Raw genomic sequence first — 55,601 nt, 5'->3', positions numbered from 1 at the left:
CCGGTGGCCAGGTCCTGGAGGTACTCCGGCGCGCCGGGATACACCTTGACCTCGGCACCTTCGATGCCGCGGGCCAGGTCGGCATAGTTGCTGCCCTGCCCCACGCCGATGCGCTTGCCCTTCAGGTCGGCCGGCGTGGCCATGGGGCGCGTCTCGTTGTTGCGCACGATCAGCTGCGCCGCCGAGGTGACGTAGGGGCCGCTGAAGTCGAAGGTCTGGCGCCGCGCATCGGTGGCCGCCACCTGGTTGACGATGACGTCGTACTTGCCGGCCTGCAGCCCGGCCAGGATGCCGCTCCACTCCGTGGTGGTGAAGGCGGGCTTGACGCCCAGCTTCGCCGCGATGGCAGTGGCGATCTCCACGTCGAAGCCGGTGAGCTGCCCCTGCGCGTCACGGAAGTTGAAGGGCGGGTAGGTGCCCTCGACCGCGATGCGCAAGGTGCCGCGCTGCTTCACCTCGTCCAGCAGGTCGGCGGCCTGCGCCGTGCCCGCCCACAGGGCCAGGCCGGCGGCCAGGGTTGCAAGCAGATGTGTGCGACGTTGGATCATGATTGTTTTCGCTCAGGGGTACGACAAGGCGGCGTATGTTGCCACCGCTGCGCAGGCAAGCCCCCACAGGCTATCGCTCCCATCCATAGGGCCAATGGCGCGCCTGCACGCCAGCCCGTAACCTGCGCAGCGTCGATCACAGCCGTACGCAAGGAGATGTAGCAATGAGCGCTGAGACTGAAATGAAGTGCCCGGTGGCGCACGGACAAACCGGCGGCGGCAAGCCGCGCCAGACGCGCACCAATGCCCATTGGTGGCCCGACCAGCTGAACCTGGGCGTGCTGCACCAGCATGCCAAGCTGGGCGACCCGATGCTGGAAGACTTCGACTACCGCAAGGAATTCCAGACGCTGGACCTGCAGGCCGTGATCGCCGACCTGCATGCCCTGATGACCGATTCGCAGGACTGGTGGCCGGCCGACTACGGCCACTACGGCCCCTTCTTCATCCGCATGGCCTGGCACTCGGCCGGCACCTACCGCATCTTCGATGGCCGCGGCGGCGCCCGCTCCGGCGAGCAGCGCTTCGCGCCGCTGAACAGCTGGCCCGACAACGGCAACCTGGACAAGGCCCGCCGGCTGCTGTGGCCCATCAAGCAGAAGTACGGCCGCAAGCTCTCCTGGGCCGACCTGATGATCCTGGCCGGCAACGTGGCCCTGGAGTCCATGGGCTTCAAGACCTTCGGCTTCGGCGGCGGCCGCGAGGACATCTGGGAGCCCCTGCCCATCGACTGGGGCCCGGAATCCACCTGGCTGGGCGACGAGCGCTACAGCGGCGAGCGCGAGCTGGCCAAGCCGCTGGCCGCGGTGCAGATGGGCCTGATCTACGTGAACCCCGAAGGCCCCAACGGCAAGCCCGACCCGGTGGGCTCGGCCCGCGACATCCGCGACACCTTCGCCCGCATGGCGATGGACGACTACGAGACCGTGGCCCTGGTGGCCGGCGGCCACACCTTCGGCAAGTGCCACGGCGCCGGCCCGGCCCACCATGTGGGCGCGGAGCCCGAAGGCGCCAACATCGAGGAGCTGGGCCTGGGCTGGAAGAGCGCCTACGAGTCCGGCATCGGCGCCCATGCCATCACCAGCGGCCTGGAAGGCGCCTGGACCGCCACGCCCACGAAGTGGGACATGAGCTACCTGGAAACGCTGTTCGGCTTCGACTGGGAGCTGACCACCAGCCCGGCCGGCGCCCACCAGTGGAAGCCGGTGGGCGACGCCGGCCGCAACGTGCCCGATGCCCACATCCCCGGCAAGCTGCACCAGCCGATGATGACCACCGCCGACCTGGCGCTGCGCTTCGACCCGGCCTACGAGAAGATCGCGCGCCACTTCCTGGCCAACCCGGCCGAGTTTGCCGACGCCTTCGCCCGCGCCTGGTTCAAGCTCACCCACCGCGACATGGGCCCGAAGGTGCGCTACCTGGGCCCGCTGGTGCCGCAGGAAGACCTGCTGTGGCAGGACCCGCTGCCGGCCAACACCGGCCCGGTGATCGACGCCGCCGACGTGGCCAAGCTGGAGCGCCAGATCCTCGACAGCGGCCTGACCACGGCGCAGCTGGTGAAGGCGGCATGGGCCTCGGCCAGCACCTTCCGCGGCAGCGACCTGCGCGGCGGCGCCAACGGCGCGCGCCTCCGCCTGGCGCCGCAGAAGGACTGGGAAGCCAACGACCCCACCGAGCTGGCGCAGGTGCTGTCGGTGCTGGAAGGCATCCAGGCCACCTTCAATGCGCAGGCCAGCGGTGGCAAGCGGGTGTCGATGGCCGACCTGATCGTGCTGGGCGGCAGCGCCGCCATCGAGCGTGCGGCCCGTGCCGCCGGCCACCAGGTCCAGGTGCGCTTCACCCCTGGCCGCACCGATGCCACGCTGGAGCAGACCGACGTCAACTCCTTCGAGGTGCTGGAGCCGGCGATCGACGGCTTCCGCAACTACATCAAGGCGGGCGGCCCGGCCAACGTGGCCAACGGCATCATCGACAAGGCCAACCTGCTGATGCTGACCCCGCCCGAGATGACGGCCCTGGTGGGCGGCCTGCGCTCGCTGGGCGCGACCAGCGGCAACGTGAGCCACGGCGTGCTGACCGACCGCCCCGGCACCCTGAGCGCGGACTTCTTCCGGAACCTGCTGGACATGCGCACCGCCTGGAAGCCGGTGGAAGGCCAGAAGCACCTGTTCGAAGGCACCGACCGCAAGAGCGGCGAACGCCGCTGGACGGCCACGCTGGCCGACCTGATCTTCGGCAGCAATGCGCAGCTGCGCGCGCTGTCGGAGGTGTATGCCGCGGCCGACGGCGAAGCCCACTTCGTGCAGGACTTCGTCGAGGCCTGGGTCAAGGTGATGGAGCTGGACCGCTTCGACGTGCGCGGCCGCAGCGCCGCGTGAGCGGCCCCCAGGCCGGCGCCGTGACCGACGCAGCCATCGAGGACACCGTCTTCGGGCTGCTGTCGGCCCGCCGGCCGGGCGCCACCATCTGCCCTTCGGAGGTGGCGCGTGCCCTGGCGGCCGACGAGGCGGCCTGGCGCGCACTGATGCCCCGGGTGCGCCAGGTGGCGCAGGCGCTGGCCGAGGCCGGACGCCTGCACATCACCCGCGGCGGGCAGCCGGTGGATGCGCTGGAGGCCGGCGGGCCGGTGCGGCTCGGGCGTCCCGACTGACGCGCGCGACCTGCGCCGCCCTCAGAACCTGTGAATGAAGCGCAGCCATGGCTCGGGCTATGGCGAACCTTTGCAGCGACGAGCCGGGTCGTCAGGGCGCGTCGCGCGGGCGTGAGTGGTGCCTTCACAGGTTCTCAGCCCTGCGGCACCACGAAGGCCTGCAGCTCGGCCAGCCGGCCATCACGCAGGCGCCAGACATCGCAATACGCATGCACGCTGGCCGTGCCGGCCTCGTCATGCAGGGTGATCTCGCCGATGGCGGCCAGCGTGTCGCCCTCGGCCACCATGCGGTCGACCTTGAATTCGGGCGGCCGCTGGTAGCTTTCCTTCATCCAGCGGCGCACGGCTTCCTTGCCTTGCAGCGTGCGGTCGCCGACGAACACCCAGCGGGTGTCTTCGGTGCACAGCGCGAGAAAACCTTCATGGTCGCCGCGGGAGATGGCGGCATTGGCCTGTTCCAGGACCTGCTTGTGGGGATGGCTCATGCCCGGCTTTTTAGGCGCAAGCCAAAGCCTGCGCCGCCGGTGCGGTCACGCGGGGTCCAGCCGCTGCAGCAGCTCGGCGGGGATGCGCAGCGAAGCCGCCGCCAGGTTCTGCCGCAGATGGGCCACCGACGAGGTGCCCGGGATCAGCAGCAGGTTGGGCGAGCGCTGCAGCAGCCAGGCCAGGGCCACCTGCATCGGCGTGGCACCCAGCTCCGCGGCCACGGACGACAGCGCCTGCGACTGCAGCGGGCTGAAGCCGCCCAGCGGGAAGAACGGCACATAGGCCACGCCCTGCGCGGCCAGCACATCGACCAGCGCGTCGTCCTGGCGATGCGCCAGGTTGTACATGTTCTGCACGCAGACGATCTCGCAGAAGCCGCGCGCCTCCTCCACCTGCGTTGCGGTGACGTTGCTCAGCCCGATGTGGCGCACGAGGCCCTGCTGCTGCAGCTGCGCCAGTACCGCCAGCTGGGGCGCCAGCGAGCCTTCGGCCGGGCCGTGCACGTCCAGCATGCTGCGCAGGTTCACCACGTCCAGCACGTCCAGGCCCAGGTGGCGCAGGTTGTCGTGCACCTGCTGCACCAGCTCGGCCGGTGATTGCGCAGGCAGCCAGGAGGCATCGTCGCCGCGGCGCGCGCCCACCTTGGTGACGATGGTCAGCCCGTCCCGGTAGGGATGCAGCGCCTGCCGGATCAGCTGGTTGGTGACGTGCGGTCCGTAGAAGTCGCTGGTGTCGATGTGGTCCACGCCCAGCGCCACCGCTTCGCGCAGCACCGCGATGGCGGCTTCCGGCGAAGCCGGCGGGCCGAACACGCCGGGGCCCGCCAGCTGCATGGCGCCATAGCCGATGCGGGCGACGCGGCGGCTGCCCAGCGGAAAGCGGCCGGCCTGCTGCGCGGGAAGCGGGGCGACGTCGGCGGCGCTGGAAGTATTCATGGTGTTCATTGCGGAGTGCGGCCTGGGTGGATGAGCCGGCCGAAGCGCCGGTGTGAAACCACTGTAGGCAGCACCCGGGCGTGCGATAAGGTGGCCAGCGTCGCACGCCTCGTGCGAAAAACCGGACACACCGCAGCCCGTTGGAGCAGTACCCCATGGCGCCCCTTCCCGATCCCACCCCGCCTGCGCTGGAAGCCAGCGGCATCACCGAGCTGGGCGACCTGGCCACCTTCCTGAAGGTGGCGCGCGCCGGCGGCTTCCGCGAGGCGGCGCGCCAGGCCGGGCTCAGCGCCTCCGGCATGAGCGAGGCGGTGCGGCGGCTGGAAGCACGGCTGGGCGTGCGGCTGCTCCACCGCAGCACCCGCAGCGTGGCGCCCACCGGGGCCGGTGCCCGGCTGATGGAGCGCCTGGGCCCGGCGCTGGAGGAGGTGAATGCGGCGCTGGACGTGGTCAACGGCTTCCGCGACCGGCCGGCCGGCACGCTGCGGCTGAACGTGCCGATGAGCGCCGCCCGGCTGGTGCTGCCGGCCATCGTGCCGCCCTTCCTGCAGGCCTATCCCGACATCCGCCTGGAGGTGACGGTGGACGAGAGTTTCGTCGACGTGCTGGCCGCCGGCTGCGATGCCGGCATCCGCTACGAGGAGCGACTGGAGCAGGACATGATCGCCCTGCCCATCGGCCCGCGCCGCCAGCGCATCGCCACCGCCGCCTCGCCGGCCTACCTGGCCGAGCATGGCATGCCGCAGCATCCGCGCGAGCTGCTGCAGCATGCCTGCCTCCTGGGCCGCTTTCCCAGCGGCGCGGTGCCGCCCTGGACATTCGAGCGCGAGGGCGACACCGTGGTGGTGACGCCCGCCGGCCGGCTGGTGGTGCGCCTGGGCGGCGGGGTGGACCTGGCCATCGAGACGGCCGTGGCGGGCTGCGGCGTCATCCACATCTTCGAGGACTGGCTGCGCCCGCAGCTGGACAGCGGCGCGCTGGTGCCGGTGCTGCCCGACTGGTGGGTGAGCTTCGCCGGGCCCTTCCTGTACTACCCCGGCCGCCGGCACCTGCCCGCGCCGCTGCGGGCCTTCGTGGACTTCGTCAAGTCCCACCCGCCTGCCGCGCCAGCGCCCGCAGCTCGGCGGTCGGCAGGGTGAATGCCGTGCTGTCCTTCAGCCGCTGCACCGCGAAGTCGATGAACCTGCGCACCCGGCCGGGCAGGTTCCTTCGCTGGCCGTAGTAGATGTAGAAGCCCATGCGCTCGCTGACATGCGCCGTCAGCAGCGGCACCAGCGCACCGGCACGCAGCGGCGCGGCGGCATTGATGCTGTCCACCTGGCCGATGCCCAGCCCTGCGGCCACCGCCAGCATCTCGGCATCGGGGTCGCTGCAGCACAGCACCGGATGCATCGGCTGGAAGACGATCTCGCCCTTCACGTCGAACTCCCACGGCACCGCGCGGCCGGTGCCCGGCTGCCGGTAGCCGGTGCAGCGGTGCTTGAGCAGCTGCGGCAGCCGCCTTGGCGTGCCGTGCTGCGCCAGGTAGGCCGGCGCGGCGCACACGATCTGCTGGATGGAGAACAGCCGCCGCGCGATCACCTGCGCGCTGGGCGGATTGCCGGCGCGGAAGCCCACGTCGATGCGCTCGGCGATGCTGTCGGTCGCGCGGTCTTCCAGCAGCAGGTCGATCTCGATGCCGGGATGCTGCTGCGCGAAGTCCACCACCAGCGGCAGCAGCACCTTGCGCCCGGCCGAGCCGCCGGCGCTGATGCGGATCAGGCCCTCGTCGTCGCGCACCGCGCTGCGGGCCCGGCTCACCGCGGCGGCCACGCCTTCCAGGCTGCTGCGCACGTCGGTGAACAGGCGCTCGCCTTCCTGGGTGAGCGAGATCTTGCGCGTGGTGCGGTGGAACAGCCGCACGCCCAGGTGCTGCTCCAGCGCCCGGATGCCCTTGCTCACCGCCTGCGGCGTGCTGCCCTGGGCCAGGGCCGCGCGGTTAAAGCTGCCCGCTTCGGCGGCACGGACGAAGGTGGTGATGGCCCTGAGCTGGTCCAACAGGCGTCTCCCGAGGTGTTGCGCATCGTAGCAAGGCGGCCCGGATTGACAACCGATGGTTGCCGGTGTTGTTGCCGATGCCGGCCTACCGGGGCCGGGGTGCGCTGCCTAGAGTGACCCCTGTCGATTCCCCGACTGCACCACCTGAAAGGAAAACCGCATGTCCTCCCTCACCCAAGACCTGGCAGGCCGCACGGCCGTCATCACCGGTGCTTCCAGCGGCATGGGCCGCGCCAGTGCCCTGCTGCTGGCCGCACGCGGCGCCCGCGTGGCGCTGCTGGCCCGCCGGCAGGCCGCGCTGGACGAGGTGGCCGCGCAGATCGGCCGCGATGGCGGCCAGGCGCTGGCCATCGCCACCGACGTCACCGATGCCGCCTCGGTGCAGGCCGCCGCCGAGCGGGTGGCCGCCGAGTTCGGCGGTGCCGACCTGGTGTTCAACAACGCGGGCGTGATGCTGCCCGGGGCCATCGAGTCGCAGCCCTTCGCGCAATGGCAGCAGCAGATCGACCTCAACATCACCGCGGTGATGCGCGTGATCCATGCCTTCCTGCCGCAGCTGCAGCAGGCGGCCGCGCAGGGCCGGGTGGCCGACCTCATCAACACCTCCTCCATTGCCGGCCAGTACGTCTACAGCTACTTCGCGGTGTACTCGGCCACCAAGGCCTATGTGAGCCACCTCACCCGCCAGCTGCGCACGGAGCTGGGGCCGAAGGACATCCGCGTGTCCATGCTGGAGCCCGGCATCACCGACACCGAGCTGCAGGGCCACTTCACCTTCCAGGGCGCCACCGACTGGATCGCCCAGGCGCGCCAGAACATGGAGTTCCTGAAGGCGGAGGACGTGGCGCGGGTGGTGGCCTTCCTGGCCGCGCAGCCGCGGCATGTGAACCTGCAGCAGGTGGTGCTGATGCCCACCCGCGAAGGCCTGTGAATCGCACCGGTGGCTAGTTCGCTGCCTGCGGTCGGCCGGGCCGCTGGCGGGCCGCCACGCCGGCGACGAAGTGGCCGAAGGCCTCCAGCAGCGGCGTGGCCTCGAAGCCCCGGCCTTCCAGCATCGCCAGGGCCTGCACCGTCGCTTCCAGCGTCGAGACCTGGTCGGGTCGCCGCGCGGCGCGGATGGCACGGTAGCGGGTGGGCGCCGGTGCCTGCAGCGCCAGCCGTGGCAGCGCGGCAAGCGCGGGATGGTCCAGCAGCAGCCGCAGGCTCTTGCGCCAGGTGGCGTCGATCACCACCAGCCGCAGCGGCCGCCCGGGGCCTGCCTCGGCGCCAGCACGAAGGGCCGGCAGCGCCGGCGCCAGCGGCACGTCGGGATAGAGCAGCAGCGTCTGCTGCCCGGGGCGATGCAGCAGGGCCTGCAGCGTGGCCGGCGAGAAGCATTCGCCGACCACCACCTCGCAGCGCGCCAGCGACAGGCGCAGCAGCGCCACGCTGTTCTTGGCCTGCCGCAGCTCCTGCGGATGCTGCAGCACCAGGACGTCGGTGCGGTGCGCCGTGGGCCGCGCCAGCGCGCACAGGCAGGTGGCCTGCGGGCGCAGGCAGCGCCGGCAGGCAGCACGGCAACGGGGCAGAGGGGCATCGTTCACCCGCGCATGCTCGCATGCGCACGGGGCGGGGGATGGTCGCGCCACCCACCACGCTTGTCTAGGCAAGCGGCCCGCATCGCGCGTCGGCACGGAGGCCGCGGCATCGCGGTAAACCACAGTGCCCGCTGGTGCGCGAATTGCTTACCCTGGACGCTCATCGCCACGGACGGAAGTTCTCATGCCCATGCGCTCACAGCGACCCGCCTTCACCCTGGCGGCCGCCGCCACCTTGTCCGCCCTCCTGGCCTGGGGCGCGCCCGCCCTGGCGCGCGACCTGGTGGTGGCCCTGAAGACGGAGCCCACCTCGATGGACCCGCAGTACCACGCGCTCACGCCCAACATCCAGCTGTCCCAGACCCTGCTCGATCCGCTGGTGTGCCCCGACGCCGAGCTGGCGCCCAAGCCCTGCCTGGCGGAATCCTGGAGCGCGGAGGGCAGCACCTGGACATTCAAGCTGCGGCCCAACGTCAAGTTCTCCGACGGCACGCCCTTCACCTCGGCCGACGTGGTGTTCAGCTTCGAGCGCGTGCCCAAGGTGCCCAACAGCCCGTCGTCGTTCAACATCTACCTGCAGCAGGTCAGCAAGGTCGAGGCCGTGGACCCGCTGACCGTGCGCATCACCACGGTCAAGCCCTATCCGCTGGTGCCCATCAACCTGACCGGCCTGCCCATCCTGTCGGCCAAGGCCGCGAGCGGCGCCGCACCGGAAGGCAAGACCACCACCGAGATGAACGCCGGCACTGGCCTGGTGGGCGCCGGCCCGTACCGCTTCGTGTCCTGGAAGCGTGGCAGCGAGATCGTCTTCGAGCGCAACCCGCACTATTGGGGTCCCAAGCCCGCCTGGGACCGCGTGGTGTACCGGCCGATCACCAATCCCGCGGCGCGCGTGGCGGCGCTGCTGGCCGGCGACGTGGACCTGGTGGAAGACCCGCCTACCGACGACCTGGCGCGGCTGCAGAAGGACCCCAAGCTCAATGTCGTCACCAAGCCGTCGAACCGCGTGATCTACGTGGCGCTGGACCAGCACGGGGACCAGACGCCCGGCATCACCGGCGCGGACGGCAAGCCGCTGGCGCGCAATCCGCTGCGTGACAAGCGGGTGCGTGAAGCGCTGTCGCTGGCCATCGACCGCAAGGCCCTGGTGGACCGCATCATGGGCGGCGTGGCCACGCCGGCCGCGCAGCTGCTGCCCTACCCGATGCTGGGCGCCAGCCCCAACCTGACGCAGGCACCGAAGGCGGACGTCGAGAAGGCCAAGGCGCTGCTGAAGGAGGCGGGCCACCCCGACGGCTTCAACCTGGTGCTCGGCGCACCCAATGGCCGCTACATCAACGACAGCAAGGTGGCACAGACGCTGGCCGCGATGTGGACACGCATCGGCGTGAAGACCACGATCGACAGCAACGCGCCGCCGGTGTTCTTCAAGAACCGCGACAGCCATGCCTACAGCGCCTACCTGGCGGGCTGGGGCACGGCCACCGGCGAGATGTCCAACACGCTGAACTCGCTGCTGGTCACGCCCAACAAGGAAAAGGGCGTGGGCACCACCAACCGCAGCCGCTATTCCAACCTGGAGATGGACCGCCTGGTGGAGGCCTCGGCCGCGGTGATGGACAGCAGCAAGCGCGGTGCGCTGCTGGCCAAGGCCAGCGAGCTGGCGATGGCCGATTTCGCGATGCTGCCGGTGCACTTCGAGCATTCGGTGTGGGCCATGAAGAAGGGCCTTGCCTTCACCGGCCGCGCCGACCAGATGACCATGGTGCAGTACGTGACGCCGGCCAAGTAAGCCGCCGCACGCAGTCGCAGTTTCCATGCTGGCGTACATCATCCGCCGCCTGATGCAGGCGGTGCTGGTCATGGCCGTGATGTCGGGCCTGGTCTTCGTCGGCCTCTACGTGGTGGGCGATCCGGTCTCGATGATGGCCAGCCCCGAGGCCACCGAGCTCGACCGCGAGGCCATCCGGCAATCCTTCGGCCTGGACAAGCCGCTGTGGCAGCAGTACGCGATCCTCATGTCGCATGCGGTGCGGCTGGACTTCGGCAAGAGCTTCCTCACCGGCCAGCCGGCGATGGGGCTGATCCTGGAGCGCATGCCGGCCACGCTGGAGCTGGCCATCGTCTCGATGCTGCTGGCGGTGGCGGTGGGCGTGCCGCTGGGCATCTGGGCCGGCCTCAAGCCGCGGGCAGTGAGCAGCCGCGCCATCATGACCGGCTCCGTGCTGGGCTTCTCGCTGCCCGGCTTCTGGGTGGGGCTGATGCTCATCATGGTGTTCGCGGTCACGCTGGGCTGGCTGCCGGCCAGCGGCCGCGGCCGCACGGTGATGGTGGGCCCGCTGGACCTGAGCGTGCTCACGCTGGACGGTTGGCAGCGGCTGGTGCTGCCGGCGCTCACCATCGCCTTCACCAAGGCCGCGCTCATCATCCGCGTGACCCGCGCCGCCACCCGCGAGGCGCTGCCGATGGACTACATCAAGTTCGCGCGGGCCAAGGGCCTGGCCTGGGGCCGCATCCTGAAGGTGCACCTGCTGAAGAACATCATGATCCCCATCGTCACCGTGGGCGGGCTGGAGTTCGGGCAGGTGGTGGCCTTCGCGGTGGTCACCGAGACCATCTTCGCCTGGCCCGGCATGGGCAAGCTGCTGCTCGATTCCATCATCACGCTGGACCGCCCGGTGGTGGTGGCCTACCTCATCCTGATCGTCTTCTTCCTGGTGATGCTGAACCTGATCGTGGACATCCTCTATTCGGTGCTGGACCCGCGGGTTCGGCTGCAGGCGGCCAAGGCATGACGCACGCCGTCATCACCGACACGCCGGCCGCGCTGCCGCCGCCGGAAACGCCGTGGCAGCGCCTGCGCCGTGAGTTCATGGCCAGCAAGCTGGCGATGTTCGGCCTGCTGCTGCTGTTGCTGGCGGTGGGCGCCGCGGTGCTGGCGCCGTGGATCTCGCCGCAGAACCCCTACGACATCGGCAAGCTCGACATCTTCGATTCCAAGCTGCCGCCCGGCAGCGCGGCGGCCGATGGCAGCATCACCTACTGGCTGGGCACCGACGGCCAGGCGCGCGACCTGCTCTCGGCCATCTTCTACGGCCTGCGCACCAGCCTGCTGGTCAGCGGCGTGTCGGTGGCCGCGGCGCTGGCCATCGGCAGCGTGGCGGGGCTGGCGGCGGCCTACTTCGGCGGCTGGATCGATGCACTGGTGATGCGCATCGTCGACATCCAGCTCTCGTTCCCCGCCATCCTGGTGGCGCTGATCCTGCTGGCGGTGCTGGGCAAGGGCGTGGACAAGGTCATCATCGCCCTCATCGTGGTGCAGTGGGCCTACTTCGCCCGCGCGGCCCGCGGCGCGGCACTGGTGGAGCGCGGCAAGGAATACGTGGAGGCTGCGCAGTGCATGTCGCTGGGCTGGCGCCGCGTGCTGCTGCGCCACATGCTGCCCAACTGCATGCCGCCGCTGATCGTCATCGCAACCATCGACCTGGCACATGCCATCGCGCTGGAATCCACGCTGTCCTTCCTGGGCGTGGGCGTGCCGGTGACCGAGCCCTCGCTCGGCATGCTGATCGCCAACGGCTTCGAGTTCCTGCTGTCGGGCCACTACTGGATCTCGTTCTTCCCCGGCATTGCGCTGGCGCTCAGCATCGTCGGCATCAACCTGGTGGGCGACCACCTGCGGGACGTGCTCAACCCGCACAACGCGCATTGAACGCCGTGGCCAGCCATTCCCTCGACAACCCGGTGCTGCGCATCGAAGGCCTGAAGACCCACTTCTTCACCCACGGCGGCGTGGTGAAGGCGGTGGACGGCGTGGACCTGGCGGTGAACGCCGGCGAGATCCTCGGCCTGGTCGGCGAATCCGGCTCGGGCAAGACGATCACCGGCTTTTCCATCATCGGCCTGATCGACCCGCCGGGCCGCATCGTCGAGGGCCGCATCGCCTACCTGGGCGAGGACCTGGCGCAGGCCGGCGAGCAGCGGCTGCAGCAGGTGCGCGGCAAGGAGATCGCAATGATCTTCCAGGACCCGATGATGACGCTCAACCCGGTGCTGCGGGTGGACACGCAGATGGTGGAAGCCATCCACGCGCACGAGAAGGTGAGCCCCGCCGCGGCCCGCGCCCGGGCCCGCGATGCGCTGGCGATGGTGGGCATCGCCGCACCGGAGGAACGCCTGCTGGCCTATCCGCACCAGCTCTCGGGCGGCATGCGCCAGCGGGTGGCCATCGCCATCGCGCTGCTCAACCACCCGCGGCTCATCATCGCCGACGAGCCCACCACCGCGCTGGACGTCACCATCCAGGCGCAGATCCTGTTCGAGGTGCAGAAGCTGTGCCGCGAGACCGGCACCGCACTGGTGTGGATCACCCACGACCTGGCCGTCATCAGCAGCCTGGCCGACCGCATCGCGGTGATGTACGCCGGCCGCATCGTGGAGGCCGGCACGGCGCAGCAGGTGATCGGCAGCCCGACGCATCCGTACACGCAGGGCCTGATCGATTCCATTCCCACGCGCCAGACCCACGGCACGCTGCTGCGGCAGATACCGGGCATGACGCCCTCATTGCTGCACCTGCCCACCGGCTGCGCCTTCCGGCCGCGCTGCGGGCGGGCCGACGCGGCCTGCACCCAGGTGCCGGCCATCGTGCCGCAGCCCTCGGGCGCGCACACCCGCTGCTGGCATCCGCTGGAGGCCGCACATGTCTAGGCAAGTCGAGGCCGGCGAGGCCGCGCCACTGATCAGCCTGCGCGGCATCGACAAGCGCTTCACCCGGCCGGTGGACCTGGCCGGGCGCATCGCCAACCTGCTGGGCGCCCGCCACACGCCCGCGGTGGTGCATGCGGTCAGCGGCGTCGACCTGGACGTGCAGGCCGGCGAGGTGATCGGCATCGTCGGCGAATCGGGCTGCGGCAAGTCCACGCTGGGCCGCATCGTGGCCGGCATCAACCCGCCCAGCGCCGGCACCGTGCGCTACCAGGGCCAGCCGGTGGAAACCCTGCCGCGCGCCGAGCGCCGCGCCTACGAGCTGGGCGTGCAGATGATCTTCCAGAACCCGATGGCCTCGTTGAATCCGCGCATGCGGGTGCTGGACATCATCGGCGAGGCGCCGGTGGTGCACAGCATCGTGCGCCCGTCGGAGAAGGCGGCCTACGTCGGCAGCCTGATGCGCCAGGTGGGCCTGGACCCCGACTATGCGCAGCGCTATCCGCACCAGTTCTCGGGCGGCCAGCGGCAGCGCATCGGCATTGCCCGCGCGCTGGCGCTCAAGCCGCGGGCCATCGTGTGCGACGAGGCGGTGGCCGCGCTGGACGTGTCCATCCAGGCGCAGGTGCTGAACCTGTTCACCGAGCTGCGGCGCGAGTTCGACCTGACCTACCTGTTCATCAGCCACAACCTGGGCGTGGTGGGCCACATCGCCGACCGCGTGGTGATCATGTACCTGGGCCGCATCGTGGAAGTGGCGCCCACCGACACGGTGTTCAACCGGCCCAACCATCCTTATACCCAGGCGCTGCTGTCGGAGCTGCCCACGCTGGACACCACCCGCCGGGTGTACAAGCCCATCCAGGGCGAGCTGCCCTCGCCGCTGGCACCGCCCTCGGGCTGTGCCTTCCATCCGCGCTGCCCGCATGCGATGCCCCGCTGCAGCACCGAGCGCCCGGCGCTCAAGACCCTCTCGGCCGGCCACACCAGCGCCTGCCACCTGAACGACCTCACGCAACCCATCACCGTGCACACCCAAGCCGTTCCTGCATGACCTCACGCGCAGTTCCCCACGCCGCCACGCCCTTCGATCCCTTCGTGCTGCAGCGGCCCACCGCCGAGCCGCTGCCGCTGATCGCCGATTCGCCGCACAGCGGCCTGAAGTACCCGGCCGACTTCGGCTACGCCCTGCCCTTCGACGAACTGCGCGCGGGCGAGGACACCGACGTCGACGTGCTGTGGCAGGCCTTGCCCGCGGTGGGCGGCACGCTGCTGGCGGCCGAGTTCCCGCGCAGCTACATCGACCCCAACCGCGACGCCGCCGACCTGGACGCCGCGCTGCTCGACGGCCCCTGGCCCGGCGAGCTGAAGCCCAGCGAGAAGACGCGGCTGGGCATCGGCCTCGTCTGGCGCGATGCCGGCCACGACGGCCGCCAGCCGATCTACAGCCGCAAGCTCAGCGTGGCCGAGGTGCAGGCCCGCATCGCCACCTACCACGCGCCCTACCAGCGCACGCTGCTCGAAGAGATCGAGCAGGCCTTCCAGCGGCATGGCGCGGTGTGGCACCTGAACCTGCATTCGATGCCGGCCAATTCGTACGAAGGCCTGCAGATCCAGACCGACAAGCCGCTGGCCGACGTGGTGCTGGGCAACCACGACGGCCGTACCTGCAGCGAGGAGTTCACGCAGCTGGTGGCCGAGGCGATGCGCCGGCGCGGCCTGGGCGTGGCCTTCAACGACCCGTTCAAGGGCGTGGCCCTGATCGCCCGCATCGGCCGGCCGGCCGAGCGCCGCCACAGCCTGCAGATCGAGCTGCACCGCGGCCTGTACATGAACGAAGCCACCCGCGAGCGCAGTGCCGGTTTTCCGGCGCTGCAGCAAGCCCTGGGCGGCGTGGCGGCCGAACTGGCCGACTACGTGCGCCAGCAGACCAGAGGATGAACACGATGAGCGAGACCCTGACCGAAGACACCGGCGTGATCGACGCCATCCGCAGCGAAGTGCCGGCGATGACGGCGCTGCGCCGCGATATCCATGCCCACCCGGAGCTGGCCTTCCAGGAGACGCGCACCGCCGACCTGGTGGCCGCCAAGCTGGCCTCCTGGGGCATCGAGGTGCACCGCGGCCTGGGCAAGACCGGCGTGGTGGGCGTGCTGCACGGCAGCCTTGGCCCGGGCGGCCGTGCCATCGGCGTGCGCGCCGACATGGACGCGCTGCCGATGCCCGAGCAAAACCGCTTCGCGCATGCCTCGCTCAACCCGGGGCGCATGCATGGCTGCGGCCACGATGGCCACACCGCGATGCTGCTGGGCGCGGCGCAGTACCTGGCGACGCACCGGGATTTCGAGGGCACGGTGAACTTCATTTTCCAGCCGGCGGAAGAAGGTGGCAACGCCGGCGCCAAGGCGATGATGGCCGACGGCCTGTTCGAGCGCTTCCCCTGCGACGAGGTCTACGGCGTGCACAACATGCCGGGCGCGCCGGTGGGCACCTTCTCGTTCCGCAAGGGCGCGATGATGGCCTCGAGCAACCGCTTCGACATCGTCGTGCGCGGCACCGGCGGCCATGCGGCCATGCCGCAGAAGGGGGTCGACCCGATCGTCATCGCGGCCGAGATGGTGGGCGTGCTGCAGACGGTGATCTCGCGCACCAAGTCGCCGATCGACACCGCGGTGCTCAGCGTCACCCAGATGCATGCGGGCGATGCCTACAACGTGATCCCGGACGAGGCGGTGCTGCGCGGCACGGTGCGCACCTTCAGCATCGAGGTACTGGACCTGATCGAGGACCAGATGCGCCGCATCGCCGAGACGCTGCCGCAGGTGTACGGCGCCACCGGCGAGCTGAAGTTCGTGCGGGCCTACCCGCCGCTGGTCAACTGGCCGGCGCCCACCGACTTCGCGGCCGACGTGGCCACCGAGGTGTTCGGTGCCGCCAAGGTGCTGCGCGAGGCGCCGCCGGTGGCGGGAGCCGAAGACTTCTCCTTCTTCCTGGAGCAGGTGCCGGGCAGCTACTGCTTCATCGGCAACGGCAACGGCGAGCACCGCGAGGCCACCTACCACGGCATGGGGCCGTGCGAGCTGCACAACCCCAGCTACGACTTCAACGACGCGCTGCTGCCCATCGGCTCCACCTACTGGGTGAAGCTGGTGCAGGCCTTCTTCCGGCGCGGCTGACCGGGCGGCCCGCAGCCGCCTCAGGGCACCAGCACCAGCGCACCCTGCTTGCTGCGGTCGCGCAGCGCCTCGTGCGCCGCGGCCGCCTGGCGCAGCGGCCAGCGGGTGTACGGCACCTCGCCCAGCACGCCCGAGCGCCAGGCCTGGAACACCGCGGCCGTGGCCTCGGGCAGGCGGCCGGCCAGGTGAGGCGCCATCGGCCCGCCCACCAGGCGCACGCCGCGCCGGCTCATCGCATCCGCATCCACCACCGGCGCACCGGAAGCCGCGCCGATGGACACGATGGTGCCGCCGTCCTTCACCGCGGCCATCGTGGCCCCGAAGGTGGCGCGGCCCACCAGCTCGTACACCACGTCCACGCCGTCGGGCACCAGGGCCCGCACCTGGGCGCCCAGGTCCGGCGCATCGGAGGCCAGCACATGGTCGATGGCGCCCTCCAGCGCCTGCCGCTTGGCCATGCTGCCGGCGGTGCCGATGACCCGGGCGCCCAGGGCCTTGGCCCAGCGTGCCAGCAGGCCACCCACCGCGCTGGAGGCGCCCTGCACCAGCACCGTCTGCCCCGCGGCCAGCGCGTGGTAGCCGTGCAGGCCGGCCCAGGCGGTCAGGCCCTTGGTGAGCACCGACGCCACCCGCGCGTCATCCAGGTCGTCGGGCACCTGCACCAGGGCGCTGGCATCGATCAGCCGCACCTGGGTGTAGCTGCCCGGCGCCAGGTAGTAGGCCACCCGCTGGCCCACGCGCAGCGACGGCACGCCGGGGCCCACCGCCTCGATCACGCCCACGCCTTCCACGCCCGGCACCGAGGGCAGCGGCACCGGGAAGGCACCCTGGCGGAACAAGGTGTCGATGAAGTTGACGCCGATGGCCGAATGGCGCAGCCGCACCTGGCCGGCGCCGGGTTCGCCCACCGGGGCATCGTCCTCCACCTGCAGCACATCGGGCCGCCGTAGGCGTGGAAACGGATCGTCGTGTTCGGGGTCATGTCTTGGCTCCTGGGCCGGCACAGCACATCGCTGCATGGGCTGCAGCGTAGGAAAGCCCAGGCGGCCGGTGAAGCCTGTTTGATTCGATGGAAAGGATCGGCCCGGCCGATGGACGGCCATGGCGGGCCGCGGGCCGCTCAGGCCTGGGCCTCGGCCTTCAGCCGCGCCAGCAGCCAGCGGCCGGCCGGGCCGGGCGGTGCGTCGTGGCGGTAGGCGGCCAGCATCGCGATGCTGGGCGTGGCGGGCTGGTGCATCTGCAGCGTGATGCGCAGCAGCCGGCCCGCGTCCAGGTCGGCCTGCACCATCTCCTGCGGCATGTGGCCCCAGCCGAAGCCCGCCTTCAGGAAGGCATGCTTGGCCCCCAGGTCGGCCAGGTGCCAGGTGTGGGCGGACAGCACGCCGTAGCTGCGGCCGGCGCTCAGGCTGCTGCGGTCGGTCAGCACCAGCTGCACATGGCGCTCCAGCACGTCGGCGGCCAGCGGGCCGGGCAGGCCGGCCAGGGGATGGCCGGGCGCCACCACGGTGACCATCGGCACCTGCGACAGGTGCTCGCAGCGGATGTTGTCCGGCACCACCGGCAGCGATCCGACGATGCCCAGCTGGCAGCTGCCCTGCAGCACCGGCTGCACCACCGCGCCCAGCGCCTCCACATACAGCCGCAGCGGCGTCTGCGGGAACTGCTGGCGGAAGGCGCCCACCGCGGCGGTGAGCGCACTCATCGGGAACATCACGTCCACCGCCACCGACAGCTCCGGCTCCAGCCCTTCGGACAGCGTGCGGGCGCGGGCCTTGAAGCTGTCCATGCCACCCACCACCACCTTGGCCTCGCCCAGCAGCGCCTTGCCTTCCTCGGTGAGCACCGGGTAGCGCGCGCTGCGGTCGAACAGCGTGACCCGCAGCTGGCCTTCCAGGTTGGCCAGCGTCTGGCTCACCACCGATTGCGCCCGCCTGAGCTTGCGGCCTGCCGCGGAGAAGCTGCCTTCCTCCGCCGCGGCGATGAACACGCGCAGGTGATCCAGCGATACGCCGTCCAGCATGAATGGATCCGTCCAATGAGATGCGCCGGAATATAGAGGGTTAACCTGAAGCGGCGCCGGCCGGCGCAGCGGCTATCGTCGCGGCACTTTGATCTTTGATCAAAAGTGCCCTGACCATGCCCGCCCACGAACCGCCCCTGACGATCAACGAGACCGTGTACCGCACGCTGCGCGACCAGCTGATGCGCGGCGACTTCGCGGCCGGCCAGTGCCTGGGCATCGAGGAACTGGCCCAGGCGATGAATACCAGCACCATGCCCGTGCGGGCCGCGCTGCAGCGGCTGGCCGAGCAGCAGGCGGTGCAGCGCAGCCGCAGCCGGTCGATGCAGGTGCCGCTGCTGAGCCTGGAGCGGCTGGAAGACATCCGCCGCTGCCGCGTGGTGGTGGAAGGCACGCTCACCGAATGGGCGGTGCCGCACCTGGACGAGGCGCAGGTGGCGCTGCTGGCGCAGCTGGCCCGCAAGATCGCGCAGGCGCTGCGCAGGCAGTCCACGGTGGAGGAAGGCCTGGTGCAGAACCAGCGCTTCCACTTCACCCTCTACCAGGCCGCCCGCTCGCCCTCGATGCTGCCCCTGGTGGAAAGCCTGTGGCTGCAGTCGGGGCCCTACCTGCGCGCCGCGCGCGCGCTGATGCACCGCGCCCGCGGCCAGGACCTGGACTTCCACGACCGCATCCTGCAGGCCATCGTCGATGGCGACGCCGCCGCTGCGCGTGCGGTGATGGAGCAGGACGTGGCCTGGGCCTTCGACCGCCTGCGCGAAGCCCCCGTCAACCTGCTGGCCGCATGACCCCACCCGATCGCCCCCCGCTGCACAAGCACCGCTCCCGCGTCGTCACCGAAGGCATCACGCGGGCGCCGCACCGCGCCTTCTTGCGGGCCACCGGCTTCGACGACGAGGCGCTGGGCAAGTCGGTCGTCGGCATCGTCAGCACCCAGGGCGAGAACACGCCCTGCTCGATGGCGCTGGCGCCGCAGGCCGACCGCGCCCGGCTGGGCGTGGCTGCCGGCGGCGGCGTGCCGGTGAGCTTTTCCACCGTGTCGGTGTCCGACGGCACCTCGATGAACCATGCCGGCATGCGCATGAGCCTGGTCTCGCGCGAGGTCATCGCCGACAGCGTGGAGGTGGCGGTGCGCGGCCATGCGTACGATGGCCTGGTCGCCTTCGCCGGCTGCGACAAGACGCTGCCGGCGATGATGATGGCGCTGGCCCGGCTCAACGTGCCCGGCGTGTTCGTGTACGGTGGCGCCACCCTGCCCGGCCATGCACGCGGTGCGCAGGCCACCATCCTCACCACCATCGAGGCGGTGGGCGCGGTGCAGACCGGCGCGATGACGCCCGAGGCCCTGGCCGCCACCGAGCGCAGCTGCACGCCCACCGCGGGCTCCTGCCCCGGCCAGTTCACCGCCAACACCATGGCGATGGTGGGCGAGACGCTGGGCCTGTCGCCGCTGGGCTCGGCCATGGTGCCGGCGGTGTACAGCGAACGCCTGGCCATCGCCCAGCGCGCCGGCCGGCAGGTGATGCAGACGCTGGCCCGCGGCTGGCCGCTGCCGCGCGACCTGGTCACGCGCCAGAGCCTGGAGAACGCCTGCGCCGCGGTGGCCGCCACCGGCGGCTCGACCAATGCGGCGCTGCACATCCCGGCCATCGCGCACGAGGCCGGCGTGCCCTTCAGCCTGGACGACGTGGCCGCGGTGTTCGAGCGCACGCCGCTCATCGCCGACCTGCAGCCCGGCGGCCGCTACCTGGCGCGCGACCTGCACGAGGTGGGCGGCGTGCCGGTGGTGCTAAAGGCGCTGCTGCAGGGTGGCCACCTGCATGGCGACGTGCCCACGCTGGACGGCCGCAGCCTGGCCGAGGCGCTGGCCGACGCGCCCGAGCCGGACGGCCAGGTGGTGCGCCCATGCAGCCAGGCGCTGCAGCCCACCGGCGGCGTGACGGTGCTGCGCGGCAACCTGTGCCCCGAGGGCGCGCTGCTGAAGGTGGCCGGCCTGCGCTCGCTGCAGTTCACCGGACCCGCGCGGGTGTTCGAGGACGAGGACAGCTGCATGGCTGCGGTCTCGGCGCGGCAGTACCAGGCCGGCGAGGTGCTGGTCATCCGCAACGAAGGCCCGCGCGGCGGGCCCGGCATGCGGGAGATGCTCAGCGTCACCGCCGCGATCTACGGCCAGGGCATGGGCGAGGCGGTGGCCCTGCTCACCGATGGCCGCTTCTCCGGCGCCACCCGCGGCATGAGCATCGGCTACGTGGGCCCGGAAGCGGTGCTGGGCGGCCCCATCGCGCTGCTGCGCAGCGGCGACGTGATCCGCATCGACGCCGCCGCCGGCACGCTCGAGGTGATGCTGCCCGACAGCGAGCTGGCCGCCCGCCGCGCGGCCTGGCAGGCGCCGGCGGCGCCGCGCCTGGGCGGCGTGCTGGAGAAGTACGCGCTGGTGGTGCGCCCGGCACGCCTGGGCGCGGTCACGCATTCGGGCGCGGTGGACTGGCCCTACGAGGCGCCGGGGCCATGAAGCTGGCCGCCAACCTGCTGCACCTGTACCGGGAGCTGCCGCCGCTGGCGCGTCCGCAGGCCGCCGCGGCCGATGGCTTCGACGGCGTGGAGTGGCCGTTTCCCTATGCGCATGCGCCGGCCGTGGTGGCCGAGCGGCTGCGCTCGGCCGGCCTGCCGCTGGTGCTGCTGAACACGCCGCTGGGCCCCGACGGCGAACCCGGCCTGGCCGCGGTGCCGGACCGCGAAGCGCAGTTCCGCGACGGGGTGGAACGGGCGCTGGCGATGGCGCAGCACACCGGCTGCCACCGGCTGCACCTGATGGCCGGCCGGCCGCCCTGCCCGGCGGCCGGTGTTGCAGCCGATGGTGCGGCCCCGCTCGACGCCGCCACCCGCGACCTGCTGCAGCGCCGCCTGCAGTGGGCCGCCGCGCTGGCTGGCCAGGCCGGCGTCATGCTGCTGCTGGAACCGCTGAACCGCCACGACGCGCCGGGCTATGCCTACCACCGGCCGGCGCAGGTGCTGCTGCTGCTGCGCACGATGGCGCTGCCCGGGCTTCGCCTGCAGTTCGACCTCTACCATGCCGAGCGCGAAGGCCTGCCGCTGCCGCAGGCGCTGCAGGAGGCCGCCGGCTGGATCGGCCATGTGCAGATTGCTCAGGCCCCCGACCGCAGTGCGCCCGACCTGGCCCGGCCAGCCACGGTGCAGGCGCTGCGGGCCCTGGCCGCGCTGGAGGCCGGCGGCTGGCTGGGCCTGGAATACATCCCCCGCGGCCGCACCGCCGACAGCCTGGCCTGGCGCCAGCCGCTGCGCGCGCTGCTGCAGCATGAGCAGGAGCATCCGGCATGAAGGTGCTGATCACCGGCGCCGACGGCTACATCGGCCGCGCCCTGGCCCGCCGCCTGGCCGCCCCCGGCGCGCAGCTGCAGGGCCGGCCCATCGAGCGGCTGCTGCTGTGCGACCTGCGCCTGCCCGCCGCGCCAGCGGCCGGCTGCGTGGCCACGGTGGAGGGCAGCATCGCCGAGGCCGGCGTCATCGAGGCCATCACCAGCGATGCGCCCGACGTGGTCTTCCACCTCGCCAGCATTCCCAGCGGCCAGGCCGAGGCGCAGTACGCGCTCGGCCTGCAGGTCAACGTGCTGGCCACGCTGGCGCTGGCGCAGGCACTGGCGGCGCCTGCTGCACGGCGGCCGGCGCCCACCGTCGTGTTCACCAGTTCCATCGCCGTCTACGGCACGCCGCTGCCCGCGCGCATCGACGACGACACGCCGCTGTGCCCCGCGCTGAGCTACGGTGCGCACAAGCAGATGGCCGAGATCTTCCTGGCCGATGCCACGCGCCGCGGCCACCTGCAGGCACGCATGCTGCGGCTGCCCGGCGTGGTGGCGCGACCGCCCACGCCCACCGGCGCGCTGTCGGCCTTCTCCAGCGAGCTGATGCGCGCGCTGGTGCAGCGCCGGCCGCAGGTGTGCCCGGTGTCGCCGCAGGCCACGCTGTGGCTGCTGTCGCTGCAGGCTTGTCTGGACAACCTGCTGCATGCCGCCGAATGCGCGCCCGACCGGCTGGGCGGCACCGCGGCCTTCAACCTGCCGGCGCTGCATGTGCGCGTCGATGCGCTGGTGCAGGCCTTCGACGCGGCTTTTCCCGGCGCGGCGGCCGGCGTGACCTACCGGCCCGACGAGGCGCTGGAAGCGCAGTTCGGCCGCCTGCCGCCGCTGCACACCGCCCGCGCCGATGCCGCGGGCTTCCGCCATGACGGCAGCCTGCCGGTGCTGGTGCAGCGCGTGGCGGCTGCGCTGGCCGAGTGATCTTTGTGCGCCATGCAGGCGCGATCCACAGGAGACGACACCATGCACACCACGCGACGTGAGTTCATCCGGCGCAGCGCCGCCCTCTCGAGCCTGCCGGGCCTGGGGCTGCTGGGCACGCAGGCGGCCCAGGCCCAGGCGGCCGCGGTCGACGCGCTGCGCATCGTCACCGGCTTCGCGGCGGGCGGCACCTCCGACACCGTGTGCCGGCGCGTGGCCGAAGGCCTGCGCGGCACCTATGCACGCAGCACGCTGGTGGAGAACAAGACCGGCGCAGGCGGGCAGATCGCCATCGCCAGCATGAAGACGGCGCCGGCCGACGGCACCGTGATGCTGCAGACGCCGGCCTCCATGCTCACCATCTATCCGCACATCTACAAGAAGCTGCAGTACGACCCATTCAAGGACCTGGTGCCCGTGTCGGTGGCCTGCACCTTCGAGTTCGCGCTGGCGGTGGGCCCGTCGGTGCCGGCCTCGGTGACCAACGTGCCCGAGTTCCTGGCCTGGGTGAAGGCCCATCCCGACCAGGCCAACTTCGGCTCGCCGGCCGCCGGCTCCACGCCGCACTTCACCGCCGAGATGCTCAGCCGCGCCGGCAATGCCGCGATGCGCCATGTGCCCTACCGCGGCACGCAGCCGGCGGTGCTGGACCTGACCGGCGGCCAGATCGCCTCGGTCAGTGGCCCGGTCGGCGACTTCCTGCCGCACCTGGCCGGCGGCCGCGTGCGGCTGCTGGGGGTGTCGGGCGCCAAGCGCAGCCGCTTCGTGCCGCAGGTGCCCACCTACGCCGAGCAGGGTTTCAAGGACGTGGTGACCGACGAATGGTTCGCCTTCTACCTGCCGGCCGGCACATCGGCGGAGATGGCCCAGCGCGCCAATGCCGCGATGCGCAGCGCGCTGGCCAAGCCGGAGGTGATCGACGGCCTGTCGGCCATGGGGCTGGAGGCGCGGTCGTCGACCCAGGCCGAGCTGCTGGACATGCAGCGCCGCGACACCGAGCGCTGGGGGCCGGTGGTCAAGGCGGTGGGCTTCACGGCCGAGTAGCGCGCCGAGCGGCCGGCGGGGCGGCCGCATCCCGCCGAGCGGCCGGCGGAAAGGCCGCGTGCCGCTGGGCCGCCTGCGCCGCCAGCCGCGCCACCTCTGCACGCAGCGTCGGCGGCGCCAGCGCCTCGGCCTCGCCGCCATAACCCAGGATCTGGCGCGCGCCCTGCTCGATGGATTCCAGCGGCAGCTGCACGCAGCACCAGCCTGCGGTCGCCCTGCGGCGCCTGGCCGGCATGGCCTGCGGCATCGGCACTTCGGCGAACCGGCTGCGAGCGTGCCGCAGCCAGTTCAGCGCGCGGGGCGACACCAGCACCTGCGCCTGCAGCGGCCGCAGCCCGGCTTCGAAGCGCTCGGCCGACGCTTGCCAGAAGCCCGCCAGGTCGAAGCCGCGCGGCCGCCTGAAGCCGGTGCGCTGCACCTGCAGCGACTGCATGCTGGCCAGCCGGTAGGTGCGCACCTCGGCCGGCCCCGGCCCCTTGCCCACGCCGCGTGCCACCAGGTACCAGGCGCCCGCCTTCAGCACCAGGCCCAGCGGCTCCAGCTCGCGCTGCGAAGGCCCGCGCCAGCTGGTGTAGTCGATGCGGATGCGCCGGCCGCGCCACACCGCATCGGCCGCCTCGCGCAACCAGGCCGGTGCTTCGGCGGTGCGGTACCAGTCCAGCGGATCGATGTGCAGCCGCTCCGCCACGGTGGACGCGGCACTGCGCAGCGGCGCCGGCACGCTGGCCACCAGCTTCAGCCGGGCCGATGCGGCCGCATTGCCCAGGCCCAGTTCCATCGCCGGGCCGGGCAGGCCCGCCAGCAGCAGTGCGCTGGCCTCGGCCTCGTTCATGCCGGTGAGCTGGGTGGTCCAGCCCGGGCGCAGCTGGAAGCCGCCCTGCCGCCCACGCTCGCCCCACAGCGGCACGCCGGCGGCGGAGAGCTGGTCGATGTCGCGCAGGATGGTGCGCTCCGACACCTCCAGCGCCCGCGCCAGCGCACCGGCCGTGCAGCGGCCCCGCGCCTGCAGCAGCATCAGGATGGACAGCAGGCGGCTGGCTTTCATGGGTGGGTCTGCGAAATCACGACAGGCCTTGTCATGTTATGCGCCGCAGCATGCGGGCCTTGACCTCATCCACAGGAGCCACCGCATGGCCATCAACGATTTCGACTTCCTCGTCGGCCGCTGGACGTCCCGCCAGCGCCGCCTCCTGCACCGCCTGCAGGGCAGCCAGGCGTGGGAAAGCTTCAGTGGCCGCTCCGAGGTGCAGCAGCTGCCCGGCGGCCTCATCAACTTCGACACCCTGGAGGCCGAAGGCTGGCGGCCGGGCTGGGTGGGCATGTCGCTGCGGGTGTTCAACATCGCCACCGGGCTGTGGAGCATCCATTGGCTGACCCATGACGGCGATGGGATCGATGCCGCCGGCCGGCTGTCGCCACCGGTGGTCGGCCGCTTCGAGGGCGACCACGGCGTGTTCGAGGGCGAGGATGAGTGCGACGGTCGCCCGGTGCGCGTGCGCTTCGAGTGGCAGCGCCAGGGCGCCGACCGCGCCCGCTGGCAGCAGGCCTTCTCGGCCGACGGCGGCCGCAGCTGGGAGGTGAACTGGGTCATGGAGTTCGAGCGCGAGCCCTCCGCGACGCCGCCGGTGGCCGAGGCCGCCATGCCCATCGACTGCGAGGTGGTGGAGCTGCGCCGCTACCGGCTGCACCCCGGCCAGCGGGAACGCCTGGTCGCGCTGTTCGACACCCAGCTGGTGGAGCCCCAGGAAGAAGCCGGCATGGTGGTGATGGGCCAGTTCCGCGACCTGGATGCAGGCGACCGCTTCGTCTGGCTGCGCGGCTTCGCCAGCATGGCCGCGCGGCGGCAGGCGCTGCAGGCCTTCTATGACGGGCCGGCATGGCAGCGGCACCGGCAGGCGGCGAATGCCACGATGATCGATTCCGACGACGTGCTGCTGCTGCGGCCGGCCTGGCCGGGCGCCGGCGTGGCGATGCAGGGCCGCCGCCGGCCCGCAGGCCCGGTGCGCATGGCCCCGGCCGGCCTGCTGCAGGCCTGCATCCTGCCGCTGCGCGAGCCGGCCCTGCCGGCCCTGCTGGACTTCTGCCGCCACACGATGGCGCCCTGCCTGCAGGCCGGTGGCGCGCAGGTGCTGGGCTGGTACGTCACCGAGCCCACGCCCAATGACTTCCCCCGGCTGCCGGTGCACCAGGACGAACCGCTGCTGGTGGGCCTGGCGATGTTCCCGCAGGCGGCCGCGTTCGATGCCTTCGTGCAGGGTGGAAGCTGGGCCCGCCAGGTGCAGCCCGGGCTGGCCGGGTGGCTGGCCGGCACGCCGCAGGTCCACCGGCTGGTGGCCACGGCCCGCTCCGCGCTGCACGGCTGAGCGGCCGCGCGCGGCCCCGCGTCAGCCCGGCGCGTCCAGCACTTCGCGCACCCGCGCGGCCAGCTGGTCGATGGTGAAAGGCTTGCCGATGAGCTGCACGCCGGCATCCAGCACGCCGTTGTGCACCACCGCGTTGCGGGTGTAGCCGGTGGTGAACAGCACCCGCAAGCCCGGCCGGCGGCGCACCGCCTCGTCGGCCAGCTTGCGGCCGTTCACTTCGGGCATCACCAGGTCGGTGAACAGCAGCGCGATGTCGGGATGGGCCTCCAGCAGCAGCAGCGCCGCGGCCGCGCCGTCGGCCTGCAGCACGTGGTAGCCCAGCTCCTGCAGCGCCTCCACCGAGAACTGCCGCACCGCCGGCTCGTCCTCCACCACCAGCACCGTCTCGCGGCCATCGGCCAGCGGCATCGCGCGGGCGGGGCGGGCGGGCACTTCGTCGGCCACCGGGCCGGCCAGCCGCGGCAGGTAGATCTTGGCCGAGGTGCCCTGCCGCAACTCCGAATACATCATCACGTGGCCCCCGGACTGCTTGACGAAGCCGTACACCTGGCTCAGGCCCAGGCCGGTGCCGCGGCCCACCTCCTTGGTGGTGAAGAAGGGATCGAAGGCCTTGGCCATCACCTCGGGCGACATGCCGGTGCCGGTGTCGCTGACGGCGATGAGCACGTACTGCCCGGCCATCAGGCCCGGGGTGTCGGCCACATAGCGTTCGTCCAGGTGGCAGTTGGCCGTCTCGATGGTCAGGCGCCCGCCCTCGGGCATCGCGTCGCGGCCGTTGACGGCCAGGTTGAGGATGGCGCTCTCCAGCTGGTTGGGGTCCACGTGCGCGCGCCACAGGCCGCCGGCCAGCACCGTCTCCAGCATCACCGCGCCGCCGAGCGAATGGCGCAGCAGGTCGGACATGCCGGCCACCAGCTTGTTCACGTCCACCGCCACCGGCTGCAACGGCTGCTGGCGCGAGAAGGCCAGCAAGCGCTGGGTGAGCTGGGCCGCGCGGCGGGCGCCCTCGCGCGCCGCCTCCACATGGCGGGCGGCGCGGGCATCGTCGCCCACGAAGCGACGGGCCAGCAGGTCCAGCGAGCCGATCACCACCGCCAGCATGTTGTTGAAGTCGTGCGCGATGCCGCCGGTGAGCTGGCCCACCGCCTCCATCTTCTGCGACTGGCGCAGCGCCGCCTCGGTGCGCAGGCGCTCGGCCACCTCGCTGGCAACGCGGCGCTCCAGCGTGTCGTTCAGCTCGCGCAGCGCCAGCTCCGCCTGGTGGCGCTCGGTGACGTCCTGGAACAGCACCGCCACCTGGCGGCGCGAGGCCGGCTCCACCCGGAAGGCGGCCAGCTCCAGGTAGCGGCCGGTCTTCTCCAGCTCGCGCTCGAAGCGCAACGGCTCGCCGGTGAGCAGCACCTCGCGGTAGATGCGCACCCAGCCCTCGGCCTCCAGCGGCACCATGTCGCGCACCCGCCGGCCCACCACGTCGTCGATGCCGGCATTGGCGGTGAAGGCCGGATTGGCCACCACGTGCAGATAGTCGCTCAGCGGGCCATGCGGGCCGTCCAGGAACTCGATGATGCAGAAGCCCTCGTCCATCGCATCGAACAGGGTGCGGAACTGGCGCTCGCTTTCGCGCAGCGCGGCCTCCGAGGCGCGGCGCTCGCTCAGGTCCTGCATGGCGCCGATCATGCGCAGCGCCCGGCCTTGCGCATCACGCAGCACGGTGCCGCGGTCCAGGATCTCGGCATGGCTGCCGTCGGCGCGGCGGAAGCGGTACTCCTCGGTCCAGCTGCTGCCGCCGCCCTCGATCACCGCATGGATGTCGGCCTCGACGCGGGCACGGTCGTCGGGATGGATGTGCGCCAGCCACCAGTCGGCGGTGGTCTCCTTCAGCGCATGGCCGAACAGCGTGGCCAGTGCCTCGTTCCACACCACCTGCCCGTCGGACAGCCGCCAGTCCCACACCGCGTCGTTGGTGGCCAGCACGGCCAGCCGGTAGCGTTCCTCGGTCTCGGTCTTCTGCGCCTGCCGCAGCCGGGCCTCCGCCTCGCTGCGCACCAGGTCCTGCAGCGCCTGCACCTTGGCGGTGGTTTCCCACACGCTGCAGATCACGCCGCGCACCGTGCCATCGAGGTCGCGCAGCGGCGAATAGGAGAAGGAGAACCAGGCCGGCTCGTCGCGCCCCTGGCGCCGCACCTGCAGCGGCAGGTCCTCCCGGTACAGGCCCTGACCGGACAGCGCGCTGTCGATCAGCGGCCCGATCTCGGGCCAGATCTCCGACCACACCTGCCGCAGCGGCGCGCCCATCGCCTGCGGATGCTTGTCCTGCAGGATCAGCGCGTAGGGCTCGTTGTAGACCATGGACAGCGCGTCGCCCCAGCCCAGCCACATGGGCACCGGCGTGTCCAGCATCAGAGAGACGGCCGAGCGCAGCGCCGGCGGCCAGGCCGTGGGCGGGCCCAGGGCGCTGGCATGCCAGTCGGGCTCGGTCAGCAGGGGGGCGGTGGCGGTGCCATCGGCCAGGAAGTGCGGCGAGCCGGGCGGCGTACTGCCAGGGCGCCGTGGGATCGCGCAATCTTCGGTCATGCCGTCTTGCCCGGTGCTTGCCGTCCGGGGGCGGGAGGTGGGACGGGCCATTCTGGCCCACCCGGGGGCGGACTGCTTTCAGGGCGCCAGCGGCAGCGGCTCGCCGGCGATGGGAAGGCCCAGGCGGCTGCCGGGCTGGGTCTCGTCCAGCCGGCGACCGGCCGACAATCGGCGCCCCGGCGCTGACGTCCAGCGCCGGCCACCCGGGACGGCTCCATGGCGCAAGGCAAACGCATCTCCACCGACATCGACGACAGCGCGCTGGCGGCCATCAAGGCCCTGGGCGCGGCCGCCCGGCAGGCCCGCACGGCCGCCGGCGAAGGCCAGGCGCTGGCCGCCGGCCGGCTGGGGGTGCATGTGCAGACCATCGCCCGCATCGAGGCGGGCGAGCCCGGCGTGGCCATCGGCCATGTGATGGGGCTGCTGGCGCTGTACGGCCTGTCGGCACGGCTGGAAGGGCCGGCGGTCGCGTGATGCTCAGCCCACGTGGGCAGCCGGCTGGCCCGGCTCGGTGCGGAACACCGACACCGTGGCCACCAGCTGGCCGGCCTGGTTGCGCAGGCTTTCGGCGGCGGCGGCGCTCTCCTCCACCAGCGCGGCGTTCTGCTGCGTCACCTGGTCCAGCTGCGTCACCGCATCGTTGACCTGGCCGATGCCCTGCGTCTGCTCCTGCGTGGCCGAGCCGATCTCGCCGAGCAGGTCGCTCACGCGGCGCACCTGGCTGACGATCTCGTCCATCGTGCGGCCGGCATCGGCCACCAGCGTGGCGCCGCGCTCCACCTTCTCGACGCTGGCGCCGATCAGGCTCTTGATCTCCTTGGCCGCCTCGGCCGAGCGCTGGGCCAGGGTGCGCACCTCGCCGGCCACCACCGCGAAGCCGCGGCCCTGCTCGCCGGCGCGGGCGGCTTCCACCGCCGCGTTCAGCGCCAGGATGTTGGTCTGGAAGGCGATGCCGTCGATCACCGAGATGATGTCGGCGATGCGGCGGCTGCTCTCGGTGATGTCGTCCATGGTGGAGACCACCTGGCCCACCACCTCGCCACCCTGGCCGGCCACCTGGCTGGCCGAGCTGGCCAGCTGCGCCGCCTGGCGGGCGGTGTCGGCGTTGTTCTTCACCGTGGCATTGAGCTGCTCCATCGAGGCGGCCGTCTGCTGCAGGTTGCTGGCCTGTTCCTCCGTGCGCTGCGACAGGTCGGCATTGCCGGTGGCGATCTGCGAGGCGCCGGTGGCGATGCTGTCGGAGCCGGCACGGATGTCGCCCACGATGCGCAGCAGGGACTGCTGCATCTCCTGCATCGCGGCCAGCAGGCTGTCGCGGTCGCCGCTGCGCAGCCGCACCGGGGCCGACAGGTCGCCCTGGGCGATGCGGCGCACCACCTCGGCCGCGTACTGCGGCTCGCCGCCCAGCTGCCGCACCACGCTGCGCGTCAGGCCCACCGCGGCGCCGATGCCCATGAGCAGCGCCAGCAGCGTGCCGCCGACCATGGCCAGCCGGCCGTTGCGGTAGCTGGCGGCGGCCTCCTGCGCCGATTCGCGGTTGAGCTGGTCGATCAGGGTCGTCAGCTCGCCGATGGTCCGCAGCCATTCCTGCTCCACCGGCAGCACCTCGTTCAGCAGCGTGGCCAGGGTCTCCTCGGCCTTGTTCTGCAGGCCCAGCTGGGCCGCCTTGTCGATCAGCGGCTGGGTGCGCTCCTGCAGCTGGTCGATCTTGGCCAGCAGCGCCATCTCCTGCGGCGTGCCCCCGGAGTCCTTGTACAGCCGCGCGAGCTCGGCGCGGGCGTTGGCATAGTCGGCGCGCAGCTTGGGCAGGCGCTCGAACTCGGCCGCCATCTGCTTCTCGTCGGTCATCAGGCCCAGGTTGCGCACCAGCGCGGCCACGCGGTTGGTGGACAGGCGCATCTCCATGGCGCGGGCGTATTGCACGTTGTTCACCTGCACGATGTCGTCCAGGGCGGCCTGCGTGCTGGCCATGCGCGTGACGCCGAGGACCGACACCGCCACCATCGTGGTGAGGATGGCGCCGAAGCCCAGGCCCAGGCGCGTCGAAAGGGAAATGCTGTTCACGTGAACCACCTGCCAGAAATTGAAAATGCACCCTGTTGGGGCGCCCTTCCCGATTTCGGGCAGCAGGTGGCGGTATTGAGGACCGCGTGGCAACTGTTACGGAGGCGCGGCCGCCGCCGCTGCTGTTACAAGGCCGACGCCTTGGCCACCTCCAGCTCGTACTGCTCCCAGCCCTGGCGGGGCACCCGCTCGCCCTCGCGGGCCGCCACCTCGCCCAGCCGGGCCGCCAGCCGCTGCGCGACCGCACCATCGTCGGCCAGGGCGATGCCGCGGGTCATGGTCACGTGGGCGCATTCGAAGCTGCCGGCACCGGCCAGCAGGATGCTGCGCGTGGGTGCATCGTCGGCGGCCAGCACCACCACGGCCGGGCTCACCCGCTCGGGCGTCAGGCGAGCCAGGGCCTCGGGCGGCAGCAGGCCTTCGGTCATGCCGGTGGCGGCGCTGGGTGCGAGGCAATTGACGCGGATGCCATGGCGCTCCCCCTCGATGGCCAGCGTCTGCATCAGGCCCACCAGCGCCATCTTGGCCGCGCCGTAGTTGGCCTGGCCGAAGTTGCCGTACAGGCCCGACGACGAGGTGGTGAACACGATGCGGCCATGCCGCTGTTCCTGCATCGTGGCCCACACGGCCTTGGTGCAGTTCACGGAGCCCATCAGGTGCACCTCCAGCACCAGGCGGAACTCGTCGAGCGTCATCTTGGCGAAGCTGCGGTCGCGCAGGATGCCGGCGTTGTTGACCAGGATGTCCAGCCGGCCCCAGGTGGCCAGCGTGTGCTCGGCCATGGCCTGCATCTGCTCGAAGCGGGTGACGTCGCCCAGCCGCACCAGGGCCTGGCCACCCTGCGCGGCGATCTCCTCGGCCACCGCCTGCGCGGCCGCCTCGCCCTGCGGCGTGGGCGGCTCGTTGAGCACCACCCGCGCACCGTGGCGCGCCAGTTCCAGCGCATGGGCGCGGCCCAGCCCGTTGCCTGCGCCGGTGACCACGGCCACCCGGCCGTCCAGCATCCTGCGGTTCGTCTCGTCGTTCATCGTCTGCATCGTCCTGCGTTCAGAAAGCCACGGCCTGGACGCCCTTCAGGCCCAGCATCGCCCGCGCCTCGGCCGGCGTCGCCACGTCCAGCGACAGCTCGTCGAGGATGCGGCGGATCTTGCGCACCTGCTCCGCGCAGGTCATGGCCAGCTGGCCGCGGCCGAGGTAGAGGCTGTCCTCCAGTCCCACGCGCACGTTGCCGCCCAGCACCGCGCCCATGGTCAGCAGCGGCATCTGGTGGCGCCCCGCGCCCAGCACCGAGAAGCGGTACTGGCCGCGGCCGAACAGGCGGTCGGCGGTGGTCTTCATCGTCATCAGGTTCTCGGGGTCGGGGCCCAGGCCGCCGAGGATGCCGAAGATGCCCTGGATGAACAGCGGCCCCTTCACCAGGCCCTCGTCGACGAAGTGCGCCAGGTTGTACAGGTGGCCGATGTCGTAGCACTCGAACTCGAAGCGGGTGCCGGCCTCCTCGCCCAGCACCCGCAGGATGTGGCGGATGTCGGCGAAGGTGTTGCGGAAGATCAGGTCCTCCATGCCTTCCACGTACGGCTTTTCCCACTCGTGCTGCCACTCGGTGATGCGGCGCGCCACCGGGTGGATGGAGAAGTTCATCGAGCCCATGTTCAGCGAGCACATCTCGGGCTTGGCGATCAGCGGATAGGCGAGCCGCTCGGCCAGCGTCATGCGGGTGCTGCCGCCGGTGGTGATGTTGATGACCGCATCGCAGGCGTCGCGGATGCGCGGCACGAACTGCGCAAACACCGCCGGGTCGGCGGTGGGCCGGCCATCGGCCGGATCGCGGGCATGCAGGTGCAGGATGGCCGCGCCGGCCTCGGCCGCCTCGATCGCCTGCTCGGCGATCTGGTCGGGCGTGAGCGGCAGGTACGGCGACATCGTGGGCGTGTGCACCGAGCCGGTGACGGCGCAGGAGATGATGACCTTGTCGTTGGGATGTGGCATGTCGGGCCCTGGTGGAGTGGAAGGAGGGCTACACCGCCAGCCACTGCGCCAGCAGCGCGGTGTCGGCCTGCAGCGCCTGCGGCGTGCCCTCGAAGACGATGTGGCCGTGGCCCATCACGAACACGCGGCTGGAAACCTTCATCGCGATGGCCAGCTTCTGCTCCACCAGCACCACCGCCACGCCGCGGCGGTGCATGTCCTGGATGCATTCGCTGACCTGGGCCACGATCCTGGGCGCCAGGCCTTCGGCGGGCTCGTCGATCAGGATCACGCGCGGGTTGCCGAGCAGCGAACGGCAGATGGTGAGCATCTGCTGCTCGCCACCCGACAGGCTGCCGGCCGGCGTGTGGCGGCGTTCCTTCAGCCGCGGGAAGTAGTCGAACATCTGCGCCAGCGTCCAGCGCGGCGCGCCGTCGGTCGGCGGCTGCTCGCCCATGTGCAGGTTCTCTTCCACGCTGAGGTTGGCGAACACCTCGCGTTCCTCGGGCACGTAGGCGATGCCGGCGCGGCAGATGGCATGCGGCCGCTGGCCGGCCAGCGCACGGCCGCCCAGCCGCACCTGCCCGCCGGTGGGCGGCACCAGGCCCATGATGGCCTTGAGCGTGGTCGAGCGGCCCGAACCGTTGCGGCCCAGCAGGCTCACCACCTCGCCGGGCCGCACGGACAGGCTCACGCCGCGCAGGATGTGGCTCTTGCCGTAGTGGGCCTGCAGCTGGTCCACCTGCAGCAGTGTTGTGTCGTCGGGCGTCCCGACCGCGTTCATGCCGCCACCTCCGCATCCTGCGGCTCGCCCAGGTAGGCCTCGCGCACCGCGGGGTCGTTGCGGATCTCCTGCGGCGTGCCGGTGGCGATCACCTGCCCGTACACCAGCACGCTGATGCGGTCGGCCAGCGCGAACACCACGTCCATGTCGTGCTCCACCAGCAGCAGCGCACGGCCCTGGGTCACCTCGCGGATCAGGTCCAGCGTGTGGCCGGTCTCCTCGGTGGACATGCCGGCCATCGGCTCGTCCAGCAGGATCACGCGCGGGTCGCTGGCCAGCGTCATCGCCAGCTCCAGCGAGCGCTGGCCCGAGTACGACAGCTCCCCCGCCAGCTCCTGCGCATGCCGCTGCAGCCGCACCTGCTCCAGCAGCCAGTCGGTCTCCTCGCCCAGCACGGCGATGCGGTCCACCGGCCGCCAGAAGGTGTACTGCAGGCCGTGGCTGCGCATCACCGCCAGGCGGATGTTCTCGAACACGCTGAGCCTGGGAAAGATGTTGGTGATCTGGAACGAGCGCGCCAGCCCGCGCCGGTTGATGCGCTGCGGCGGCAGCCCGTCGATGCGGCGTCCCTCGAACCGCACCTCGCCCGCGGAAGGCCGCAGGTTGCCGGAGACCAGGTGGAACAGCGTGGACTTGCCGGCGCCGTTGGGGCCGATGACGGCACGGCGTTCACCGGGCGGCAGCTCCAGGTCGATGCCGCGGATGATCTCGGTGGCGCCGAACGACTTGCGCAGCCCGCGGATGGAAAGAATGGATTCGGTCATGCGGCGTCCCGCTCCTGCAAGGCAGTGATCCGTTGGTGGGCCAGCCGGGCCAGCGCCGCGCCGGCGGCCAGCAGCACCAGCGGCAGCAGCCAGGTGCTCACGGCATCGGGCGCCCAGGCGCGGCCGAAGAGCTGCAACGGCGGCCAGCCTTCCTGCATGCGCGCCAGCGCGCGCCAGTCCTGCGAGCACAGCCGCTGCAGCGCTTCCAGCAGGAACACGCCGCCCGCGGCCAGCAGCAGCGCTGCGGCCATGCCGGCCGCCACGGCAGGCAGCACCGGCGCCGCGCCATGCCGGCGCAGCAGCCTGGCAGTGGCGGTGAACACGCCGGTGATGCCCTGCGGCACGAACAGCATCACCAGCACGAACAGCACGCCCTGGTACAGCAGCCACAGCTGGGTGGTGTCGGACACCGCATAGCCGAAGAAGGTCATCACCGCTGCGCCGAGCGCGGGCCCCAGGAAGGTGCCCACGCCACCGATGTAGCTGTTGAGCACCACCGCGGCCGACACGCTGGCGTCGAACACCACGTAGTTCACCGCCTCGTTGCTCAGCACCTGCAGCCCGCCCGCCACGCCCGAGAACATGGCCGACAGCGCAAAGGCCGACACGCCCAGGCCGTGCACGTCGTAGCCCAGGAAGCGCAGCCGGTGCGCGTTCTCGCGCAGGCCCAGCGTGAGGCGGCCCAGCGGCGTGCGGCTGTGGAACCACAGCGCCGCCAGCGACAGCAGCACCCAGCCCAGCACCACGTAGTACACCTGCACGGTGGAGCCGAAGTCGAAGCCCCAGGCCGGCATGCGCATGGTGGACACGCCCGATTCACCGCCGAACCAGCCGGGCAGCTGCGGCGCCAGCGAATGCAGCAGCTCGGCGATGGCCAGCGTGATCATCGCGAAGGCGGTGCCCGCGCGCTGGGTGGCGAACCAGCCCGCCACCACGCCCACCGCCAGGCCCACCAGGCCGCCCACCAGCGGCAGCAGCGGCGTGGGCAGCAGGCCGGCGCCGCCCAGCGCATTCATTGCGTGCGCGGTGGCGAAGGCGCCCACGCCGAAATAGGCCGCATGGCCGAAGGACAGCATGCCGGCACGGCCGCTGAGCAGGCTGTAGGCACAGGCGAACAGCGCCGAGATCAGCATCTGCACCGATGCATTGAGCAGGCCGCTGCTGAGCAGCGCCGGCAGCGCCAGCAGCAGCGCGACCAGCAGGCCGAGGGGCAGCAGCGCCGGCATGGACACGGCGGGGCCGGCCAGGGGCAGGGAATGGCTGCGCATCACGTCAGGCCTTCTCGCCCATGAGGCCTTGCGGCCGCACCAGCAGGATGAGCAGCATCAAGGCGAACGGCAGCGTGGCCGCCAGGCTGGACAGCTTGAGCGTGAGCAACCCGCCGATGCCTTCGGCCCAGGCGCCCGCGCCCACCAGGCCCAGCGCATCGGCCAGGCTGGCATCCACGCCCACCGCGAAGGAGGTGACGATGCCCAGCAGCAGCGAGGCCACCATGGCCCCGCCCAGCGAGCCCAGGCCGCCCACCACCACCACCACGAACACCATCACGCCGATCTCCAGCGCCATGTTGGGGCTGGTGGTGTAGAAGGCGCCGGCCACCGCGCCGGCCAGGCCGGCCAGCAGCGCGCCCACGCCGAACACGCCCATGAACACCCGCTGCACGTTGTGGCCCAGCGCCTCGGCCATCTGCGGCTTGTAGATGGCCGAGCGCACCACGATGCCCACCCGCGTGCGGGTCAGCAGCAGGTACACGGCGCCGAACATCACCAGCGCCACGCCGCCCATCAGCAGCCGGTACAGCGGGTACTGCTGCGCGCCGATGGCAAACGCCGGCCCGTCGAGCGCGGCCGGCACGCGGTAGTCGACCGGATGGTTGCCGAAGAAGAGCTTGATCAGCTCGGCGATGATGAAGGACAGGCCGAAGGTGAGCAGCAGCTCGTGCGCATGGCCGTGGCGGTGCACCCGCCGCAGGAAGAAGCGCTCCACCGCCATGCCCACCGCGCCGGCCAGCAGCGCGGCCGCCACCACCGCGAAGCCGAAGCCCAGCCAGGGCTGCAGCGTGAACGCGAAGTACGCGCCCAGCATGTAGAAGGAGGCATGGGCGAAGTTCAGCACGCCCATCATCCCGAAGATCAGCGTCAGCCCGGCCGACACCATGAACAGCAGCAGGCCGTAGATGGTGCCGTTGAGCAGCGCGAAGACGATCGCATCCATCGCGCGGCCCTCAGCGCGGGCGCTGCATCTTGCAGCCGGCCTGCACCGGCGCGGCCACCTCTTCGGCGGTGAACACCCGCACCGGCTTGAAGCCCATGTCGGTGCCGTCCACCTTGTACTTGGCGTCCTTGCTCACCATCGACACCACCATCGGCAGCATCACCTGGTGGTCGGCCGCGCGCATGCTCATCTCGCCGATGGGGGTCTTGAGCCGTGCCGTCTCCAGCGCGGCGGCGAAGGCGTTGACGTCCAGCGCGCCGTTGCGCGGCGCGGTGCGCTTGAGCGCCTGGCCCACCATCTCCAGCCCGAACACCGTCTGCGGCTCGATGAACACCGGGTCGTGGCCGGTCCTGGCGCGGTAGTCGGCCACGAAGCGCTCGCCCTCGGCGCCGCCGGCCTCGGGATTGAAGGCATGGGCCACGAAGTGCCCCACCGCCAGGTCGCCGGCATTCGACAGGTTGCCCGGCTGGTCGAGGTACACGGTGCCGAAGCGCGCCTTCAGGCCCGCGGCCTTGGAGGCCTTCATCAGCAGCAGCAGGTCGTTGGACCAGTTGCCGGTGAGCACGGTGTCGGCGCCGGAGGCCACGATCTTGGCCACGTAGGGCGCGAAGTCCTGGATCTTGTTGACGTCGTGCAGCGTCTTGTCCACCACCTGGTAGCCGCCGGCAGCAGCGGCGTCCACGATGGCGCGCTCCATGTCCTGTCCCCAGCTGTAGTTCTGGTTGATGGCGTAGACCTGGTCGCCCAGGGCCTGGGCCTGCTTCATCGCCTGCACCAGCGCCTTGGTGCGCAGCGGCGCATTGCCGGCGAAGCGGAAGTGGTGGAAGTTGCACTTGGCGCCGGTGAGTTCCTGCGCCTCGGCGCCCACGTTGATGTAGACCAGCTCCTTGCCCGCATTGCGCAGGTTGTGCTTTCGCACGTCCTCGGTGATCTGCCCGCCGATGGCCGACGAGGCGCCCTGCACCACGATCTGCACGCCGTCGGCGATGGCGGCCTTCAGCTTGTCGGAAGCACCGGCCGGGCCGCCCTGGTTGTCGTACTCCAGCACCTGCACCGGCTCGCCGTTCCAGCCGCCAGCGGCATTGATCTTCTCCACCGCATAACGCACCGCGGCGCGGTAGGCCAGGCCGGAGGAGGCCTGCGGGCCCGACAGCGTCTCCAGCACGCCGATCTTCACCGGAGCGGCCTGGGCCAGCCCGGCCAGCAGCAGTGCGAGGGGCGCCAGGGCGGCGGCGGTCTTGGGGCGGGGATGGCGGTTCATGGCTTGTCTCCTGTTCTGGGTATGGGATGGGGGCGGATCAGAGGTGCTCGACGTTGCCGTCGACGCTGATGGCCTGGCCGGTGACGTTGCGCGCGGCGGGCGAACACAGGAACAGCGCCAGGGCCGCCACGTCGTCGGTGGTGACCATGCGCCGCAGCGAAATCCTGTCGAGGTAGGACTGGCGGGTGGCTTCCACGCTGGCGCCGGTGGCCGCGGCGCGGGCGGCGATCACGCCGTTCATGCGCTCGCCCTCCACCGTGCCGGGCAGGATGGCGTTGACCCGCACGCCTTGCGGCCCCAGCTCGATGGCCAGCGACTGGCACAGGCCCACGATCGCCCACTTGCTGGCCGCATACGGCGTGCGGTAGGCGTAGCCCAGCCGGCCGGCCACCGAGCCCATGGCGATCAGGCACGGATTGGCGCCGCTGGCCTTGAGCAGCGGCACCGCGCGCCGCGCGAAGTAGTACTGGCCGTTGAGGTTGACGTCGATGGTGCGCACCCAGCCGTTCTCGTCCAGCGACTCGATGGGGCCGGTGGGCCCGGCGATGCCGGCATTGCTGACCAGCACGTCCAGCCCGCCGAGGGCGGCGCGCACGTCGTCGAACACCACGTCCACGTCGGCCGGCACCGCGGCATCGGCCACGCTGCCGGTGGTGCCGGGATGCTCGGCGATGAAGCGGGCCACGGCCGCGGCATCGATGTCGCAGATGTGCACGCGGGCGCCGGCGTCGCGGAAGGCCGAGGCGATGGCAGCGCCGATGCCGCTGGCGCCGGCGGTGACCAGCACGCGCAGGCCGGCGGGGGGTCGGAGGGTGTCGAGGAGAGGCATGCGGCGCTTTCGGTGGCAGTGGCCGCAGTCTCCCCAGCCGCAGGCCGCCGGCCTATGTCATCGGCCCACACATCCCGGGCCCTGCACTGTGTTCTTCGAGTGCAGGCGGCCCCACGCACGCGCTGCTGTTCCTACGATGGCCGCGGCCCTTGCCACCTACCTATACAAGTTCGGAGACGACGATGACCCATCGACCCCAGCGCCGCATGATGCTGCTGCTGTGCAGCGCCAGCCTGGCCGCCCTGACCGCCTGCGGCGGTGACGGCGACGGCGACGACGACAACGAGCCGGCACCGCCGGTGGCCACGCCCCGGGCCTGCGCCGACCTGGCCGGCCTGGCCATCCCGGCCAGCGCCATCGGCCTGCCCACCCAGGGCGGCGCCGTGACCGAGGCGGTGGTGGTGCCCGCCGCGGGCGCCGGCGTGGCCGCGCTGCCGGAGTACTGCCGCGTCACCGGCAGCATCGCGCCCATCGACACCACGGCGCCGTCCATCGTGTTCCGCGTGGCGCTGCCCGCGGCCTGGAACGGCAAGGCGGTGATGTTCGGCGGCGGCGGCCTGGACGGCACCGTGCCCAACGTGGCCGGCAACGTGCCCGCCGGCCCCGCCGACCAGCCGGTGCCGCTGGCCCGCGGCTATGCCACCTTCGCCAGCGATTCGGGCCACCAGGCCAATGCCTCGGGCTCGCTGGACGGCCGCTTCCTGGTCAACGACGAGGCCCTGCGCAACTTCGGCGGCCAGGCGCTGAAGAAGACGCGCGACGCCGCGGTGTACCTGATCGATGCGCGTTATGCAGCCGGCAAGCCCACGCGGGCCTACTTCGCCGGCGGCTCCACCGGCGGGCGCGAGGCGCTGTCGGTGGCGCAGCGCTGGCCGGCCGACTGGGACGGCATCATTGCCTGGTACCCGGCCTGGAACCAGCTCTCGGCCATGCTGGGCGGCCACCGCGCCAGCCGCGCGCTGGCGCAGCCCGGCGCCTACCCCAACACCGCCAAGCGGGTGCTGGTGCGCGATGCCGCGCTGGAGGCCTGCGATGCGCTGGACGGGCTTGCCGACGGCCTCATCGGCCAGCAGCAGCGCTGCAACGGCAGCTTCGACCCCGCCACCGCCACGCTGCGCGGCGCGCCGCTGCGCTGCCCGGGCGGCGCCGACACCGGCGACACCTGCCTGTCCGATGCGCAGATCACCGCGCTGAAGACGATGAACACCGAGACCCGCTTCAACTTCTTCCTGGCCAGCGGCTCCCAGGGCTACCCGGGCTACAACGTGTGGGGCGCCGACCTGGGCATCACCAGCAACCCGTCGCCGCTGCAGCCCACGGTCACCTTCCTCAACCTGGGCACCACGCAGCCGGCCACGCCGGTGCTGCCCACGGCGCCGTACATCACGCAGCAGCTGGACCAGGTCATCAAGTACGCGGTCACGCGCGATCCCGGTTACGCCAGCCTCACGCTGGACCCGGAGAACCCCGGCCCCTGGGGCACGCGGCTGAGCGAGCTGAGCACCATGCTGGACGTGAGCAGCGACCTGTCCGCCTTCATGGCGCGCGGCGGCAAGCTGCTGCTGGCGCATGGGCTGTCGGACGTGCTGGTGAGCTCGCGCGCCACCGCGCAGTACTGGCAGCGGCTGCGTGCGGCCCAGGGCGATGCGGCGGTGGACGGCTTCGCCCGCTACTACGAGGTTCCGGGCTACGGCCATGCGGTGAGCACCACCTTCAATGCCACCTGGGATTCGCTCACGGCGCTGGAGCAGTGGGTGGAGAAGGGCACCGCCCCGGCCAACCAGGTGACCACCGACACCGTGGGCGTGCCCGGCCGCAGCCGGCCGCTGTGCGAGTACCCGAAGTGGCCGCAGTACAAGGGCTCGGGCGACGCCAACAGCGCCGCCTCCTTCACCTGCGCCCAGTAAGGCGCGGCCGGGGCTCTGCTAGCCTGCGGGTGACATGAGGAGCAGTACCCCGACCGACGATGTCCTGCAACTGGGTGGCGAGCTGGTGCGGCTGCTGCACCAGGGCGCCGGTGCCGATGAATTCGCGCACCGGCTGGCCCGGGCCGAGGCCCTGCCCGCCGCCGGCGGCCAGCGCGAGGCGATGGTGGAGACGGTGCGCATGGCCATGGCCGTGCGCAACCGCATGGAACAGCTGCTGCAGCGCGAGCGCGGCATGCTGGCGGTGATCGAGTCGACGCAGGACCTCTCCAGCCGGCTGGACCTGACCGACCTGCTGCAGGCCATCGTCAGCCGGGCGCGGCGGCTGATGGGGGGCGAGGTGGCCTGGCTGTCCACCTACGACGCCGAGCGGCATGAGTTCCGCGTGGTGGTGGCCGACGGCGCCCTGGCCCACAGCACCCAGCACATGGTGGCGCGGCGCCGGCACGGCGTGGCCAGCGTGGTGCTGTCCACCCGGCTGCCCTTCTCCACCACCGACTACCTGAACGACGACCGCTTCGAGCACGACGAGGCGCTGGACGCCACCTTCCGCGCCGAGGGCATCGTGTCGCTGGTGGGCATTCCGCTGGTGCGCGACCAGGAGGTGATCGGCCTGCTGTTCGTGGCCGACCGCTACCACCGCACCCATGCGGCGCAGGACATCGCCATCCTGGGCGCGCTGGCCACGCATGCGGCGGTGGCGATGCGCAATGCTCGCGACTTCGACCGCGCCAATGCCGCGCTGGAGCATGCCGACCAGTCGCGCGCCCGGGTGGAGCAGCACCTGCGCAGCATCCAGGCCGCGGCCGAGGCGCATGAGCAGATGACCTCGCAGCTGGCACGCGGCGCCTCGCTGGCCGCGCTGTGCCAGCTGGTGGCGCAGCTGCTGGGCGGCGCGGTGCTGGTGCTGAACGAGGCCGCGCAGGAGGTGAGCGCGGGCACCGGCGACGGCTACGACAGCCCTGCGCTGCAGGCCTATTCGCCCAGCGGCGCGCACAGCACCGCCATCGGCCAGGCGCTGCGCGAGAGCCGGCGCAGCGGCCGATCGGTGGTGGCCTGCCGCATCGGCGACGAGACCTGCCGGGTGACGATGGTCTTCGGCGGTGCCGACGTGCTGGGCGCCATCGCCCTCTTCCACCGCGGCGAGCTGGATGAGTTCCGCGTGCGCACCTTCGAGCGCAGCGCCAGCATCGTGGGCGTGGTGCTGCTGTCCCAGGAGCGCATCGAGGCCGACAAGAGCCGCAGCGCCACCACGCTGCTGCGCGCGCTGCTGTCGGCCCGGCAGGAGGCAGCGGCGGTGCTGGCCAACCGCGCCGAGCGCTTCGGCCTCAACCTGGCGCAGCCGCTGTCGCTGCTGCTGCTGGTGGCCGAGACACCCGGCGCGGGCTTCGTCGCCCGGCGGCTGCGCCAGCTGCCCGCGCTGGCGCAGACGCTGGTGGACGAGATGGACGGCGTGGTGGTGGTCATCAGCCACGGCGCGCAGGCGGCCGACGTGCGGCAGGTGGTGCAGGCCTGCCTGCGCAACGAGCTGGGCGCCACCCACCGCGGCGTGCTGTCGCGCCCGGTCAGCGGCGTGGCCGCGCTGCCGGGCCTGCATGCCTCGTTGCGGCGGGCGCTGCCGGTGCTGGCGCAGCTGGGCATCCGCGGCGACATCGTGGGCCAGAACGAGCTGGCGCTGTACTCGGTGCTGTTCGAGACGCACGACCGCGCCAGCCTGCAGGAATTCCTGCAGGCCACCATCGGCCCGCTGCTGGACTACGACCACAAGCGCGGCACCGAGCTGGCGGCCACGCTGCTGGGCTACTTCGACCACAACCAGAATGCCAAGACCACGGCGCAGCAGCTGGACATCCATGTGAACACCATGCGCCAGCGGCTCATCACCATCGAATCGCTGCTGGGCCACTGGGGCGTGGCCGCGCGGGCGCTGGAGCTGCACGTGGCGCTGCGGCTGTGGCGCATCACCCAGGCGGTGCCCTGAGCCTGGCCGCCGTCACATCACCGTGGCATGCGGATGCAGCGGATGGTCCAGCGTCTCGGCCATCAGCCGCAGCGCGCGGTCGCAGTCGTCCAGCGACGCCGGGCCGCCCAGGCACAGGCGCACCGCATCGGGCGGATTGCCGTCGGTGCTGAAGGCGGCGCTGGCCACCACCGCCACGCCCTGGGTGCGCAGCCAGGAGGCGCACTCCACCACGCTCCAGCTGCCCGACAGCGGCAGCCACAGGTGGAAGCATTCGGGATGCGCCACCACGCCCCAGGGCCCCAGGTGCTGCAGTGCCAGCGCATGCCGGGCGCGGCATTCGGCGCGGATGGCCTCCAGCACCGCCTCGGCCGTGCCGTCGTTCACCCAGCGCGTGACGATGGCATTGGTGACGGGCGAGGCCATCACCGTGGTGGCCCGCAGCGCACCGGCCAGGCGCTGGGCCAGCCGGGTGTTGGGCGCCAGCACGTAGGCGCTGCGCAGGCCGGCGCCCAGGCACTTGGAAAAGCCGGTGACGTAGTAGGTGATGTCGGGCGCCAGGCAGGCCAGCGGGCGCGGCAGGCGCTCGGTGGGCAGCATCGCGTAGGCATCGTCCTCGATGATGGGCACCGAGAAGCGCAGCGCCACGTCGGCCAGGGCTTCGCGCCGGGCGCGGCTCATCGTGATGGTGGTGGGATTGAGCAGCGTGGGGTTGCAGTACACCGCCTTGGGCGACAAGGTCTTGCAGGCATGCTCGAAGGCCTCGATGTCCGGACCGTCGTCGTCCAGCGGCAGCGCATGCAGCTGCACGCCCAGCTGGGTGGCGATGGCCTTCAGGCCCGGGTAGGCCAGCGAATCGACGCACACCAGCTCGCCCGGCCGCGCCAGCTGGGACAGCAGGCCGGTGAGCACGCCATGGATGCCCGGGCACACCAGCAGCCGGTCGGCGCTGGCGGTGGGCAGGCGGCGCTGCAGCCAGCGGGCGCCGGCCTCGCGGTCCTCGGGCGTGCCGCCGAAGTCCTGGTAGCGCAGCAGGCCGTAGAGGTCGCTGTGCGCCATCACCTCGGCCGCGCTGGCGTGCATGCGCGCCAGCAGCGCTTCGTCCTGCGGCTCGGGCGGCAGGTTCATCGTCATCTCGGCGCCGCTGCCGCCGCGCAGCGGCATCGCCGGCGCCTTGCCGCGTACGTAGGTGCCGAAGCCCGCGCGCGAATCGATCAGCCCGCGCTTGCGCGCCTCGGCATAGGCACGGGCCACGGTGGTGTAGTTGAGCTGCAGGTCGTCGGCCAGCTCGCGCAGCGTGGGCAGCCGGTCGCGCGCGGCCAGCCGGCCGTCGCGCAGGTCCTCGGCGATCAGGTCGGGGATGGCGAGGTAGGCCGGGCGGTCCTGCGACGCCAGCCGCTTGCGCCAGTGCGCGGTGGGTTTGCTCATGGGGTACTGCTCGTCATGGGGTGCTGCCGCGGCTGATCGCATGCCGGCCCGGGCTTGATCGCATCAAGCGTGCCCGTTGTCGCCCGGCTGCCAAGGCCGCGGCTGTGCAGCCTTGGTGCACCGGCCGTCGCAGCCGCCCCATTGATCGGGTGCATTGATCGCATGGCCGCCGCCCTGCGCCGGTGCAGCCGGCCGCATGCGTCCGCCAGCTCGGCAGCATGCAGGTCCGCCGCACAAAAACTTGCTTGGCCGCGCATCGGCATCGCCATTGGTTGATCGCGCATTGATCGCACGCCGGCCGCGGCTCACTGGCACATCGCATGCAGAAGCATGGGCTCCCGCAACCCAACGGAGTCAAGCGATGCCCAAAGTCACCAAGCCCCAGAACCAGAAGGGCGAGTTCCTGGTCGATTACGAGGAGAAGGTGTTCGAGGACGTGAAGGCAGAGCCCGGAGAGAAGGCGCTGGTCACCTTCCACACCGTGGCCTTCGAGGGCTCCATCGGCTTCGTCAACCTGCTGCAGGCCACGCGGCTGCAGCGCAAGGGCTTCGAGACCTCGATCCTGCTGTACGGCCCGGGCGTGACGCTGGGCGTCAAGCGCGGCTTTCCCACGCTGGGCGACGAGGCCTTCCCGGGCCACCAGAACTTCAACAACCAGATCACCAAGTTCATCGCCGAGGGCGGCAAGGTCTACGCCTGCCGCTTTGCGCTGCAGGCGCTGTACGGCCACGGCGAAGGCTCGCTGATCGAAGGCATCCGCCCCATCAGCCCGCTGGACGTGCTGGACATCGTGCTGCTGCACCGCAAGCAGAACGCCTTCATCCTCGACACCTGGACGCTGTGAACAAGACCGTGGTCCGCGCGGCGGCGGTGCAGATCGCGCCCGACTTCGACCGGCCCGACGGCACGCTGGACCGCGTGTGCAGCGCGATCGACGAGGCCGCTTCGCGCGGCGCGCAGATCGTGGTGTTCCCCGAGACCTTCGTGCCCTACTACCCGTACTTCTCGTTCGTGCTGCCGCCCTGCCAGCAGGGCGCGCCGCACCTCAGGCTGTACGAGCGGGCGGTGGTGGTGCCGGGGCCGGTGACCACCGCGGTAGGCGAGCGGGCGCGGGCCCGCGGCATCGTGGTGGTGCTGGGCGTGAACGAGCGCGACCACGGCAGCCTGTACAACACCCAGCTGCTGTTCGATGCCGACGGCACGCTCAAGCTCAAGCGCCGCAAGATCACACCCACCTACCACGAGCGCATGGTGTGGGGCCAGGGCGATGGCGCCGGGCTGCAGGTGGTGCCCACCGCGGTGGGCCGCGTGGGCGCGCTGGCCTGCTGGGAGCACTACAACCCGCTGGCGCGTTATGCGCTGATGGCCCAGCACGAGGAGATCCACTGCGCGCAGTTCCCCGGCTCGCTGGTGGGGCCGATCTTCGCCGACCAGATGGGCGTGACGATCCGCCACCATGCGCTGGAGTCGGGCTGCTTCGTCATCAATGCCACCGGCTGGCTGACCGAGGCGCAGATCGCCGCGGTGACGCCCGACGCCCAGCTGCAACAGGCCCTGCGCGGCGGTTGCCACACCGCCATCGTCTCGCCCGAAGGCAAGTACCTGGCCGAGCCGCTGACCGAGGGCGAAGGCATGGTGGTGGCCGACCTGGACATGGCGCTGATCACCAAGCGCAAGCGAATGATGGATTCCGTGGGCCACTACGCCCGGCCCGAGCTGCTGAGCCTGGCCATCGACCGCCGGCCCACCGCCACGATGTTCGACAACCCGAGGGACGACCATGAGCCTGACCACCCACCTGCCCCCCGCCTTCGGCCGCGGCGCGCCAGTTGATGACGGAGCTGCAGTCCCACGGCCTGCGGCTGCTTGACCCCACGGCCGGCGCACCCAGCCGGCGCGGCGGTGCCGGCCCGTCGGACCACAAGGCGGTGACGGTGGACGGCCACACGATCATGGTGCCGGTGCACACCTCGGGCGCCTGGCAGTCACCCTTCATGGCCGAGGCGCCCGACGCGGCCGGCGCCAGCGTGCTCAAGCGCGGCAGCATCCCCATCGCGCAGATCGCCTTTCCGCGGCAACCGCGCTTCTATGCGCTGCAGACGATGGACGGCGTGCCCTACTCGCACATCGCCACGCTGCATGGCGCCGACGTGCTGGCCACCACGGTGCTGCAGACCTGCATCCGCTACGAGAGCCGGCGCAAGAGCTGCAAGTTCTGCGCGATCGGGCAGTCGCTGGCGGCCGGCCGCACCATCGCGCACAAGACGCCGGAGCAGCTGGCCGAGGTCGCCCGCATGGCGGTGCTGCTGGACGGCGTGAAGCACATGGTGATGACCACCGGCACGCCGCCCGGCGACGACCGCGGCGCGCGGGTGCTGGCCGACAGCGCCTTCGCGATCAAGGCCGGCCTGCCCGCCGGCCGCACGCTGCCACTGCAGGGCCAGTGCGAGCCGCCCGACGACGACCGCTGGTTCACGCGCCTGCAGGCCGCCGGCATCGACACCCTGGGCATGCACCTGGAAGCGGTGACGCCCGCGGTGCGCGAACGCATCATGCCGGGCAAGGCCACGGTGCCGGTCTCGCGCTACCTCACGGCCTTCGAGGCGTCGGTGAAGGTGTTCGGCCGCGGCCAGGTCAGCACCTACATCCTGGCCGGGCTGGGGGACACGCGCGAAGAGATCCTCGCGATGTGCGCCACGCTGGTGGGCCTGGGCGTGTACCCGTTCGTGGTGCCCTTCGTGCCGATCAGTGGCACGCCGCTGGAGGACCATCCGGCGCCCGATGCGGGCTGGATGAAGTCGATCCTGGAGCCGCTGGGCGCCATGGTCTCGCGCGCCGGGCTGCGCTCGGTGGACATCAAGGCCGGCTGCGGCAAGTGCGGCGCATGTTCGTCGCAGTCGCAGTACGAGACGACCGGCGCCGGCGCGGAGCTGGCCGCATGAACGCCCTGCTGGCCGCGCCGGGGGATGCGCCGCAGGACGCGCAGGCCGCCGACTTCAAGCCCTGCGAGTTCCGCATCAAGTGGGCCAGCGCCGGATGGGAGCAGCGCGAAGCCCTTGCGCTGCGTCGTGCGGTGTTCTGCATCGAGCAGGGCGTGTTCGTCGGCGACGACCTGGACGCGGTGGATGCGCAGGCGCAGACGCTGGTGGCGCTGTCCTGCGTGGGCGGGCTGCCCGACCAGGTGGTGGGCACGGTGCGCATCCACCAGGCCGAGCCGGGGCTGTGGTGGGGCTCGCGGCTGGCGGTGCATGCGGCCTTCCGCCAACACGGCCGCATCGGCGCCGGCCTGATCCGGCTGGCGGTGGCCAGCGCCCATGCGCGCGGCTGCCGGGTGTTCCTGGCGCATGTGCAGCAGCAGAACGCGGCCATGTTCCAGCGCCTGCACTGGCAGCCGCTGAAGCACGGGCTGCTGCACGGCCGGCCGCATGTGCTGATGCAGGCCGACTTGGCAGCCTATCCGCCCTGCGTGGATGTCTATACAGGTCACGTGACGCGCAGCAGCGCGCCCGCCGCGGCATGAGCGCCGCCGCCCGGCCGGCCGAAAGCGGCGCTCATCCCGCTCGGCGGGATCCCGCGCAGCGGGAGGGTGCTCCAGTGAGCGAAGCCGATCCAGCCCAGCGCCTGTGCGAAGCCCTGCGCGCCAGCCGCGGCTTCCTGCACAAGCAGGACATCGGCAGCGCCATGGACCTGCTGGCGCAGGCCCGCCCGGTGGCCGCGCCGGGTGTGCTGTCGGTGCCCAATGGCGACGACTGCGCGGCCATCGCCGATGGCGCTGACGGCCACCTGCTGTTCGCCATCGAAGGCTTCGTCGACGACTTCGTCGAGCGGGAGCCGTGGTTCGCCGGCTGGTGCGGCGTGATGGTCAACCTGAGCGACGTCGCCGCGATGGGTGGCCGGCCGCTGGCCGTGGTGGATGCGCTGTGGAGCGCCGACAGCGCCGCCGCCGAGCCGCTGATGCAGGGCCTGGTGGCGGCCTGCGAACACTACGGCGTGCCGCTGGTGGGCGGCCACAGCAACCACCGCAGCAGCCGCTCGCAACTGGCCGTGGCGGTGCTGGGCCGCGCCCGGCGGCTGCTCACCAGCTTCGATGCCCGGCCGGGCGACGTGCTGGTGATGGCGGTCGACCTGCGCGGGCGCTGGCAGGAGCCCTATCCCTACTGGAATGCCGCCACCGGCGCGCCGGCCGAGCGCCTGCGGGCCGACCTCGAGCTGCTGCCGCAACTGGCCGAAGCCGGGCTGGCCGATGCGGCCAAGGACATCAGCATGGCCGGCGTGCTGGGCACCGCGCTGATGCTGCTGGACTGCTCTCGCGCTGGCGCGGTGATCGACGTCGACGCGATACCCCGGCCGCCCACGGTGACGGAAGGCGACGACGCAGCGCTGCTGCGCTGGCTCACCGCCTTCCCCAGCTATGGCTTCGTGCTCAGCGTGCGGCCTGCGCAGGTGCCGGCGGTGCTGCGGCACTTCCAGGCCCGCGACATCGCGGCAGCGGCCATCGGCGAGGTGACGGCCGCGCCCACGGTGCAGCTGCACCACCGCGGCGGCCGGGCCCCGCTGTGGGACCTGGCGGCCCGGCCCTTCATCACCGCCCGGGGGCCGGCACATGGTTGATCCGGCGCATCGCAAGCTGCGCATTGCGCTGCTGACCCATTCGGTCAACCCGCGCGGCGGCGTGGTGCATGTGCTGGAACTGGGCCGCGCGCTGCAGGCCGCGGGCCATGCGGTGACGGTGATGGCCCCGGCCACGCCGGGCCAGCGCTTCTTCCGCGACACGCCCTGCGCGATTGAATATGCGCCGCTTCGGCCCGCGCCAGCGGGCGCGGGCGTCTCGCTGGCCGCCAGCGTGGCCCACCGCATCGATGCGATGCGCAACCATCTCGGGGTCACCCAGGCCGCCCGCCGATTCGACGTGCTGCATGCACACGACGGCATCGGCGGCAATGCGCTGGCCGACCTGAAGGCGCGGGGCGACATCGCCGGCTACGTGCGCACGGTGCACCACGTCGACCACTTTCCCGACGAACAGGTGCAGGCCTGGGAAACCCGCAGCCTGCGCCAGGCCGGCCTGCTGCTGTGCGTCAGCCGCGTGTGGCAGCAGCGGCTGCAGCGGGCGCACGGCCTGCGCGCGCAGCGTGTGCACAACGGCATCGACCTGCAGCGCTACTCGCCCGCCCGCCAGCCGGAGGACGAGGCCATCGCCGCGCAGCTCGGGCTGTCGGGTGCATCGCCCATCGTGCTGGCCATGGGCGGCATCGAGGCGCGCAAGAACAGCCTGCGGCTGCTGCAGGCGTTCATCCTCCTGCGCCGCGGCCTGCCGAGGGCGCGGCTGGTGATCGCCGGTGGCGCCAGCGTGCTCGACCATGCCGGCGAGGTGTCCGCCTTCCATGCGCTGATGGCCGAGGCCGGCCTGCAGCCGGGCACCGACGTGCTGCTCACCGGCCCGGTGCCCGATGCGCAGGTGCCGGCCCTGTACCGCAGCGCCAACGTGCTGGCCATGCCTTCGCTGCTGGAAGGCTTCGGCCTGGCGGCGCTGGAGGCGCTGGCCTGCGGCACCCGCGCGGTGGTCTCCCGCATCGCGCCGTTCACCGAGCACTTCGCGCCCCACGGCGACGTGCACTGGGCCAACCCGATGGATGCGGCCAGCATCGCCGCCGCGCTGCGCGAGGCGGTGGCGCTGGGCCGCCGCACACCGCCCGCCGTCTGCGGCCGCTTCGGCTGGCCGGCCAGTGCCTTGCGCCACACGGCGCTGTACCGATCTTTCCTGCAAGGAGACCGCATGCCCGCCATGCACTACCAGCTGCGCTGGCCCGATGCCAGCGAGACCACCTGCTATTCCCCTTCGCTGGTGATCAAGGACTACTTCCAGCCCGGCGCGCAGTACCCGCTGCCCGACTTCCTGCAGCGGGTGCGCGAGGCCACGCAGATCGCCTCCGACCGCGTGGCCGCGAAGTACGGCTTTGCCTGCTCGATGGCGGCCGACCAGCTCGACACCATCGAGGCCACCGCCGCCCGCTTTGCCGACCGTCCCGACGCCCGGGTGCAGGTCGTCGCCTTCCAGGAGTGACGAGCATGACCCGCACCCACGAACACCATGCCGTCGTCATCGTCGGCGGCGGACAGGCCGGCCTGTCGATGAGTGCCTGCCTGCAGCAGGCCGGCATCGGCCACGTGGTGTTCGAGAAGCACACCGCCCTGCATGTGTGGCAGAGCCGCCGCTGGGACAACTTCTGCCTGGTGACGCCCAACTGGCAGTGCGACCTGCCGGGCCACCCCTATGCCGGCGACGATCCGCACGGCTTCATGAAGAAGGACGAGATCGTGGCGTACCTGGCCGCCTTCCGGCGCAAGGTGGCGCCGCCGCTGCGCGAGGGCGTGGCGGTGCGCCTGGTCAAGCCGCGGCCGCAGGGCGGCTATGACGTGCAGTACAGCGTGGGCACCGACACCGCGCTGCGGCACTGCACCGCCGACCAGGTGGTGGTGGCCTCGGGCGGCTACCACCTGCCCATCGTGCCGCGCATGGCCGAGCGGCTGCCCGCGGGCCTGAAGCAGCTGCACTCCGAGCAGTACCGCAATGCGGCCGAGCTGCCGCCCGGCGCGGTGCTGGTGGTGGGCTCGGGACAGAGCGGCGCGCAGATCGCCGAGGACCTGCACCTGGCCGGCCGCCAGGTGGTGCTGGCGGTGGGCGAGGCACCCCGCTGCGCCCGCTTCTACCGCGGCCGCGACGTGGTGGACTGGCTGGCCGACATGGGCTACTACGAGATGCCGGTGGGCCAGCATCCGCTGCGCGAAGGCGTGCGCGACAACACCAACCACTACGTGACCGGCCGCGACGGCGGGCGCGACATCGACCTGCGCCGCTTCGCGCTGCAGGGCATGCAGCTCCATGGCGCGCTGGAAGGCGTGGACAGCGCAGTCGATGGCGCGGTGACGCTGCGCTTCAAGCCGGGCCTGGCGGCCGTGCTGGACAAGGCCGACGCCATCTACAACGGCATCAACGCCAGCATTGACCAGTACATCGAGCGCCAGGGCATCGAGGCCCCGCCGCCCAGCCGCTACGAGCCGGTGTGGGTGCCGCCGGAAGAACGCACCACGCTCGACCTGCAGGCCGCCGGCATCGGCAGCGTGGTGTGGTGCATCGGCTTCGCGCCCGACTTCTCCTGGCTGGACGCGCCGGTGTTCAATGGCCGCGGACAGCCGCAGCACGAGCGCGGCGTCACCGCCCTGCCCGGCCTGTACTTCCTGGGCCTGCCGTGGCTGCACACCTGGGGCTCGGGCCGCTTCTCCGGCGTGGCGCGGGATGCGCGGCACCTGGCCGAGGTGATCGCCGCCGAGCAGGAACGGCGCGGCAGCGACGGCGCGCCGGCCGCCCGCGTGGCCCGCACCGTGGCCAGCGGCGCCTCGGGCAACGGCTCGGTGGGGCCGCGCACGCCGGGGCAGTGAACCCGCCCGCTCACTCCGGCTGCAGACCCGCGGCCGCCAGCATCTGCTCCGCATGCGCCAGCTCGGCGCGCAGGGCCTCGGTGTATTCGGCCGGGGTGCTGGGCGCCACGGCGCCGCCCAGGGCTTCGATGCGGGCGCGGGTCTCGGGCTGGGCCAGCACCGTGCGCAGGCTGTCGCTCAGCAGCTTGACGATGGCCGGCGGCGTGCCGGCGGGCACCGACAGGCCGCCGATGGAGGTGAGCGACACCGGCACGCCGGCTTCCGCCAGCGTGGGCACCTCGGGCAGGCGCGGATGGCGCTGCGCCGCGCTCACCGCCAGCGGCACCAGGCGCTGGCTCTGCAGGTGCGGCAGCGCCACCGAGGTGATGGCCAGCGTGAAGTCCACCTGCCGCGCGATCACCGCATTGGTGGACTCGGTGGCGCCCTTGTAGGGAATGTGGGTAGCGCTGATGCCGGCCGCGCGCAGCATCAGGGCCGCGCCCAGGTGCGCGGGCGAGCCGATGCCGCCACTGGCGTACATCAGCTGCCCGGGCTGCTTGCGCGCCCGCTCCACCAGCTGCTGCACCGTGCTGAAGCCGCTGCCGGCATGGGTGACCAGCGTGAGGTCGGACACGCCGATGCGGCCCACATGCTCGAAGTCCTTCATCACGTCGAAGCCCGGCCTCTTGTACATGCGCATGCTGGTGGCCATCGGCGAGCCGGAATACACCCAGGTGTAGCCATCGGGCGCCGCACGCGCGGCCGTCTGCGCACCCAGGTTGCCGGCCGCGCCAGGCTTGTTCTCCACCACGATGTTCTGCTTGAGCAGCGTGCCCATGGCCTCGGCCACCACCCGCACCGTGTTGTCCGGCGAGGTGCCGGCCAGGTAGGGCACCACCCAGCGGATGGGCCGCGAGGGGTAGCGCTCCTGCGCGGTGGCGGCCGTGCCCGCCAGCAGGGCCAGGGCCCCGGCGGCCAGGCGCCGGATGGTGCGGTTCATCGTCGTCATGTCGTCGTCTCCTCTTGTCTTGGCGCCAGCAGCTCGCGGGCGATGGTGTTGCGCTGGATCTCGCTGGTGCCGGTGAGCACCCGGTACATGCGCAGCATGCGGAACAGGAACTCCACCCGGCTGCCCTGCACGATGCCCTCGCCGCCCAGCACCTGCACCGCGCGGTCGGCGATGCGGAAGGCCGCCTCCGAGCAGAACAGCTTGGCCATCGAGGCCTCGCCGCGGGCATCGGCATCGTGCTCCAGCCGGCGGGCCACGCCGAGCATCAGCGCCCGCGCAGCGGCCAGGTCGGTGGCCATGTCGGCCAGCAGGTGCTGCACCGCCTGGAAGCCGGCGATGGGCTGGCCGAACTGCCGGCGCCGCAGCGCATGGGCGCAGGCGTCCTGCAGCGCCAGCCGGGCCAGGCCCAGCATGGCCGGGCAATGCAGCAGCCGGTTGACGGTGATGCGGCCCAGCGCCAGCGCCAGGCCGCGGCCACGCTCGCCCAGCTGGTTGGCCGCCGGGATGCGGCAGTCCTCCAGGTGGATGTTGCCGGTGTGAGACTGGCCGGCCATCGTCCTGTAGCCGGCCTCCACCCGGAAGCCCGGCCGCTCGCGTTCGACCAGGAAGGCCGTGGTCTCGCGGCGTAGAGGATCGTCCCCCGTGGCCGCGATCACGATGGCCATGTCGCAGAACGGCGCACCGGAGATGAAGCGCTTGACGCCATTGAGCACGAAGCCGTCGCCATCGGGCTTGGCGCGGGTCTGCACCGCGCCGGCATCGGAGCCGGCCTCCGGCTCGGTGATGGCGAAGCAGATGGCCTTCTCGGCCCGCGCCACCGGCAGCACCAGCCGCTCCATCTGCTCGGGCGTGGCGCTGCGCACCAGCGCACCCAGCCGCGGCGGGCCGGAGAGTTCGCCCAGCACATGCGGCGCGAAAGGCGATCCGGTGGCGTAGATGGCCTCCTTGATCAGCGCATGGTCGTGCAGGCCGAAGCCAGCGCCGCCCAGCGCGCCTGGCAGGGTCATGCCGTAGAAGCCGCGCTGGTGCGACAGCTTCCACACCTGCTGCAGCAGCGGCCGCGGCGCGCCGTTGTCATGGCTGATGCGGTGCTCGCGGGCCAGCGGGTCCAGCTCGTCATGGATGAAGGCCTGCACCCGGCGGATGAAGTCGGCCGCAGCCCCGGTGCCTTCGAAGAAGGTGTCCTGTTGCATGGCGGGCCTCGTCAGTTCACGCGCCGTTGCCGGCCTTGCCAGTAGGGCTCGCGCACGTCCTTGCGCGAGAGCTTGCCGTTGCCGTTGCGCGGCAGCGCGGCCACGAAGTCGATGCTGCGGGGGCGCTTGAAGCCGGCCAGCCGGCTGTCGCAGAAGTCCATCAGCGCCTGCGCATCGGCGGCCTGGCCTTCGCGCAGCACCACCACCGCCTTCACCGCCTCGCCCCAGTGCTCGTCGGGCACGCCGATCACGCAGGCCTCGTACACCGCCGGATGCTGGGCCAGCACCGATTCCACCTCGCGCGGATAGACGTTGAAGCCGCCCGACACCAGCATCTCCTTCCTGCGGTCGACGATGTGGATGTAGCCCTCGGCATCCACCCGAGCCAGGTCGCCGGTGCGCAGCCAGCCGTCCTCGCCCAGCACCTCGCGGGTGAGTTCGGGCGCCCGCCAGTAGCCGGCGAACACGTCGGGCCCGCGCACGCAGATCTCGCCGATGGCCTCGCCTTCCACCGGCTGGCCGGCCTCGTCGAGCACCTGCACGTCGGCCTCGCCCAGCGCGCGGCCGCAGGCCTGCAGCAGCTCCGGCCGCTCGCCGGACATGGCCCGTGCGTGGTCGGCGATGGACAGGCCCACCACGCCGCCGGTGGTCTCGGCCGCGCCGTAGCCCTGCGCCAGCACCGGCCCGAAGGCGGCCCAGGCCTCGCGGATGCGGGCCGGCGACATCGGCGCGGCGCCGTAGCTCAGCAGCCGCAGGCTGGAGAGGTCGCGGTCCTTCAGCGTGGGCTCGGCCAGCAGCGCATGGATCATGGCCGGCACGAAGAAGCCCATCGTCACCCGGTGCCGCTCGATGGCCTGCAGGATCTCTGCCGGCTGGAAGCGGTCCATCAGCAGCACGGTGGCGCCCTGGAACAGCATCGGCTGGATGAACATGCCGCTGGCGTGGGTGATGGGGCCGCACAGCATCAGCACGTCGCCGGGGCCGGCCTGCATGCGGCCCATGATGACCTTGCGCAGCGAGGCGAAGCGGTTGCCCACGGTCTGCATTGCGGCCTTGAGCTTGCCGGTGGAGCCCGAGGTGTAGTGCAGCACCGCCAGCTCGTCGGCACGCATCGCCTCGCGCAGCGGGGTGGCGGGCTGGGCGGCCAGCAGGGCCTCGTAGTCGGCCCAGCCCTCGGGGCGCGAGGCTCCGTCCAGCGCGATGAAGCGGCGCAGCCCCGGCACCGATTCGGCGATGTCCTGCACCATGGCCCGGTGCTGCGGGCCGGCGATGCAGGCCGCGGGCTCGGCATTGGCCAGTGCGTCGGCCAGCTCCGCCGGCGCCAGCCGGGCGTTGAGCGCCACCTTCACCAGGCCCAGCTTGTAGAGCGCGCATTCCAGCTCCACGATCTCGGGCCGGTTGGGCGAGACGATGGCCACGCGGTCGCCACGCTGGAGGCCCAGCGCCCGCAGCGCATGGGCCAGCCGGTTGGAGCGCTCCTCCAGCGCGCGGTAGCTGAGCACGCTGCTGCCGAACAGCACGGCGGGCCGCTCGGGCCAGAAGCGCGCGCTGCGCGCCAGGTAGGTACCGAAGTTCATCGTCTTGTCTCCATCTGCTGGCAACCAGTCTAGGCAGCGGTTCATGCAGTTTGGATAATCGAACCGTGCGGTGTGATAACGCTGCGGAATCAACGGAAGCGCCCCGGTATGGCCCTGCGACTGGACGACATCGACTACTTCCTGGCCGTGGCCCGCCACCGGCAGGTGCGCCGCGCCGCGCTGGAGCTGGCGGTCTCGCAGCCGGCGGTCACCAAGGGCATCCAGCGGCTGGAGGCGGAGCTGGGGTTCCCTCTCTTCATCCGCAGCCGGCGCGGCATGGAGCTCACCGCGGCGTCGGCCCGCTTCCACGAGCGCCTGGCCACGCTGCGCGGCAGCCTGGGCGAGGCCATCAAGGAAGCCGCCGACCTGCACCTGGGCGAGCTGGGCACGCTGCATGTGGGCGTGTCGCCGCTGTATGCCAATCAGCTCTTCGTGCCGGCCTGCGTGCGGCTGAACCAGGAGCGGCCGGCCGCGCGGGTGTCGGTGCTCATCCACCTGAACGACACGCTGCTGACGGCGCTGCGCCGCGGCGACATCGACCTCAGCATCAATGCGCTGCCGGCCGAGCTGCCCGACGACCTGCAGGCGGTGCCGCTGATGGCCGACGACCTGTGCATGGTGGTGCGCGAGGGCCATCCGCTGCTGTCGCGCCGGCGGGTGCGGCTGAAGGACCTGGCGCAGGCGCAGTGGATGCTGCCCGGCCTGGCGGTGGCCGCGCGCCGTGCGGTGGAAGGCCGGCTGGCCGAGGCCGGCCTGCCGCCGCCGCGGGTGGTGGTGGAGGTCAACAACAC

The 55,601-nt window shown here is 71.8% G+C and carries 50 protein-coding genes and 1 pseudogene (2 of these 51 cut by a window edge); 29 read left to right on the top strand and 22 right to left on the bottom strand.

The window, feature by feature from the left end; translation table 11 throughout:
- Window positions 1–548, bottom strand: the 5' portion of a protein-coding gene (locus tag LRS14_RS19660) for a transporter substrate-binding domain-containing protein (protein ID WP_257800749.1). Its footprint begins 253 nt before the window's first position; 548 of the gene's 801 nt are visible here — the first part of the coding sequence; its start codon is at window positions 546–548; its stop codon lies off the left edge, out of view.
- 164 nt (window positions 549–712) lie between these two features.
- On the opposite strand from LRS14_RS19660, the gene katG reads away from it, so the two are divergent.
- The gene (gene katG, locus LRS14_RS19655) at window positions 713–2,926 is read left to right on the top strand and encodes a catalase/peroxidase HPI (protein WP_257800748.1); all 2,214 of its coding nucleotides are present in this window, start codon (window positions 713–715) and stop codon (window positions 2,924–2,926) included.
- Window positions 2,923–3,198, top strand: coding sequence for a DUF3253 domain-containing protein (locus tag LRS14_RS19650; protein WP_257800747.1), 276 nt, complete (start codon window positions 2,923–2,925; stop codon window positions 3,196–3,198). Before katG ends, LRS14_RS19650 begins: the two co-directional genes overlap by 4 nt.
- A 134-nt stretch (window positions 3,199–3,332) precedes the next feature.
- Here LRS14_RS19650 and LRS14_RS19645 read toward each other — a convergent pair whose 3' ends face one another.
- Both LRS14_RS19645 and LRS14_RS19640 read right to left on the bottom strand, forming a co-directional pair.
- The gene (locus tag LRS14_RS19645; protein WP_046111908.1) at window positions 3,333–3,683 is read right to left on the bottom strand and encodes a nuclear transport factor 2 family protein; all 351 of its coding nucleotides are present in this window, start codon (window positions 3,681–3,683) and stop codon (window positions 3,333–3,335) included.
- A 45-nt stretch (window positions 3,684–3,728) separates the two neighbouring features.
- Window positions 3,729–4,619, bottom strand: coding sequence for an aldo/keto reductase family oxidoreductase (locus tag LRS14_RS19640; protein ID WP_257800746.1), 891 nt, complete (start codon window positions 4,617–4,619; stop codon window positions 3,729–3,731).
- A 155-nt stretch (window positions 4,620–4,774) separates the two neighbouring features.
- On the opposite strand from LRS14_RS19640, the gene LRS14_RS19635 reads away from it, so the two are divergent.
- The gene (locus LRS14_RS19635) at window positions 4,775–5,758 is read left to right on the top strand and encodes a LysR family transcriptional regulator (RefSeq protein ID WP_257800745.1); all 984 of its coding nucleotides are present in this window, start codon (window positions 4,775–4,777) and stop codon (window positions 5,756–5,758) included.
- Here LRS14_RS19635 and LRS14_RS19630 read toward each other — a convergent pair.
- The gene (locus LRS14_RS19630; protein WP_257800744.1) at window positions 5,703–6,656 is read right to left on the bottom strand and encodes a LysR family transcriptional regulator; all 954 of its coding nucleotides are present in this window, start codon (window positions 6,654–6,656) and stop codon (window positions 5,703–5,705) included. The two genes, LRS14_RS19635 and LRS14_RS19630, sit on opposite strands and share 56 nt — an antisense overlap.
- A gap of 160 nt (window positions 6,657–6,816) precedes the next feature.
- Between LRS14_RS19630 and LRS14_RS19625 the strand changes: the two genes are divergently transcribed.
- Window positions 6,817–7,587, top strand: a complete 771-nt coding sequence (locus tag LRS14_RS19625; protein ID WP_046111911.1) for an SDR family oxidoreductase — start codon at window positions 6,817–6,819, stop codon at window positions 7,585–7,587.
- A gap of 13 nt (window positions 7,588–7,600) precedes the next feature.
- Here LRS14_RS19625 and LRS14_RS19620 read toward each other — a convergent pair whose 3' ends face one another.
- A complete protein-coding gene (locus LRS14_RS19620; RefSeq protein ID WP_257800743.1) occupies window positions 7,601–8,239 on the bottom strand; it encodes a DTW domain-containing protein in 639 nt (212 codons plus the stop codon).
- 184 nt (window positions 8,240–8,423) lie between these two features.
- Here LRS14_RS19620 and LRS14_RS19615 point away from each other — a divergent pair, with 184 nt between their 5' ends.
- The 7 genes from LRS14_RS19615 (at window position 8,424) to LRS14_RS19585 (ending at window position 16,116) form a co-directional block, all read left to right on the top strand.
- A complete protein-coding gene (locus LRS14_RS19615) occupies window positions 8,424–10,025 on the top strand; it encodes an ABC transporter substrate-binding protein (RefSeq protein ID WP_375136383.1) in 1,602 nt (533 codons plus the stop codon).
- Window positions 10,026–10,050: 25 nt separating this feature from the next.
- Entirely contained in the window at window positions 10,051–11,028 is a 978-nt protein-coding gene (locus LRS14_RS19610; protein WP_257800742.1) for an ABC transporter permease, read from the top strand.
- Window positions 11,025–11,945 carry an ABC transporter permease gene (locus LRS14_RS19605; protein ID WP_404977593.1) on the top strand — a complete coding sequence of 307 codons (921 nt, stop codon included), beginning with the start codon at window positions 11,025–11,027 and terminating at the stop codon, window positions 11,943–11,945. Before LRS14_RS19610 ends, LRS14_RS19605 begins: the two co-directional genes overlap by 4 nt.
- A gap of 5 nt (window positions 11,946–11,950) precedes the next feature.
- Window positions 11,951–12,943, top strand: coding sequence for an ABC transporter ATP-binding protein (locus LRS14_RS19600; protein ID WP_257800741.1), 993 nt, complete (start codon window positions 11,951–11,953; stop codon window positions 12,941–12,943).
- A complete protein-coding gene (locus LRS14_RS19595) occupies window positions 12,936–13,994 on the top strand; it encodes an ABC transporter ATP-binding protein (RefSeq protein WP_257800740.1) in 1,059 nt (352 codons plus the stop codon). The genes LRS14_RS19600 and LRS14_RS19595 overlap by 8 nt, the downstream gene beginning before the upstream one ends.
- Window positions 13,991–14,881, top strand: a complete 891-nt coding sequence (locus LRS14_RS19590; RefSeq protein ID WP_257800739.1) for an N-formylglutamate amidohydrolase — start codon at window positions 13,991–13,993, stop codon at window positions 14,879–14,881. The genes LRS14_RS19595 and LRS14_RS19590 overlap by 4 nt, the downstream gene beginning before the upstream one ends.
- A 68-nt stretch (window positions 14,882–14,949) precedes the next feature.
- Window positions 14,950–16,116 (top strand): M20 aminoacylase family protein, encoded by a 1,167-nt coding sequence (locus LRS14_RS19585; protein ID WP_257802178.1) that lies wholly within the window; start codon window positions 14,950–14,952, stop codon window positions 16,114–16,116.
- Between the two features lie 20 nt (window positions 16,117–16,136).
- On the opposite strand, the gene LRS14_RS19580 is transcribed toward LRS14_RS19585, so the two are convergent.
- Both LRS14_RS19580 and LRS14_RS19575 read right to left on the bottom strand, forming a co-directional pair.
- Entirely contained in the window at window positions 16,137–17,135 is a 999-nt protein-coding gene (locus LRS14_RS19580) for a zinc-binding dehydrogenase (protein WP_257800738.1), read from the bottom strand.
- Window positions 17,136–17,236: 101 nt separating this feature from the next.
- Window positions 17,237–18,136 carry a LysR family transcriptional regulator gene (locus LRS14_RS19575; protein WP_046111919.1) on the bottom strand — a complete coding sequence of 300 codons (900 nt, stop codon included), beginning with the start codon at window positions 18,134–18,136 and terminating at the stop codon, window positions 17,237–17,239.
- 116 nt (window positions 18,137–18,252) lie between these two features.
- Here LRS14_RS19575 and LRS14_RS19570 point away from each other — a divergent pair, with 116 nt between their 5' ends.
- The 5 genes from LRS14_RS19570 to LRS14_RS19550 are packed head-to-tail and all read left to right on the top strand — an operon-like array spanning window position 18,253 to window position 23,478.
- Window positions 18,253–18,924, top strand: coding sequence for a GntR family transcriptional regulator (locus LRS14_RS19570; RefSeq protein ID WP_046111920.1), 672 nt, complete (start codon window positions 18,253–18,255; stop codon window positions 18,922–18,924).
- Window positions 18,921–20,648: a dihydroxy-acid dehydratase gene (ilvD, locus tag LRS14_RS19565; RefSeq protein WP_257800737.1), complete on the top strand. Its 1,728-nt coding sequence runs from the start codon at window positions 18,921–18,923 to the stop codon at window positions 20,646–20,648. The genes LRS14_RS19570 and ilvD overlap by 4 nt, the downstream gene beginning before the upstream one ends.
- Complete coding sequence (locus LRS14_RS19560) at window positions 20,645–21,475, top strand: hydroxypyruvate isomerase family protein (RefSeq protein ID WP_257800736.1); 831 nt, start codon at window positions 20,645–20,647, stop codon at window positions 21,473–21,475. The genes ilvD and LRS14_RS19560 overlap by 4 nt, the downstream gene beginning before the upstream one ends.
- On the top strand, window positions 21,472–22,434 hold the full coding sequence (locus LRS14_RS19555) for an NAD-dependent epimerase/dehydratase family protein (protein ID WP_046111923.1): 963 nt from the start codon (window positions 21,472–21,474) through the stop codon (window positions 22,432–22,434). The genes LRS14_RS19560 and LRS14_RS19555 overlap by 4 nt, the downstream gene beginning before the upstream one ends.
- A gap of 42 nt (window positions 22,435–22,476) precedes the next feature.
- Window positions 22,477–23,478 carry a Bug family tripartite tricarboxylate transporter substrate binding protein gene (locus LRS14_RS19550; RefSeq protein WP_046111924.1) on the top strand — a complete coding sequence of 334 codons (1,002 nt, stop codon included), beginning with the start codon at window positions 22,477–22,479 and terminating at the stop codon, window positions 23,476–23,478.
- On the opposite strand, the gene LRS14_RS19545 is transcribed toward LRS14_RS19550, so the two are convergent.
- On the bottom strand, window positions 23,465–24,523 hold the full coding sequence (locus tag LRS14_RS19545; RefSeq protein ID WP_257800735.1) for a YafY family protein: 1,059 nt from the start codon (window positions 24,521–24,523) through the stop codon (window positions 23,465–23,467). The genes LRS14_RS19550 and LRS14_RS19545 overlap by 14 nt on opposite strands.
- 85 nt (window positions 24,524–24,608) lie before the next feature.
- Between LRS14_RS19545 and LRS14_RS19540 the strand changes: the two genes are divergently transcribed.
- A complete protein-coding gene (locus tag LRS14_RS19540; RefSeq protein WP_257800734.1) occupies window positions 24,609–25,841 on the top strand; it encodes an NIPSNAP family protein in 1,233 nt (410 codons plus the stop codon).
- 21 nt (window positions 25,842–25,862) lie between these two features.
- Here the strand turns inward: LRS14_RS19540 and LRS14_RS19535 are convergent, their stop codons facing one another.
- Window positions 25,863–28,415 carry a PAS domain-containing protein gene (locus LRS14_RS19535; protein ID WP_257800733.1) on the bottom strand — a complete coding sequence of 851 codons (2,553 nt, stop codon included), beginning with the start codon at window positions 28,413–28,415 and terminating at the stop codon, window positions 25,863–25,865.
- A 216-nt stretch (window positions 28,416–28,631) separates the two neighbouring features.
- On the opposite strand from LRS14_RS19535, the gene LRS14_RS19530 reads away from it, so the two are divergent.
- Window positions 28,632–28,889, top strand: a complete 258-nt coding sequence (locus LRS14_RS19530; protein WP_046111926.1) for a helix-turn-helix domain-containing protein — start codon at window positions 28,632–28,634, stop codon at window positions 28,887–28,889.
- Between the two features lie 3 nt (window positions 28,890–28,892).
- On the opposite strand, the gene LRS14_RS30365 is transcribed toward LRS14_RS19530, so the two are convergent.
- The 9 genes from LRS14_RS30365 to LRS14_RS19480 all read right to left on the bottom strand — a co-directional run bounded on the left by LRS14_RS30365 (window position 28,893) and on the right by LRS14_RS19480 (window position 38,299).
- Window positions 28,893–30,479, bottom strand: a complete 1,587-nt coding sequence (locus tag LRS14_RS30365) for a methyl-accepting chemotaxis protein (protein WP_052736124.1) — start codon at window positions 30,477–30,479, stop codon at window positions 28,893–28,895.
- 125 nt (window positions 30,480–30,604) lie between these two features.
- Window positions 30,605–31,507: an SDR family NAD(P)-dependent oxidoreductase gene (locus LRS14_RS19515; protein ID WP_257800732.1), complete on the bottom strand. Its 903-nt coding sequence runs from the start codon at window positions 31,505–31,507 to the stop codon at window positions 30,605–30,607.
- 19 nt (window positions 31,508–31,526) lie between these two features.
- Window positions 31,527–32,468, bottom strand: a complete 942-nt coding sequence (locus LRS14_RS19510) for a 3-keto-5-aminohexanoate cleavage protein (protein ID WP_257800731.1) — start codon at window positions 32,466–32,468, stop codon at window positions 31,527–31,529.
- A 28-nt stretch (window positions 32,469–32,496) separates the two neighbouring features.
- On the bottom strand, window positions 32,497–33,231 hold the full coding sequence (locus LRS14_RS19505; RefSeq protein ID WP_257800730.1) for an ABC transporter ATP-binding protein: 735 nt from the start codon (window positions 33,229–33,231) through the stop codon (window positions 32,497–32,499).
- Entirely contained in the window at window positions 33,228–33,995 is a 768-nt protein-coding gene (locus LRS14_RS19500) for an ABC transporter ATP-binding protein (RefSeq protein WP_257800729.1), read from the bottom strand. The genes LRS14_RS19505 and LRS14_RS19500 overlap by 4 nt, the downstream gene beginning before the upstream one ends.
- The gene (locus LRS14_RS19495) at window positions 33,992–35,263 is read right to left on the bottom strand and encodes a branched-chain amino acid ABC transporter permease (RefSeq protein WP_404977592.1); all 1,272 of its coding nucleotides are present in this window, start codon (window positions 35,261–35,263) and stop codon (window positions 33,992–33,994) included. The genes LRS14_RS19500 and LRS14_RS19495 overlap by 4 nt, the downstream gene beginning before the upstream one ends.
- A 4-nt stretch (window positions 35,264–35,267) precedes the next feature.
- Entirely contained in the window at window positions 35,268–36,209 is a 942-nt protein-coding gene (locus tag LRS14_RS19490) for a branched-chain amino acid ABC transporter permease (protein WP_046111931.1), read from the bottom strand.
- A gap of 10 nt (window positions 36,210–36,219) precedes the next feature.
- A complete protein-coding gene (locus LRS14_RS19485) occupies window positions 36,220–37,470 on the bottom strand; it encodes a branched-chain amino acid ABC transporter substrate-binding protein (protein WP_257800728.1) in 1,251 nt (416 codons plus the stop codon).
- Between the two features lie 37 nt (window positions 37,471–37,507).
- Window positions 37,508–38,299 carry an SDR family oxidoreductase gene (locus LRS14_RS19480; protein WP_046111933.1) on the bottom strand — a complete coding sequence of 264 codons (792 nt, stop codon included), beginning with the start codon at window positions 38,297–38,299 and terminating at the stop codon, window positions 37,508–37,510.
- Between the two features lie 182 nt (window positions 38,300–38,481).
- On the opposite strand from LRS14_RS19480, the gene LRS14_RS19475 reads away from it, so the two are divergent.
- Window positions 38,482–40,206 (top strand): tannase/feruloyl esterase family alpha/beta hydrolase, encoded by a 1,725-nt coding sequence (locus LRS14_RS19475; protein WP_257800727.1) that lies wholly within the window; start codon window positions 38,482–38,484, stop codon window positions 40,204–40,206.
- 34 nt (window positions 40,207–40,240) lie between these two features.
- Window positions 40,241–42,205 (top strand): GAF domain-containing protein, encoded by a 1,965-nt coding sequence (locus tag LRS14_RS19470; RefSeq protein WP_257800726.1) that lies wholly within the window; start codon window positions 40,241–40,243, stop codon window positions 42,203–42,205.
- A 12-nt stretch (window positions 42,206–42,217) separates the two neighbouring features.
- On the opposite strand, the gene LRS14_RS19465 is transcribed toward LRS14_RS19470, so the two are convergent.
- The gene (locus LRS14_RS19465; protein WP_257800725.1) at window positions 42,218–43,612 is read right to left on the bottom strand and encodes a PLP-dependent aminotransferase family protein; all 1,395 of its coding nucleotides are present in this window, start codon (window positions 43,610–43,612) and stop codon (window positions 42,218–42,220) included.
- Between the two features lie 361 nt (window positions 43,613–43,973).
- Between LRS14_RS19465 and LRS14_RS19460 the strand changes: the two genes are divergently transcribed.
- The 8 genes and pseudogenes from LRS14_RS19460 to LRS14_RS19425 all read left to right on the top strand — a co-directional run bounded on the left by LRS14_RS19460 (window position 43,974) and on the right by LRS14_RS19425 (window position 51,052).
- The gene (locus tag LRS14_RS19460; RefSeq protein ID WP_250195029.1) at window positions 43,974–44,456 is read left to right on the top strand and encodes an MSMEG_0572/Sll0783 family nitrogen starvation response protein; all 483 of its coding nucleotides are present in this window, start codon (window positions 43,974–43,976) and stop codon (window positions 44,454–44,456) included.
- Window positions 44,453–45,445, top strand: a complete 993-nt coding sequence (locus LRS14_RS19455; RefSeq protein WP_404977591.1) for a Nit6803 family nitrilase — start codon at window positions 44,453–44,455, stop codon at window positions 45,443–45,445. The genes LRS14_RS19460 and LRS14_RS19455 overlap by 4 nt, the downstream gene beginning before the upstream one ends.
- Window positions 45,445–46,554, top strand: a complete 1,110-nt coding sequence (locus tag LRS14_RS19450) for an MSMEG_0568 family radical SAM protein (protein WP_257800724.1) — start codon at window positions 45,445–45,447, stop codon at window positions 46,552–46,554. Before LRS14_RS19455 ends, LRS14_RS19450 begins: the two co-directional genes overlap by 1 nt.
- A complete protein-coding gene (locus tag LRS14_RS19445) occupies window positions 46,551–47,132 on the top strand; it encodes an MSMEG_0567/Sll0786 family nitrogen starvation N-acetyltransferase (RefSeq protein ID WP_257800723.1) in 582 nt (193 codons plus the stop codon). Before LRS14_RS19450 ends, LRS14_RS19445 begins: the two co-directional genes overlap by 4 nt.
- 74 nt (window positions 47,133–47,206) lie before the next feature.
- Complete coding sequence (locus LRS14_RS19440; RefSeq protein ID WP_257800722.1) at window positions 47,207–48,223, top strand: sll0787 family AIR synthase-like protein; 1,017 nt, start codon at window positions 47,207–47,209, stop codon at window positions 48,221–48,223.
- A pseudogene (locus LRS14_RS19435) lies at window positions 48,216–49,355 on the top strand (MSMEG_0565 family glycosyltransferase); the annotation flags it as partial. The gene LRS14_RS19440 and the pseudogene LRS14_RS19435, both read left to right, overlap by 8 nt.
- Window positions 49,356–49,388: 33 nt before the next feature.
- Window positions 49,389–49,676: an MSMEG_0570 family nitrogen starvation response protein gene (locus LRS14_RS19430; protein WP_232315289.1), complete on the top strand. Its 288-nt coding sequence runs from the start codon at window positions 49,389–49,391 to the stop codon at window positions 49,674–49,676.
- 5 nt (window positions 49,677–49,681) lie between these two features.
- A complete protein-coding gene (locus tag LRS14_RS19425; RefSeq protein ID WP_257800721.1) occupies window positions 49,682–51,052 on the top strand; it encodes an MSMEG_0569 family flavin-dependent oxidoreductase in 1,371 nt (456 codons plus the stop codon).
- Window positions 51,053–51,062: 10 nt separating this feature from the next.
- Here LRS14_RS19425 and LRS14_RS19420 read toward each other — a convergent pair whose 3' ends face one another.
- The 3 genes from LRS14_RS19420 to LRS14_RS19410 are packed head-to-tail and all read right to left on the bottom strand — an operon-like array spanning window position 51,063 to window position 54,810.
- Entirely contained in the window at window positions 51,063–52,040 is a 978-nt protein-coding gene (locus tag LRS14_RS19420; protein ID WP_257800720.1) for a tripartite tricarboxylate transporter substrate binding protein, read from the bottom strand.
- The gene (locus LRS14_RS19415) at window positions 52,037–53,233 is read right to left on the bottom strand and encodes an acyl-CoA dehydrogenase family protein (RefSeq protein ID WP_046111943.1); all 1,197 of its coding nucleotides are present in this window, start codon (window positions 53,231–53,233) and stop codon (window positions 52,037–52,039) included. The genes LRS14_RS19420 and LRS14_RS19415 overlap by 4 nt, the downstream gene beginning before the upstream one ends.
- 11 nt (window positions 53,234–53,244) lie before the next feature.
- On the bottom strand, window positions 53,245–54,810 hold the full coding sequence (locus LRS14_RS19410) for an AMP-binding protein (protein ID WP_257800719.1): 1,566 nt from the start codon (window positions 54,808–54,810) through the stop codon (window positions 53,245–53,247).
- Between the two features lie 108 nt (window positions 54,811–54,918).
- On the opposite strand from LRS14_RS19410, the gene LRS14_RS19405 reads away from it, so the two are divergent.
- Window positions 54,919–55,601: the 5' portion of a LysR family transcriptional regulator gene (locus LRS14_RS19405; RefSeq protein WP_046111945.1), read on the top strand. The gene runs 211 nt beyond the window's last position; the window shows 683 of its 894 coding nt (coding positions 1–683); the start codon lies at window positions 54,919–54,921; its stop codon lies beyond the right edge, outside the window.

The organism is Aquincola sp. J276 (assembly GCF_024700035.1).
GTDB classification, from domain to species: Bacteria; Pseudomonadota; Gammaproteobacteria; order Burkholderiales; family Burkholderiaceae_C; genus Aquincola; species Aquincola tertiaricarbonis.
This window is presented reverse-complemented; position numbering and strand designations above follow the sequence as displayed.

Excerpts from the sequence above, each read along its gene's own strand:
- katG (WP_257800748.1), top strand. The coding sequence starts at position 713 with ATGAGCGCTGAGACTGAAATGAAGTGCCCGGTGGCGCACGGACAAACC.
- LRS14_RS19645 (WP_046111908.1), bottom strand. The coding sequence starts at position 3,683 with ATGAGCCATCCCCACAAGCAGGTCCTGGAACAGGCCAATGCCGCCATC.
- LRS14_RS19640 (WP_257800746.1), bottom strand. The coding sequence starts at position 4,619 with ATGAATACTTCCAGCGCCGCCGACGTCGCCCCGCTTCCCGCGCAGCAG.
- LRS14_RS19635 (WP_257800745.1), top strand. The coding sequence starts at position 4,775 with ATGGCGCCCCTTCCCGATCCCACCCCGCCTGCGCTGGAAGCCAGCGGC.
- LRS14_RS19625 (WP_046111911.1), top strand. The coding sequence starts at position 6,817 with ATGTCCTCCCTCACCCAAGACCTGGCAGGCCGCACGGCCGTCATCACC.
- LRS14_RS19615 (WP_375136383.1), top strand. The coding sequence starts at position 8,424 with ATGCGCTCACAGCGACCCGCCTTCACCCTGGCGGCCGCCGCCACCTTG.
- LRS14_RS19610 (WP_257800742.1), top strand. The coding sequence starts at position 10,051 with ATGCTGGCGTACATCATCCGCCGCCTGATGCAGGCGGTGCTGGTCATG.
- LRS14_RS19605 (WP_404977593.1), top strand. The coding sequence starts at position 11,025 with ATGACGCACGCCGTCATCACCGACACGCCGGCCGCGCTGCCGCCGCCG.
- LRS14_RS19595 (WP_257800740.1), top strand. The coding sequence starts at position 12,936 with ATGTCTAGGCAAGTCGAGGCCGGCGAGGCCGCGCCACTGATCAGCCTG.
- LRS14_RS19590 (WP_257800739.1), top strand. The coding sequence starts at position 13,991 with ATGACCTCACGCGCAGTTCCCCACGCCGCCACGCCCTTCGATCCCTTC.
- LRS14_RS19585 (WP_257802178.1), top strand. The coding sequence starts at position 14,950 with ATGACGGCGCTGCGCCGCGATATCCATGCCCACCCGGAGCTGGCCTTC.
- LRS14_RS19580 (WP_257800738.1), bottom strand. The coding sequence starts at position 17,135 with ATGCAGCGATGTGCTGTGCCGGCCCAGGAGCCAAGACATGACCCCGAA.
- LRS14_RS19575 (WP_046111919.1), bottom strand. The coding sequence starts at position 18,136 with ATGCTGGACGGCGTATCGCTGGATCACCTGCGCGTGTTCATCGCCGCG.
- LRS14_RS19570 (WP_046111920.1), top strand. The coding sequence starts at position 18,253 with ATGCCCGCCCACGAACCGCCCCTGACGATCAACGAGACCGTGTACCGC.
- ilvD (WP_257800737.1), top strand. The coding sequence starts at position 18,921 with ATGACCCCACCCGATCGCCCCCCGCTGCACAAGCACCGCTCCCGCGTC.
- LRS14_RS19560 (WP_257800736.1), top strand. The coding sequence starts at position 20,645 with ATGAAGCTGGCCGCCAACCTGCTGCACCTGTACCGGGAGCTGCCGCCG.
- LRS14_RS19555 (WP_046111923.1), top strand. The coding sequence starts at position 21,472 with ATGAAGGTGCTGATCACCGGCGCCGACGGCTACATCGGCCGCGCCCTG.
- LRS14_RS19550 (WP_046111924.1), top strand. The coding sequence starts at position 22,477 with ATGCACACCACGCGACGTGAGTTCATCCGGCGCAGCGCCGCCCTCTCG.
- LRS14_RS19545 (WP_257800735.1), bottom strand. The coding sequence starts at position 24,523 with ATGAAAGCCAGCCGCCTGCTGTCCATCCTGATGCTGCTGCAGGCGCGG.
- LRS14_RS19540 (WP_257800734.1), top strand. The coding sequence starts at position 24,609 with ATGGCCATCAACGATTTCGACTTCCTCGTCGGCCGCTGGACGTCCCGC.
- LRS14_RS19535 (WP_257800733.1), bottom strand. The coding sequence starts at position 28,415 with ATGACCGAAGATTGCGCGATCCCACGGCGCCCTGGCAGTACGCCGCCC.
- LRS14_RS19530 (WP_046111926.1), top strand. The coding sequence starts at position 28,632 with ATGGCGCAAGGCAAACGCATCTCCACCGACATCGACGACAGCGCGCTG.
- LRS14_RS19515 (WP_257800732.1), bottom strand. The coding sequence starts at position 31,507 with ATGAACGACGAGACGAACCGCAGGATGCTGGACGGCCGGGTGGCCGTG.
- LRS14_RS19510 (WP_257800731.1), bottom strand. The coding sequence starts at position 32,468 with ATGCCACATCCCAACGACAAGGTCATCATCTCCTGCGCCGTCACCGGC.
- LRS14_RS19505 (WP_257800730.1), bottom strand. The coding sequence starts at position 33,231 with ATGAACGCGGTCGGGACGCCCGACGACACAACACTGCTGCAGGTGGAC.
- LRS14_RS19500 (WP_257800729.1), bottom strand. The coding sequence starts at position 33,995 with ATGACCGAATCCATTCTTTCCATCCGCGGGCTGCGCAAGTCGTTCGGC.
- LRS14_RS19495 (WP_404977592.1), bottom strand. The coding sequence starts at position 35,263 with ATGCGCAGCCATTCCCTGCCCCTGGCCGGCCCCGCCGTGTCCATGCCG.
- LRS14_RS19490 (WP_046111931.1), bottom strand. The coding sequence starts at position 36,209 with ATGGATGCGATCGTCTTCGCGCTGCTCAACGGCACCATCTACGGCCTG.
- LRS14_RS19485 (WP_257800728.1), bottom strand. The coding sequence starts at position 37,470 with ATGAACCGCCATCCCCGCCCCAAGACCGCCGCCGCCCTGGCGCCCCTC.
- LRS14_RS19480 (WP_046111933.1), bottom strand. The coding sequence starts at position 38,299 with ATGCCTCTCCTCGACACCCTCCGACCCCCCGCCGGCCTGCGCGTGCTG.
- LRS14_RS19475 (WP_257800727.1), top strand. The coding sequence starts at position 38,482 with ATGACCCATCGACCCCAGCGCCGCATGATGCTGCTGCTGTGCAGCGCC.
- LRS14_RS19470 (WP_257800726.1), top strand. The coding sequence starts at position 40,241 with ATGAGGAGCAGTACCCCGACCGACGATGTCCTGCAACTGGGTGGCGAG.
- LRS14_RS19465 (WP_257800725.1), bottom strand. The coding sequence starts at position 43,612 with ATGAGCAAACCCACCGCGCACTGGCGCAAGCGGCTGGCGTCGCAGGAC.
- LRS14_RS19460 (WP_250195029.1), top strand. The coding sequence starts at position 43,974 with ATGCCCAAAGTCACCAAGCCCCAGAACCAGAAGGGCGAGTTCCTGGTC.
- LRS14_RS19450 (WP_257800724.1), top strand. The coding sequence starts at position 45,445 with ATGACGGAGCTGCAGTCCCACGGCCTGCGGCTGCTTGACCCCACGGCC.
- LRS14_RS19445 (WP_257800723.1), top strand. The coding sequence starts at position 46,551 with ATGAACGCCCTGCTGGCCGCGCCGGGGGATGCGCCGCAGGACGCGCAG.
- LRS14_RS19430 (WP_232315289.1), top strand. The coding sequence starts at position 49,389 with ATGCCCGCCATGCACTACCAGCTGCGCTGGCCCGATGCCAGCGAGACC.
- LRS14_RS19425 (WP_257800721.1), top strand. The coding sequence starts at position 49,682 with ATGACCCGCACCCACGAACACCATGCCGTCGTCATCGTCGGCGGCGGA.
- LRS14_RS19420 (WP_257800720.1), bottom strand. The coding sequence starts at position 52,040 with ATGACGACGATGAACCGCACCATCCGGCGCCTGGCCGCCGGGGCCCTG.
- LRS14_RS19415 (WP_046111943.1), bottom strand. The coding sequence starts at position 53,233 with ATGCAACAGGACACCTTCTTCGAAGGCACCGGGGCTGCGGCCGACTTC.
- LRS14_RS19410 (WP_257800719.1), bottom strand. The coding sequence starts at position 54,810 with ATGAACTTCGGTACCTACCTGGCGCGCAGCGCGCGCTTCTGGCCCGAG.